The organism is Chryseobacterium jejuense, from assembly GCF_017877355.1.
In the GTDB taxonomy this organism is placed as follows: domain Bacteria; phylum Bacteroidota; class Bacteroidia; order Flavobacteriales; family Weeksellaceae; genus Chryseobacterium; species Chryseobacterium jejuense_A.
In genome coordinates this window covers 115,343-159,443 of the sequence record NZ_JAGIPR010000011.1, presented here as the reverse complement: position 1 = coordinate 159,443, position 44,101 = coordinate 115,343, and the positions used below count along the sequence as shown (strand labels likewise).

Annotated in this window: 42 protein-coding genes (1 of these 42 only partly in view); 21 read left to right on the top strand and 21 right to left on the bottom strand. The window is 34.4% G+C overall.

The features are described 5' to 3' along the window. Window positions 1-918: 918 nt before the first annotated feature. The 11 genes from J2772_RS19695 to J2772_RS19645 all read left to right on the top strand — a co-directional run bounded on the left by J2772_RS19695 (window position 919) and on the right by J2772_RS19645 (window position 12,708). Window positions 919-2,088 carry a T9SS type A sorting domain-containing protein gene (locus J2772_RS19695; RefSeq protein ID WP_209919717.1) on the top strand — a complete coding sequence of 390 codons (1,170 nt, stop codon included), beginning with the start codon at window positions 919-921 and terminating at the stop codon, window positions 2,086-2,088. Between the two features lie 139 nt (window positions 2,089-2,227). Further along, a complete protein-coding gene (locus tag J2772_RS19690) occupies window positions 2,228-4,879 on the top strand; it encodes a 4-alpha-glucanotransferase (protein WP_209919715.1) in 2,652 nt (883 codons plus the stop codon). A gap of 139 nt (window positions 4,880-5,018) precedes the next feature. Beyond that, window positions 5,019-6,071, top strand: coding sequence for a hypothetical protein (locus J2772_RS19685; RefSeq protein ID WP_209919712.1), 1,053 nt, complete (start codon window positions 5,019-5,021; stop codon window positions 6,069-6,071). 178 nt (window positions 6,072-6,249) lie between these two features. After that, window positions 6,250-6,696: a hypothetical protein gene (locus J2772_RS19680; protein ID WP_209919710.1), complete on the top strand. Its 447-nt coding sequence runs from the start codon at window positions 6,250-6,252 to the stop codon at window positions 6,694-6,696. A gap of 127 nt (window positions 6,697-6,823) precedes the next feature. Further along, window positions 6,824-7,333, top strand: coding sequence for a ferritin (locus J2772_RS19675; RefSeq protein ID WP_209804726.1), 510 nt, complete (start codon window positions 6,824-6,826; stop codon window positions 7,331-7,333). 210 nt (window positions 7,334-7,543) lie between these two features. Beyond that, window positions 7,544-9,034 carry a sigma-70 region 4 domain-containing protein gene (locus J2772_RS19670; protein ID WP_209919708.1) on the top strand — a complete coding sequence of 497 codons (1,491 nt, stop codon included), beginning with the start codon at window positions 7,544-7,546 and terminating at the stop codon, window positions 9,032-9,034. A gap of 171 nt (window positions 9,035-9,205) precedes the next feature. Beyond that, window positions 9,206-10,153, top strand: coding sequence for a hypothetical protein (locus tag J2772_RS19665; RefSeq protein ID WP_209919706.1), 948 nt, complete (start codon window positions 9,206-9,208; stop codon window positions 10,151-10,153). Window positions 10,154-10,181: 28 nt separating this feature from the next. Next, entirely contained in the window at window positions 10,182-10,958 is a 777-nt protein-coding gene (locus J2772_RS19660; RefSeq protein WP_209919703.1) for a hypothetical protein, read from the top strand. A 145-nt stretch (window positions 10,959-11,103) separates the two neighbouring features. Beyond that, window positions 11,104-11,556, top strand: a complete 453-nt coding sequence (locus tag J2772_RS19655) for a recombinase family protein (RefSeq protein WP_209919702.1) — start codon at window positions 11,104-11,106, stop codon at window positions 11,554-11,556. Continuing rightward, window positions 11,537-11,857, top strand: a complete 321-nt coding sequence (locus J2772_RS19650; protein ID WP_209919700.1) for a helix-turn-helix domain-containing protein — start codon at window positions 11,537-11,539, stop codon at window positions 11,855-11,857. The genes J2772_RS19655 and J2772_RS19650 overlap by 20 nt, the downstream gene beginning before the upstream one ends. A 167-nt stretch (window positions 11,858-12,024) precedes the next feature. Further along, window positions 12,025-12,708, top strand: a complete 684-nt coding sequence (locus J2772_RS19645) for a DUF6058 family natural product biosynthesis protein (protein WP_209919698.1) — start codon at window positions 12,025-12,027, stop codon at window positions 12,706-12,708. A gap of 74 nt (window positions 12,709-12,782) precedes the next feature. On the opposite strand, the gene J2772_RS19640 is transcribed toward J2772_RS19645, so the two are convergent. The 4 genes from J2772_RS19640 to J2772_RS19625 all read right to left on the bottom strand — a co-directional run bounded on the left by J2772_RS19640 (window position 12,783) and on the right by J2772_RS19625 (window position 17,711). Beyond that, the gene (locus J2772_RS19640; protein ID WP_262899070.1) at window positions 12,783-13,580 is read right to left on the bottom strand and encodes an MFS transporter; all 798 of its coding nucleotides are present in this window, start codon (window positions 13,578-13,580) and stop codon (window positions 12,783-12,785) included. Window positions 13,581-13,594: 14 nt separating this feature from the next. Then, window positions 13,595-13,804 carry a hypothetical protein gene (locus J2772_RS19635; protein WP_209919693.1) on the bottom strand — a complete coding sequence of 70 codons (210 nt, stop codon included), beginning with the start codon at window positions 13,802-13,804 and terminating at the stop codon, window positions 13,595-13,597. Window positions 13,805-14,111: 307 nt separating this feature from the next. Continuing rightward, window positions 14,112-14,336, bottom strand: coding sequence for a hypothetical protein (locus J2772_RS19630; RefSeq protein WP_209919692.1), 225 nt, complete (start codon window positions 14,334-14,336; stop codon window positions 14,112-14,114). A gap of 234 nt (window positions 14,337-14,570) precedes the next feature. After that, window positions 14,571-17,711 carry a UvrD-helicase domain-containing protein gene (locus J2772_RS19625; protein ID WP_209919689.1) on the bottom strand — a complete coding sequence of 1,047 codons (3,141 nt, stop codon included), beginning with the start codon at window positions 17,709-17,711 and terminating at the stop codon, window positions 14,571-14,573. Window positions 17,712-17,893: 182 nt separating this feature from the next. Between J2772_RS19625 and J2772_RS19620 the strand changes: the two genes are divergently transcribed. From J2772_RS19620 to J2772_RS19605, 4 genes are all read left to right on the top strand, one after another. Continuing rightward, window positions 17,894-18,640: a carboxypeptidase-like regulatory domain-containing protein gene (locus J2772_RS19620; protein ID WP_209919687.1), complete on the top strand. Its 747-nt coding sequence runs from the start codon at window positions 17,894-17,896 to the stop codon at window positions 18,638-18,640. Between the two features lie 32 nt (window positions 18,641-18,672). Continuing rightward, window positions 18,673-19,452, top strand: coding sequence for a hypothetical protein (locus J2772_RS19615; protein ID WP_245365277.1), 780 nt, complete (start codon window positions 18,673-18,675; stop codon window positions 19,450-19,452). A gap of 31 nt (window positions 19,453-19,483) precedes the next feature. Continuing rightward, window positions 19,484-20,296 (top strand): carboxypeptidase-like regulatory domain-containing protein, encoded by an 813-nt coding sequence (locus J2772_RS19610; protein WP_245365276.1) that lies wholly within the window; start codon window positions 19,484-19,486, stop codon window positions 20,294-20,296. Between the two features lie 90 nt (window positions 20,297-20,386). Continuing rightward, a complete protein-coding gene (locus J2772_RS19605) occupies window positions 20,387-21,121 on the top strand; it encodes an SIMPL domain-containing protein (RefSeq protein WP_209919683.1) in 735 nt (244 codons plus the stop codon). 143 nt (window positions 21,122-21,264) lie between these two features. Here the strand turns inward: J2772_RS19605 and J2772_RS19600 are convergent, their stop codons facing one another. From J2772_RS19600 to J2772_RS19590, 3 genes are read right to left on the bottom strand one after another with little or no spacing between them, the layout of a single operon-like run. Beyond that, window positions 21,265-21,777 (bottom strand): GNAT family N-acetyltransferase, encoded by a 513-nt coding sequence (locus J2772_RS19600; RefSeq protein WP_209919681.1) that lies wholly within the window; start codon window positions 21,775-21,777, stop codon window positions 21,265-21,267. Between the two features lie 5 nt (window positions 21,778-21,782). Beyond that, a complete protein-coding gene (locus tag J2772_RS19595) occupies window positions 21,783-22,004 on the bottom strand; it encodes a PspC family transcriptional regulator (protein ID WP_002981826.1) in 222 nt (73 codons plus the stop codon). 1 nt (window position 22,005) lies between these two features. After that, window positions 22,006-23,265 (bottom strand): DUF2851 family protein, encoded by a 1,260-nt coding sequence (locus J2772_RS19590; RefSeq protein ID WP_209919727.1) that lies wholly within the window; start codon window positions 23,263-23,265, stop codon window positions 22,006-22,008. Window positions 23,266-23,668: 403 nt separating this feature from the next. Here J2772_RS19590 and J2772_RS19585 point away from each other — a divergent pair, with 403 nt between their 5' ends. After that, window positions 23,669-24,010 (top strand): hypothetical protein, encoded by a 342-nt coding sequence (locus tag J2772_RS19585; RefSeq protein WP_209919679.1) that lies wholly within the window; start codon window positions 23,669-23,671, stop codon window positions 24,008-24,010. Window positions 24,011-24,120: 110 nt separating this feature from the next. Here the strand turns inward: J2772_RS19585 and J2772_RS19580 are convergent, their stop codons facing one another. From J2772_RS19580 to J2772_RS19570, 3 genes are all read right to left on the bottom strand, one after another. Further along, on the bottom strand, window positions 24,121-24,723 hold the full coding sequence (locus J2772_RS19580) for a hypothetical protein (protein WP_209919677.1): 603 nt from the start codon (window positions 24,721-24,723) through the stop codon (window positions 24,121-24,123). A 282-nt stretch (window positions 24,724-25,005) separates the two neighbouring features. Continuing rightward, the gene (gene bshA / locus J2772_RS19575) at window positions 25,006-26,154 is read right to left on the bottom strand and encodes an N-acetyl-alpha-D-glucosaminyl L-malate synthase BshA (RefSeq protein ID WP_209919674.1); all 1,149 of its coding nucleotides are present in this window, start codon (window positions 26,152-26,154) and stop codon (window positions 25,006-25,008) included. 27 nt (window positions 26,155-26,181) lie between these two features. Further along, window positions 26,182-27,885, bottom strand: a complete 1,704-nt coding sequence (locus tag J2772_RS19570) for a glycoside hydrolase family 3 protein (RefSeq protein ID WP_209919672.1) — start codon at window positions 27,883-27,885, stop codon at window positions 26,182-26,184. Window positions 27,886-28,001: 116 nt separating this feature from the next. On the opposite strand from J2772_RS19570, the gene J2772_RS19565 reads away from it, so the two are divergent. After that, window positions 28,002-28,556, top strand: coding sequence for a hypothetical protein (locus tag J2772_RS19565; protein WP_209919670.1), 555 nt, complete (start codon window positions 28,002-28,004; stop codon window positions 28,554-28,556). A 352-nt stretch (window positions 28,557-28,908) separates the two neighbouring features. Here the strand turns inward: J2772_RS19565 and ribA are convergent, their stop codons facing one another. The 8 genes from ribA to J2772_RS19525 form a co-directional block, all read right to left on the bottom strand. Continuing rightward, window positions 28,909-29,505, bottom strand: coding sequence for a GTP cyclohydrolase II (gene ribA / locus J2772_RS19560; protein WP_209919668.1), 597 nt, complete (start codon window positions 29,503-29,505; stop codon window positions 28,909-28,911). 18 nt (window positions 29,506-29,523) lie between these two features. After that, entirely contained in the window at window positions 29,524-29,982 is a 459-nt protein-coding gene (locus J2772_RS19555; RefSeq protein WP_209919667.1) for a hypothetical protein, read from the bottom strand. Beyond that, window positions 29,979-30,593, bottom strand: coding sequence for a DUF4254 domain-containing protein (locus J2772_RS19550; RefSeq protein ID WP_209919666.1), 615 nt, complete (start codon window positions 30,591-30,593; stop codon window positions 29,979-29,981). Before J2772_RS19550 ends, J2772_RS19555 begins: the two co-directional genes overlap by 4 nt. Before the next feature lie 15 nt (window positions 30,594-30,608). Then, window positions 30,609-30,821 (bottom strand): twin-arginine translocase TatA/TatE family subunit, encoded by a 213-nt coding sequence (locus tag J2772_RS19545; protein WP_209919665.1) that lies wholly within the window; start codon window positions 30,819-30,821, stop codon window positions 30,609-30,611. A 31-nt stretch (window positions 30,822-30,852) separates the two neighbouring features. Beyond that, window positions 30,853-32,415, bottom strand: a complete 1,563-nt coding sequence (locus J2772_RS19540) for a murein hydrolase activator EnvC family protein (RefSeq protein ID WP_209919664.1) — start codon at window positions 32,413-32,415, stop codon at window positions 30,853-30,855. Then, window positions 32,412-33,257 (bottom strand): DUF4292 domain-containing protein, encoded by an 846-nt coding sequence (locus J2772_RS19535; protein ID WP_209919663.1) that lies wholly within the window; start codon window positions 33,255-33,257, stop codon window positions 32,412-32,414. Before J2772_RS19535 ends, J2772_RS19540 begins: the two co-directional genes overlap by 4 nt. Before the next feature lie 114 nt (window positions 33,258-33,371). Then, window positions 33,372-34,388 carry a sugar phosphate nucleotidyltransferase gene (locus J2772_RS19530; RefSeq protein ID WP_209919662.1) on the bottom strand — a complete coding sequence of 339 codons (1,017 nt, stop codon included), beginning with the start codon at window positions 34,386-34,388 and terminating at the stop codon, window positions 33,372-33,374. Between the two features lie 148 nt (window positions 34,389-34,536). After that, a complete protein-coding gene (locus J2772_RS19525) occupies window positions 34,537-35,991 on the bottom strand; it encodes a lipopolysaccharide biosynthesis protein (protein ID WP_209919661.1) in 1,455 nt (484 codons plus the stop codon). Between the two features lie 206 nt (window positions 35,992-36,197). On the opposite strand from J2772_RS19525, the gene J2772_RS19520 reads away from it, so the two are divergent. Continuing rightward, window positions 36,198-37,535, top strand: a complete 1,338-nt coding sequence (locus J2772_RS19520; protein WP_209919660.1) for a dihydroorotase — start codon at window positions 36,198-36,200, stop codon at window positions 37,533-37,535. 205 nt (window positions 37,536-37,740) lie between these two features. Here the strand turns inward: J2772_RS19520 and J2772_RS19515 are convergent, their stop codons facing one another. The 3 genes from J2772_RS19515 to J2772_RS19505 all read right to left on the bottom strand — a co-directional run bounded on the left by J2772_RS19515 (window position 37,741) and on the right by J2772_RS19505 (window position 42,063). Next, complete coding sequence (locus tag J2772_RS19515; protein WP_209919659.1) at window positions 37,741-40,038, bottom strand: GH92 family glycosyl hydrolase; 2,298 nt, start codon at window positions 40,036-40,038, stop codon at window positions 37,741-37,743. A gap of 78 nt (window positions 40,039-40,116) precedes the next feature. Then, entirely contained in the window at window positions 40,117-40,797 is a 681-nt protein-coding gene (locus J2772_RS19510) for a response regulator transcription factor (RefSeq protein ID WP_209919657.1), read from the bottom strand. An 18-nt stretch (window positions 40,798-40,815) separates the two neighbouring features. Beyond that, window positions 40,816-42,063, bottom strand: coding sequence for a sensor histidine kinase (locus J2772_RS19505; RefSeq protein WP_209919655.1), 1,248 nt, complete (start codon window positions 42,061-42,063; stop codon window positions 40,816-40,818). A 170-nt stretch (window positions 42,064-42,233) separates the two neighbouring features. Here J2772_RS19505 and J2772_RS19500 point away from each other — a divergent pair, with 170 nt between their 5' ends. From J2772_RS19500 to J2772_RS19490, 3 genes are all read left to right on the top strand, one after another. Further along, on the top strand, window positions 42,234-42,644 hold the full coding sequence (locus tag J2772_RS19500; protein ID WP_209919653.1) for a DUF1573 domain-containing protein: 411 nt from the start codon (window positions 42,234-42,236) through the stop codon (window positions 42,642-42,644). Window positions 42,645-42,831: 187 nt separating this feature from the next. Further along, a complete protein-coding gene (locus J2772_RS19495) occupies window positions 42,832-43,713 on the top strand; it encodes an SDR family oxidoreductase (protein ID WP_209919651.1) in 882 nt (293 codons plus the stop codon). 86 nt (window positions 43,714-43,799) lie between these two features. Continuing rightward, window positions 43,800-44,101: the beginning of a M1 family metallopeptidase gene (locus J2772_RS19490; protein WP_209919648.1), read on the top strand. It continues 1,633 nt past the right edge of the window; 302 of the gene's 1,935 nt are visible here — the first part of the coding sequence; its start codon is at window positions 43,800-43,802; its stop codon lies beyond the right edge, outside the window.

Here is a 44,101-nt window from a genome sequence, read left to right as displayed (position 1 = left end):
GCGCCGATGGTACTGCTAACGCGGGAGAGTAGGCCGCCGCCAGTTTTTATTTTATTTTTAAAAATCCTTTATCATTACGATAAAGGATTTTTTTTGCTTTATACTATACCCAACGAATAAAGCAGATCTAATCCACAACTCAATCCAACGAAAACCATAACCATGCTCATAGCCGCCTATCTTTAAGTTTTGGCTAAAGCCATTGGAATTATTCTTCATGATAAAGTGGACTCCCTTCGACTAAGCTCAGGATTACTGCCCGTCCCTATTGAATATTAGCTATATAAATACCTTTTCAAGTCAATTTATCATTCTTTTGATGACAGATATTCCTTGGTATTATTACTATTCTTTTTTCCCATAGCCTATTGTCACTGAGTACTTCTAATCTTCGACTTCTGTAAGGATCCTTAGCAATTATAGGGCTATGAAATAAGCTATCCATAATCAGTAGAATAAAATTATGAATACTGTCTAGATCCCTACGGAATGACAAAGAGTACAGTTTGGTTACAAGCTAAGGTATCATACAAATATTCACCATCATTATAGATTACTCATTGCTTATTACTCATCATAATAGGTCCTTCACTAAATTAACAGGCAAATACCCATCATTCATCAATTATCACTTATCATTCATACTTCATTCTAGCCCCGATAGTAACGGTTACCCCACAGCATAGGTTGGTGAGCGGGGGCTAAGCTATGAGAACACTGGCGTGAGGAGTAGGAGTGGATAGCGGGATATAGCTCCTGAAAATAGTTTGAAGTAGTACTGATGCTTTAGAATACTTCATTGTTTGAATTAATTTATTATAAATTTTATTCAAATCCTTACTTTTTTTTGTTTTTTTAATGGGTAAATTATGTAACTTAGTCATATTATAATGATTATGAATCTAAAATATACATTCTATGAAAAAACATTTATTCCCTCTATTTTTACTGTTGCTAGGTGTGAATGCACAGGCTCAACAAGATTTTTATGCAATTACAGGAAAGGAGACACAGTCTATTAATTTTAATGATTTTCGTGTAATAGACGCAACGAATGGCACTTCGGGTGAGAAGGTTTTTACTGCTGATTCATCTTCAAAGGTTTTTTCCCAGACCAGGAGAGGTTTAGTGACTGAGGACAAAAATTCTTTTAATAATTCTCAGGCGGTGACGATGGCAGCATTGGCATATGATTCATCAAATAATAATCTGGTGTACATGCCTATGTTTTCTTCTAATATTTATGTTTTAAACCCTCAGACTAAGGAAATTACTTTAGTAGAAAATAATGTTGTGCAGGTAACATCTTGTGATATTAATTCTCATATTACGAGAATGACTACGGGATATGACGGAAATATTTATGCGGTTAATAATTCTGGAACACAGCTTTTACAAATCAGTAAAAAAGGTGGACAGTATGTAGTTAATGATCTTGGAATCATTAAGGATAATGCTTCAAATGGTAAAAATTCATTTACTACAATAGAGACAGGATTTGGAGGAGATATGGTTGCTGATACAGATAATAACTTTTACATTTTTGCTGCTTCAGGAAATGTTTTTAAAGTATCAGCCAAAGAATTAAACGCAAAATTTGTGGGTAAAATTGCTGGAATTCCTGATAACTATTCTGTGAATGGTTCTGCTGTGAATGCACAAGGAAAGGTAGTTATTGCAAGTGCTAAAGGCGCTCCTTTATATGAAGTAGATCTTACTACTTTACAGGCTAAACAGCTTCCGGGAGAACAAAACCTGCATATTTATGATTTGGCCAGTAAATATTTTGTAAACGACAGAGTTGCTGCCAATAATAAGACGTTAACTAACCTGGATATTTATCCTACCAGAGTTGATGAACAGTTTGTAAATGTTCATGTTAATAATAAAAATGTGAAAGGCAATATTAAGCTGAACGTTTTTGATATGTCCGGAAAAAATGTAATGAGCCAAAATCTGTCTGTTAAAGACGGAGCATTGGATGAGAAGGTTTATTTTAAGGGATTGATTAACGGAGCTTATATTGTAAGTATAGCTGATGAATCTGGAAAAGTAATACTGAATAAGAAAATTCTTATTACTGAATAATCGGCTAAAAAGAGATCTATAAAATTAGAGTTATCATAAAAGCCTTTTCAATCTGATTGAGAAGGTTTTTTAATGATTATTTGATATTCAACAAGTTTTATTTTTCGATATTAAAATGTACTTTTATAAAAAAATATAGATGAAGCTATACTTTAATGTAGGATATATTGTAAAATCCGGAGAAAATCTGCAGTTGGTGATTCGTGAAGAAGGTACTGCAGCTCATATCCATACGATGTTTTGTGCAGAGAATGGTTTGTGGAAATGTGAAGTGGATTATTTTTCCAGATCTATTTCCTATCAATACAGAGTTGTTAATGAAAAAGGAAACGTTTTAAGAGACGAGTTTGTTCAGCATCATCTTAATTTCCCACATAACTATAAGGAATTTATCATTTTTGATGAATGGAATAACAAAAACTTTCCTGAGAATTATTTAAATAATAAAATTCTTTACAACAAATTACATGACTTTAGTCCGGAGAAATCAACAATATTAAAAAAACATACTCATTTATTCAGACTGGAAGCTCATATTTATAATAAGGATTGGAGAATTGTATTGTTTGGAAATACGGCATCTTTAGGAAACTGGGATTATAATAGAGTAGTTCCTTTGTATCAGACTGATTTCGGTCTTTGGGAGGTATCTGTAGAAATTCCTGAAGATCAATATATTGAATTTAAATATTGTATTTACGATACTAAGGAGAAGAGAGTAATAGATGTAGAAACCGGTGAAAACAGATTTACAGTTGCTAATCCGTTGCCGGATGTTTTACAGATTGTTTCTAACCATTATTTCAGATTTAAAGGATATCAGATGTATCATGATGCCGGGGTTGCCGTTCCTGTATTTTCTTTAAGAAGCGAAGACGGTTTTGGAGTGGGGGAATTTTCTGACATCAAAAAACTGGCAGACTGGACAAAGGAAACAAACCTTGGAATCATCCAGATTCTTCCTATTAATGATACCACAGCAAATTATTCGTGGACAGATTCTTATCCATACGCAGCAGTATCTGTTTATGCTTTACATCCTCAATATATTTCATTAGAAAAACTTGACTTCCCTTTACCGAAAGAATTAGTTAAAGAATATAAGGCTGATAAAGAGGTTTTGAATGCTCTTGACCTTATCGATTATGAAAAAATGATTGAAGGGAAATGGAAATACCTGAAAGCTGTTTTCCATGCAGAAAAAGATAAAATCTATAAGGACAGAAACTTCAAAAAGTTCATTAAGGATAATGAATACTGGCTGGTTTCTTATTCTGCATTCTGTGTTTTAAGGGATAAATACAAAACGCCTAATTTCAATGAGTGGAAAACTCATAAAAAATATATCGCAGGAAAGATCTCACAGTTTTTTACAACCAAAAGTAAAGATTATGAACTTTCAATGCTTCATGCCTGGGTACAATATCAGCTTCATGTTCAGTTGAAGGATGCCGTAGATTATACCCACAATCTTGGAGTTTCTTTAAAAGGAGACTTACCTATTGGAATCTACAGATATTCTGTTGAAGCTTGGACTGAACCGGAACTCTTCGGTATGGATTTCCAGGCTGGAGCACCACCGGATCAGTTTACAGAGCTTGGTCAAAACTGGGAATTCCCTACGTATAACTGGGAAGCCATGAAAGCAGATGATTACAGATGGTGGAAAAACAGATTCAAAGCATTAGAACAGTATTTTGATGCTATGAGAATCGATCATATTTTAGGCTTCTTTAGAATATGGAGAATGCCTATCTCTGCCGTACAAGGTATTTTAGGATATTTTTATCCTGCTGTTCCTATTGTTTTGGATGAATTTAAGGCCTGGCAGATTCCGTTTAAATTTGATAGATATTGTAAGCCATTCATTAACAATGAAATCTTATGGAAACATTTTGCTACAGATAGTGGAAAGGTTCTTGTATTTATGGACCGTAAGGAAGACGGAAGCTATTCTTTTAAAGAAGAATTTGATACCCAAAGAAAACTGGTAGATTTCTTCAAGAAAAATCCATATGGCCCGCTTGAGGAAAAATTGATTTCCCTTTGTGCCAATGTTTTGTTTTTACCGGAAGAAAGAAACGGAGAAACGGTTTACCACCCAAGGTTCAATGTTTATAATACAGAATCTTATCAATATTTACCGGAATCTGAACAGAAAAGTATTTATGATCTGTACCACGATTATTTCTTCAGAAGACAGGATCATTTGTGGTATGAAAAAGCAATGGAAAAACTTCCGATGATTCTGAATGCTACGAAAATGCTGATTTGTGGAGAAGATCTGGGTATGGTTCCTGCCTGCGTACCGGTAGTAATGGATGAACTGGCGATTATTGCTCTGAAAGTTCAACGTATGCCTGCAGAAAATATCCCATTCTATGATCCAAGGCATGCCAGCTATATGAATGTGGTTACTGCTTCTTCACATGACAGCTCAACCCTGAGACAATGGTGGAAAGAAGATTCTGCTTTAACACAGAGATATTTCAACCAGCAATTGGTTCAATATGGAAAAGCTCCTGTAGAATTGACTCCTGATCTGGCGGAGATCATTATGAAACAGCATTTATATAATGAATCTATGCTGGCTATTTTCCCAATTCAGGAATTTCTGGCTACAGATGCCAAACTTACCAATCCTAAAATGGATAATGAAAGAATTAATAATCCTGCTGTTTTCCCACATTATTGGCGCTATAGAATGCACATAAAGCTGGAAGATCTTAAAAACCAGGATTTTTTCAATGAAAAAATTGCTCACTGGATAAAAGATAGTGGTAGAATGTAAATTTAACACCTGAATATCAGTTAATTAAAAATATTTTAAAAGAAGTTTGATCTAAAGATTTAACTTCTTTTTTTTATTTGTATCAAAAAGATAGAATTGAGATATTCTGCTATATATTAACCAATTAACGACTATAGAGATGAAAAAAATATTTTTGGGATTAGCTTTTGGGTTTGGCGTTTTAACGTCTGCTCAGCAGTATCCGAATAATGGTTGGGGTGATGATGGTTATTATCAGAATGGAGCAGGCTATTATGGCGACGAGGATGACAGAAATTATTTCCCTGATGATTATTATTATAACTATCCTCAGGACTACTATCCAGGTGATTATTACCAAAGCTATTATAATGATTACAGAAACAGTGTTATTAATATTGATTGGAACGGGTTCTTTATACAAAATAGATTAAGCCGTTGGCAGGTAGATCAGATCATGAGACTGAATAACCTGTACGCTAGTTTTTCAGCATGGGATAATTTTTACAGATATAATCCGGACAGATGGTATTACGATAGGTTCTATGCGTTGGAAAGAATTATGGGACCAAGGGTTTTTGTAGTTTTTCAGAATAATTATTATAGAGGAGCGAGTCCTGTTGTATACTTCCAAAACTACAGAAGAACATATTATGCTCCAAGATATACTGTAATGCCAAGATATAGAAATATCAATATCAATATTTACAGAGTAGACCGTTCAAGGTTCAGAAGAGCTGATAACCCTACTTTTGATATTGTAAGAGGCAGCAGCAGACCAGATAATGGCTTTAGAAGCAATAGCTCCGGTGGTTTTAGAGGAAGCTCTGACAACAGTGGTTTTAGAGGGAATTCAGATAACGGAGGTTTTAGAAGTAATAATTCTGGCGGTTTTAGAGGAAACTCTGATAACAGTGGATTTAGAGGTAATCCAGATAATGGAGGTTTCAGAAATGATAATTCCGGAGGTTTTAGAGGAAACTCTGATAATAATGGATCCCGCGGAAACTCAGATAACGGTGGTTTCAGAAATAATAACGGCGGATTTAGAGGTAATAATGAAGTGAGACGGGAAGCGGCTCCTGCTCCATCAAGAGAAAGTAATGGTGGATTCAGAGGCAATAGTGGTGGTTTCAGACAACAAAGATCTGAAAATTCTTCACCAAGTCGTGGTAACAATGGAGGCTTTAGAGGAAGCTTGGTAAGGAATTAATTTTCATATATTATATTTAAGTGGTGTGAAGGACAGGTTTTTATAATCTGTCCTTTTTTTTGTATTTTATTAATTTATTTTTATTAAAAATTAACATTATTTATGAATATGCTAATTTAACTTATGGTTTAATACTGAATCAAAAAGGTATAATAACAATTAATTAAATTTTAAAAAGATGAAAAAATTAGTTTTAGCAATAGCATTTATCGGAATGGGAAGTTTTGCAATGGCACAACAGACAACTCCACAGGACAAGGAAGCAAGAAGAGCAGAAATGCATCAGAAAATGCAACAAAAAGAACAGGAACATCTTGCACAGATGCAGAAAGATCTTAACCTTAATGCTTCACAGGTAGCACAGGTAAAGGCATTACACGAAACAAGAAAAGCCGAAATGAAAGCTGAATTTGCAAAGAATAAAGAAGTGAGACAAGCTAAAATGGAGGAAATGAAGACCAAAAGAGCACAAATGGATGCTGATATGAAGAAAATCCTTACTCCTGAGCAATATGATAAATGGCAGGCTGACAGAAAAGTTAAAATGGAAAAGAAAAGAATGGCTATGAAGGATCGAAGAATGATGAAAAAGCCGATGAATACAGCCGCTCCTGAAGTAAAATAACAATTTGTAATTTTGATTTTTTAATGTGTAAAGGATGGGATTTTTTCCATCCTTTTTGTATTAATTTTCTGTAAAACTTTTGATTTCGGGCTTTTATTCCCTATTTTTGAATATAAATTTAATACTTATGGTTAGCGAAAAAATTGCAAAATTAATTAACGAACAAATTGCCCACGAACAATATGCTGCTCAATACTATCTTTCAATGTCTGCCTGGTTTTCAGGAAAAGATTTAGATGGAATTGCCAACTATTTCAGAGTGCAAAGCAAGGAAGAGTTGATGCATGCGGATAAAATGTTTGATTATTTAAATGATGTAGGAGGAGAAATTATCATTGGAGAAATTGCAAAACCTCCACATGAGTTCGATAATGCAACAGATATTTTCGAGAAGGCATTGGCACATGAGAAAATTGTAACTAAGAGTATTTTCAATATTGTAAAGAATGCTAACGAAGAAGGTGATTTTGCAACAACATCTTTCCTACAATGGTTTATCAACGAACAGGTAGAAGAGGAAGCAAGTGCTTCGCAATATGTAACAAAGATTAAGATGGTTTGTGATAACCCATCTGCATTATATCTTTTCGATCAGGAATTAGCACAAAGAGTGTTTACTCCTAATCCGGCTGTTTAAGAATCAAATGTTTTCAAAAAATATAAACCGCTTTTCAACAGAATAGCGGTTTTTATTTTTCATGAAATTTCATAAGTTGTACTCAATATTGAATCTTATTTTCATCTTTATTTTATTTTTCGAAGTCTTCTTAGTATGAAAATTGTTTATAAGTCTTTAACTTTACTAATTTATAGTACGAAAAATAATTTATAAAAAATAGTAAGACAAATGATAAAAACAATTGATTTTCATATCAGAACTTTCTTTATTGTGCTTTTATGTTTTCATTTTGGAAACATCCAGGCTCAAGAGAAAGGATCTTCAAGGGTGTTATTGGAAAAAGAACGAGATAAAATCCTTGTTAATGGTCTGGATAATCCAAATGAAGCTTTAATGAAACTTCAGGATTTACAAAATCGAGCATTAAAAGTAGAAGATTTATATTTTGCAAACAATTGTGAAGCTATAAAAGCATTAATATATTATAATATTTCAGATTATCCCAAAGCCTTAGAATATGGAAAAAAAGCGATGGAAGAAGCAAGGTCTAACCATTATATGGACATTGAATCTATTGCCATGGGAATTGTTGGAATGCAGTATTCTAAAGTAGGGCTAAAAGAAGAAGCAATAATGATGGGGAAAAAAGCTATGACATTAGCAGAGAGTAATAACAGCCCTGATTATATAGCAGCTCAGTATAAAGTAAGTATTTACTATAATCAGATTCTGAATGAATGTGATTTTGAAAAATATAAACTTGAAATGCTAGAATTAGATAAAAAGACTCTGCTGCTTGCCAAAAAGCTTAATAATAGACAGTACATCCGGAATGCACTTATTAATATCACTGCAGATTATGTAGCCAATAAAATGTATGAAGAAGCCAAAAAGGTGAATAGGCAACTGTTAAAAAACTATATAGGTGAATCTGATTATAGTGATATGGTTCTGTATGATAGGGCTGGAAATCTTTATATAGGTACTAGACAATCAGATAGTGCTATCTATTATTTATATAAAGGGCTTTATTTGTCTAAAAAATTAAATTTACCAGAGGATAAAAGTAATTTTTTAAGACAATTAAAGGAAGCTTACCGTTTGGAAGGGAATTCGGAGAAAAATGAGAATATTGATAAAGAGTACACTAACATAGTTGACCAGCAGTCTTATAAGAAAAAAGAAGCACTTCAAACATCTGTAAAAAATATTATAAATGAAAACCAAAAAAAACAAGAGAGAAAAACTAACTTTTTCAAAACTACAGCACTTATTTCTTTTATTGCTATTATTTTTCTTTCGGTTGTTTATTATATATATTATACCAGATTCAAGAGACAGAAGTTGAGCGTAGAAGCTCAGCAAAAAACCATTAAAGAAAAACAGGAAAGTATTCAACAATTGCAAAGCCAGTTAAAAAAACATAATACATTAGATGATATTATCCAATATGCAGTGGAAGACAATCCTGTTTTTCTTAAAAGGTATAAGGAAATCTATCCGGATTTTTTTGAGAAACTATATTCTTTAAGTTCAGAGCTTACTATTGATGATCTTAAATGTTGTGCTATGTTGCATCTCCATTTTTCAACCAAGGAAATTGCATCCTACACACATACCTCAATACGTACTATTGAGAATCGAAAGTTTCGGATTAGGAAAAAAATTAACATGCAAGACTCACAAAAAGATTTAAATGAATTTTTGATTAGTTTGTAAAATATTATTTTTAATTTGTTGTTTTTCAGTATTTTGTAAAATGGGAATAAGGAGTGAGTAGAGATTAAGTACTGTTTTATTTGGGATTTATATCTTCTGAATATAATTTTGTTATCCTAAAGCATAAAAATCTTGTACAGATTTATTGAAGTTATTTTAAAAATACACATGATGAAAAAAAAGTTATTGACAGGAATGATATTTTCTGCAGCGATGTCCTACGGTCAAGTAGGTATTAATACTCCACAGCCTCACCCAAGTTCTGATCTTACTCTTGCTTCTGAAAATAAAGGATTGCTTCTGAACAGAGTCATTTTAAAAAATACAACCAATGCAGCACCACTTGCAGGACATGTGGCCGGAATGGTTGTATATAATACTGTAACTGATGGAGATGTAACTCCAGGTGAGTATTATAATGATGGAAGTAAATGGGTTCGTACGGAAGCATTAGAGTCTTGGTTGGCAGCAGGTACAATGGTAAAAGCCTCTGAGAGCACACAAAATATTTATAGAATCGGTAAAGTAGGGATTGGAGATTTTAGTTCTTCTAATGAAATTCTTGTCGCTTCTTTACAGGTTAAAGGAGCTATCAGAGGAGGAGAATACGATAGAAATGAAATCCCGGGGAAAAACAGTATTGCGGTAGGAAGTGCTGGAAATTCAGCCAAGGGAGATTCCGGGGCAGCATTTGGCTTTGGAAATAGCGCAGGTGGAGATTATTCGCTGGCAGCAGGATACGGAAATTATTCTTCTAATATAGCTACCGTTGCTCTTGGACAGTCCAATAGGGTTAATTCTCAGTTTTCTGTTGCGATAGGAAGCAATCATACGATTGGTAAAACGGTTTTAGGTGGTTCTGTTGCTATTGGAACACAAAATACGGTAAATCATGATAATAGTATTGTATTGGGAGGGCATGGGACCAGTACTAAGTCAGAGCAGTTGGTATTTTCGAGTTTTATTGGGGGAATCAGATTTCAGGATAAAGTTACTTCTTCTACTAATTCAGGAAATGGAATTCGGGAGTATGCAGACAATGCAGCAGCTCTGGCGGCGGGGCTAGAATCGGGTACCCTCTATAGAACCGGTGATGTTTTAAAGATTGTACACCAGTAGAAAAAAAAAATATATTTATTAACACACGATGAAAAAAAGTAAAGTATTATGGACAGTGGCCATTTTAAGCATTAATCATGTTCTTTTGGCTCAAGTCGGTATCAACACTCCTAATCCTCGAGGGGTATTACATGTAGATGGGAAAAAAGATAATCCTGCAACAGGAGCTCCTTCTGCTGCTCAGCAAGCTAATGATTTTGTTGTTACGTCCTCTGGTAGTATCGGTATTGGAACCACTGCTCCCTCTGCAAAAATAGAAATACAAACAGGAGGTACTGCCACTGTTCCAACCCCTGGTTTTAAGCTGGTAGACGGGAACCAGAAAGAAGGGAGGATGTTAATGTCTGATGCTAATGGCCTTGGTACATGGCAATCTTTAACGAATAAAAATATAACTGTTTGGGAAATGGGTGGAAATACTACCCTTAATATGGATAATACAAGTAACAATACATTCAGCCAGGAAAGAGGAAAGGGGAGTATAGTATATGACAATTTAGGGGCTACAAATGATGTCAATTCCATAAATGTTCCCCCTGGGAGGTATCTGATCTTTATAACACATGATATAAGCGGTTTTGAATATGGCCAATTCCAATTAAAATCTAACAATAATAATATATTCAATACTTTTTATGGAGAATGGCTGAATGGGACAGCATTTGCCAATCTGACAGCTCCTGTAAATAATTTAACAGTGTGGTTTTTAGGATCTGGATATAATCCCAATACTACTTATTATAAAACTGAATACAATGCAATAAACCATTATATAAAGCTTGTTTTCTTTAGGTTGGGAGAATAAGTAGGATTGTATAAAAAAAATATTTTTTTATACAAGTTTTTCAGGAATGTTTTTGAAGGAATTATAATTTGTTGTGTTTAAACACTTGACTTTAAAAAGTGATTTTGTGAAATTTCATTCCTGATTTTTATTTTTTTTAACAAATATGCAAAATTTTAAAAATATACATATCGGAGAACTTATTCAAATTAAGTTAAGAGAAGAAGAGATATCTATGGAAAGAATCGTCAATTTTATGAAGCATACAGAACCGCAAGTGAAAGAGATGTTTCAACAGGAAAATTTGTCTACAGATATTTTATTGAAGTGGTGTAAATTATTGGAGTATGATTTTTTTCGTGTTTATTCCCAACATCTCATTTTATATTCTCCCCCTAGAAGTATAGGTCTTAATAATGACAATAAAGAGAAGAAAAAGTCAGTTCTGCCGGAATTTAAAAAGAATGTTTATACAAGAGAAATCATTGATTTTATAGTAGAACTGATTATCGATCATAAAAAAACACAACAGAAAGTTGTGGAGGAATATCGAATTCCAAGAACAACATTATACAAATGGCTGAAAAAATATCCAAACAATGAACAGACCCAATTATAAAAAGATTTATAAGGATCTTATCCAACAAAAATATCCGGAACATCTTGACGAATGCCAGAAAATTTTATCTCAAAAGGATTTATCATTTTTTGATATTATACAATTGAATTCTATTATTTCAAAAAACTCACAAAAACAGGATAGGGAAAATCAGAGGTTTCGTTCATATGATAGATCTACGATAGTTGAAATTCTGGAATATCAAAAGAAACATAATATCAATAATACCGAATTGGCAAGGTATTTTAAGTTAAGCAGAAATACTGTTACCAAGTGGAAGCAATATTTTCTCATATCATAACAGCTACTTATTATTAGTATATAACCATCCATGAAACTCAATGTAAAATACATTTGAAAGATTAATCAGAACAAATTTAAATAGCACAGAAGTGTTTAAAGTAGAATAACAAGAAGCTTCTAATTGGACTGTTTTTTATTTTGTAAGTTTATAGTAATTAAAAGAATATGAAAAATATAGAATATATACGATTACATTATGTTGAAAAATATGATTTACTTCGATTAACAGCTATTGATATTGATTTTTTAAATTTTTTATTGAATGAAAAGCTTATTCCAGCGGCTTCTTATGTTGTTGAATCGGAAGTCAAGATTCTATCTCCTTTAGGCGATGAAACAAATGAAAATATAAAAGAAGAATATTTTGGGAAACATATTTTATCATTGATAGAAGGTTTCAAAAAAAATACATTACAATCCACAGAATTCAAACAAAGATTTAAAGAGAACTTTAAGAATGTTTTGCTAGAGCATAAGGACAGGAATTTTGCATATGGAAACATTTTTGATGAAAATAGCAATTTGATTGAGGAACTTTTTGAACATTATTTTGATAATGAATGGGACCATTACTGTAATGGGATATACGGAATTTGTACTTTGAATGCAACTGAAAAGGAAATCGTAGAAAAGGAAATTATCGTTAAAAAATTAATTAATTTTAATAAAAAGTTTTCTACATCTCAGTTGGATAATCAACAGAAAGAAGAATTGATAGAACTCAATAAAGAATTTAATGGTGTAACTCGGCTTTTTGCTCCATACCAAAGGGAGGTTAGCAGTCGTGGAAAATATTTAGATATGATCCTGAAAAAAAACAATCTTTTTTGTGAGATAAAAAATTACTAATTATGATTTTGAATCACAATATAAAACCACTATTACAATTCTATGGAGTAGTGATTTTTTGTCGACAGATATTTTTATTTCTTATTTTTTATCATTGTGCGAAATCCCAGGTATACTCCCAGTATGGCAAGAAATAATACATAAAAGGTACTCCACAGCATGAGCATCCTACCTGCTCCCTTTTTATCATACATTATTCCTCCCAAAACAGCTCCAAGACTTATGGTGATCAATGTATAGCTTTGCATGGTGATTGCTTCTTTTCTTGTAATATTAAAAAAATTACTCATTAAGTTGGGAATCATCAGGGTAAGAAGGATAGAACACCCTGTAAAAATCCAGGTGAGCAGGATCGAAAAACTGATATCCGGAAGATGAAATTGAAAGATCTTTTGCAACGGTATTTTTTCGCTTAAGGTCTTCTTTTCTTTCATTTCAATGAAAACAGGAGTTTCCTTGGGATACCTGCGGAGAAAAATGGTAACGATACCAAATAGCCCACCCAGAATGAAAGGATACCTCCATGCTCCGTTAAAAACCTCTTCTGTAGAAAAGGATGTATTGATAAAAAGCGTAATAGCAGAACCCAATAACACTCCCATAGAAAGGCTGGCAGTAATCATGGAATCAGCTAATCCTACCCGGTTTCCCGGAACATGTTCAGCTACAAATACCCAGGCTGCGGGAATTTCTCCTCCAATGGCAAAACCCTGTAAAATTCGTACCACCAGAAGAAGTATAGGGGCAAAATACTCGATTTGTTGGTAAGTGGGTAAAAAACCTATGGCCAATGTTGGAAATACCATCAGAACGATGGATAAGAAAAATATTTTCTTTCTCCCGAAAAGATCTCCGAAATGTGCCATGATCATTCCTCCGACAGGTCTTACAAAAAGCCTACAGCAAATGTACCGTAGGTATTCATTGATGCCCAGAAAGAATCTAAGGTGGGTGGAAAGAAATGCTCTCCAATTATTTTTGCGAAAAAAATAAATACCACAAAATCATAAAACTCCAGCATTCCTCCGAAAGAAGAAAGTATTAATGTTCTGATGTCATGGTTGTTTAATTGCCTTGGTTTTGTGAAAAAGGGCATTTCCATATAGATTTGTCAGTATATTTAAATCTAAAATACATAAAATTATAGAGTATGATGATTTTATTTTGATACATAAAATTAATTCCTGATACAAAATTAGGGTACTGATATGTATTTTATTTTTATTCGAAATCGAAATCAGAATTGGAAAAAGGATTACTATAAAATGAAAATTTGTAGTAAGAATTATTTTCGATGCGACTTTTTGGAATCCATGTTTAATTAATCCCATGAATGGGTTAAGGTTAAATATTAGCTTCTTTTTTTTAGCTTAACCTTTTGCATCTTTGATGGGCTCGGATGTTTATTTACTCTGCCTTTGCCTTTGTATTCTAACAGCCGCAATAAAAACAATAGAACCTATCATGATACTCAAAAAAGCAGATTTAAAAAGACTTTCTGTAGGCATATACCTAAAACCTTCCTTGGTTACAGGAGGATCAATATAATCGAGAATATTAAATATGACAGTTCCGGATAAGGCGATCATAATGACGCTTATAAGAAATGAGATAAGATAAATTTTCATGGTTAGATCATTAATACTTGTGTTAGTTTTTAAGGGTAGCAATGATTTTACATTTTCCAGTAGTTTTTATATGACGAAAGATACAATTTAATCTATTGTCTTAGGTGCTTCAATGAGTATTATATTTTGGTTAAGAAAATAGTATTACCATTTTGGCGCAAGAAATTGTATTGTTGACCAAAAATATCACATCCTGACTTTATGATATTGAAATCTATCAGAATAAAATAAGATTTAGAGATAGATTATCTGTGTTTTCAGAACTTTTTTACCCAATCTTTCCAAAATATTTTTGTATCCCTGTACCTGTTCTTCATCCTTACCTTTCTCTTCACCTGTTTTAAAGTCGACAATGATATAGCCTTCTTCACTTTTCAGAATACGGTCAGGTCTTGAGATATGGCTTTCCCCATTTTCAGAGATCATAATATCCTTTTCATTGATAACCTCCCACTTTTCATCAAAGAATTCAGAATACGTTTTGACAATTTCCTGTAAAGTAATTTGTATTTCATTCTTCTCTTCCAATGTAATCTGACCTTCCAAAGCGTAGCCTTCCAATACTTTGTTAATATCTTTTTCAGTATTGATTTTAGATAAAAGCTCGTGTACAAAAAGCCCGATTCTTACTTTCTCGTTTCGTACCTGATAGTTTTTCGACGGAGTAGCAATTTTGATAGAAGTACTCTTTTCATTGACGTTTTTCAGATTCTGAATGTTCTGAGTTTTAAAAGATGAAGTCTTCGTTTTTGAATGTTTCTTCAGCATTTCCGGTTGTACTTCATATAGATCAAATGAATCAGCATTTTCAGTGTTTTTGGTCTGAATAAATTCTAATAGCTCAAGATTATTAGATGTTTTATTAGCTTTCTGAAGATAAAAAAATAACTGTTCAACAGGTCTTGTTGTTGCTACATACTGCAAACAGAGCCTGTCAATAAGGTTTTTATATGAATTCTTTTTATTGAACTTCTGAATTTCCTCATCATACACCTCCAGATTCTTACTGAACTGGTTGATGTTAACGGATTTTAAAGCATCACTCTCATTCGTCTCAAACCAATTGGTAAATTCGCTGTCCCGGTTTTTATTCATCATGGGAATAAAAACGATAGGAAATTCCAGTCCCTTAGACTTGTGGATCGTCATAATTTGAATGGCATCTATATTTTCAGAAGCCTGAATGGTGTAGGACGAAGCTTCTTCATCCCAGTATTTTAAAAATTCTTTGGTACTTGCACCAGCATTTTGTGTAAAATTGAAGAGCATTTCCAAAAAGTTAAGCAGGAAGTCCGTTTCCTTATTTTCTACAGAGAATTCATTGATGTAATACTCTATAAAGTTATAAAGGTTGAATCTCGGAAAATGATCCTGCTTCAGCTGTAATGAATATTTCTGTTGTAGAAACTGAAGAATTTCTTCATGACCTTCAATATCCAGAATTTCCTTCATTTCCAGCGTAAAATCTGCCATGTGAATTTTCCCCAAGGTATTCAGATAATACATCATCATAATAAGACAAGGCTTATTCTTCGGATTAATTTCCCACCTTAGAAACTCAATAACTGCCTTTAAGGTGTTGGAAAGCTCCAGCGTAAGACCTTTATCAGAGATGGTTTTAATATTGGTTTCCTCACCATGATAATTGGCCTTTAAATTTCCAAGTTTTTGAGAATAGCTGAAAATATCAAAATTTCCACGGCATAGAATCGTAATATCAGAGAACTTAAATCCATTGTCCAGACATTCCTGAATATCTTTCCGCATGCTCTCTGATGTATCATCATAAAATTCTTCATTGGTAAGATTTTCGATCAGGTTTACTTTTACACGTCCGTCAATCTTAGATTTAGGAGTTTGCTCAGCATCCGCCCCGAAAATATTTTTATGTTCCTCTTCCAGTTCCAGAGAATGATACTGATATAATTCATTGTTGAACTGTACAATATTTCTGGCACTTCTCCAGTTATCTTTAAGAACCAGAAGATCCGCTTCCTTAGGAGAAAATTCCTTTTTGTTGATGATATCCAGCATCAGTTTACTTTCTCCCCCACGAAACCTGTAGATACTCTGTTTGGGATCTCCTACCAAAGTAAAAGAAGTATACTCAGTGGAAACACTATGATCTCTCAACGGAACAAAATTCTGCCACTGCAATTCCGATGTATCCTGAAACTCATCAAAGAAATAATGCTGAAACTGTGCTCCTACCTTTTCATAAATAAAGGCAGACGGTTCGTTTTTAAGATTTTCATTGATAAGAATATTAAACTTTGAAAGGAGAACAAGATCATTCTCTTCCTCAATTTTCTTCAGCTCATCCTGAATATCCTTATTAACCTTTAAAGGAAGCAAGGCAGACAAAACTTTTTCTTTCTTCTGAGTTTCAATATACAGAAGAATAAGTTTCATTCTGTTTTCAATAAGCTGATCCAGAATTTCAAAAATTTCAGCTTCTTTATGTTTAGATTTTGAAGAGGCTCCTTTCCTGTAATTGTTGACTACAGATTCTTCCTGTGTAGTAGGAAACGGAAAACCAGCTCTTTTCTGTTGGTGAAAATCAATCACTTTGGTAAAGAAACCTCCGATTCCGTTTTTCCCCTGAGCAAAATCTTCAATCTCAATATTTCTGGATTTGAATATCTCAATAGATGCCGTAGCAAGTTCTGTCGCCTGTTTTTTATTCAGAACAATCTCTTTACGAAGTGTGTTTTTGATGTTTTCATAATTGGCATCATCAAAACTATCATTGTTTTTCAGGTGCTCATAGTGAATATCTTTTACAAACTCCTTTGCCGAATCATAAAGGTTTTTGTTAAGATTGATCCTTTCATTGTTTTCAAGGCTGTAATCTACATAATCCATGAAAGAATTAGAAATCGTATCATTTTCACCAATCTGATCCAGCATTTTATCTACCGCTTCAATAAGAAACGGTTCGGCTTCAATTTCAAGATTGAAATTTTTTGCCAGTCCCAATTCATAAGAAAAGCTTCTCACCAATCTTGAATTAAAACGGTCAATCGTCCCGATATTTAAAGTGGAGTAGTTATGAAGAATATGATCCAGTAATCTTTTAGACCGATGATGCAGTTCATCAATAGTAATTTTTAATCCCTGTTCTTCAAAAGCCTTCTGAATATTTTTAAGATCAGCATTCTCTGCATAATTACTAGCTGAGAAATTTCCTAGCCATGACAAAATCCTTTCCTTCATCTCGTTGGCGGCCTTATTCGTAAAGGTCAGGGCGAGAATATTCCTGATCGATTGCTGTTGATTAGGATAACGGAGACAGATCATCAGAAGTCGCTGAACCAGGGCGTATGTTTTCCCGGATCCGGCAGAGGCATTGATGACTGTATAAGAATTTTGCATTGTAAAAAGAGAATTGAGACTGCAAGTTAGCTAAAATTTAAAAGAAAATTTAACAATTCAATCTGCGTCTTTAACAGTTTCAGAAGCAAAAGCCAGAAAGAAATATTAAAAGGCGTTAACGGTGGTTAAACTTATGTAACAAATTAAAAATAATTTTAGCTTTGCTCTATAAAAAATAACCTGTGAAATTCAAACTACTTCTTTTCTTATCTCTGATTTTCTTCATTCATTCCAATGCCCAAAGTTATATCTTCGGAAAAGTAGTTTCTGAGAGTGGAGCTGAAATGCCAGAAGTCAGTGTAGTCAATATCCGGACCGATGAAATGGTACTTTCAAACGGAGATGGTCATTTTATGATTTCCGGAAGAGTAGGAGATGAATTGAGATTTATAAAAGCAGGATATGATAGAGATGTGAAAAAGGTATCTCAGGAAAACGTACAGTCACCTATGAATATCAGCCTTGTCCGGTCAACCATTCAGATTCCTGAAGTAGTAGTTAAGCAGGGGCTCACTGGAAATCTGAAAATAGATTCAAAGATCTACAACAAGCCTAAAAAGGTAGAAAAACTTTTGGCTGATTTAGGGAAGTATATGGTACAGAAGTCAGATCCAAGAATACTTGCAGCAAAACCCGGTGAATTTGTACAGCCAAAAGGAGAAGGATTTATGATTGGAAAAGCAAACAATAAATGGGATGATATTGATTTTATGAAATATATCAGAGCGAGTTTAGGAGATGATTATTTTACCGATCTTAAAATTGAAAAGCCATTGATAGATCATTTTATTTCATATGTATTTGCCGGTGGTTTTGAAAGAAAGAAGATTTTAAAATATGGCTTCTGCAGTGATGAAGACCTGAATAGATTTCAACGTTTTGTTCTGACAAGAATATCATCTTACCGTGCAACAAAGACTCAAAGATAACCAAAATGAAAACTTATAAAAAAAATCTATCCATGAGTTTGCTCTGTGTGTCTACTGTAGTATTCTCGCAGCAAAAAGTAACAGGACTCGTTGCAGACAATAGTAATGTCAATATCAATCCGGTATTAATCATTAATGTTTCAAAAAATATATCTGTACTGAGTGAATCCTCAGGAAAATTTGTGATAAATGCTGATGAAAATGATGAAATAAGAGCAATAAAAGAAGGATATTATCGTGCCAGTAAGAAGATTGCAAAAGAAGACTTCAATACACCTGTGCTGATGATTCTCCAAAAAGCAGTGATCCAGATTCCGGAAGTACAAATTGCCTTCAGGCCTACCGGAAACCTGGAAAAAGACAGTAAACGCCTCAATGAGTCTCAAAAACTAAGGTCTTTAAAATCGGATATGTCAAAATATATGAGGAGTCCTTTAAATGAACCTCTACCAGATAAATCCATTTCTAAAACCTTTACAGGTCATGATTACAAAGTAGGGCAGGTAGATGTTTTTGGCATCATTGGTAAGGCGGTCAATCTAATTACTAATGTGAACAAACCCAAAATTACCAAAGCTAATTATATGGAGTTTCATGATTTTATGGTACAGCTTAAAAATGAAGTAAACTTAGATTTTCTGAGAAAATATGGGATGGAAGATGAACAGATTGATACATTTCTACTGTATGCAGAAGAAACAAGAGATCTTTCAAAAAAATTCAGAAAGGATTTCAATAGGAATGTATTAGAATTTGAATTAAGATTAGCTTTTTTAGAATATCGCAAATTAAATAAGCTTGATGCCAGATAAAATACTGGTATTTTTATAGATAAAAAAACAATTGGATTACAATTTAAAAAATAGAGTAAGTGTGTATTGGAAAAGAGGATTTATTTTCCTTGTGATGTTGTGCAGTAATCTTTTGTTTTCTCAACAGATGATAACAGGGCGGATTATTGATGAGGAAGGAGGAAGTTTGAGTGCTGTAACCATTGTTAATATATCTACGGATAAAAAAGTATACTCCAATTCACAGGGAATATTTTCCATTGAAGCCAACCCCAATGATGAACTGAGGTTTGTGAAAGAAGATTTCAAGAGAGTTTCCAGAAGGGTTATTTCAGATGGAACTAATGCACAATTGTTAATAACTCTTTTTCAAATTCCCAAAGATGTCGGAGAAGTGAAGATTGTAAAAAAGCTATCAGGTGATCTTGAACAGGATTCCAGAATCGTTGCGAAAGCAGATAAAGGGGAACAGGTAAAACAGGCTGTTGGTCTTCCTGAACCTGTGGGAAAGATGCGGGAAAAACCGGCAGAAGTGAAAAGTGTTCTTTTACCCATGTTACTAGGAAACCTTAATGTACAGGGAGCTTATGATCTGATAAGCGGTAAGGCAAGAAAACAGAAAAGACAATACAGATATGATGATCTGCAGGAACATATTGCCTGGGTTCGGAGCAGAGTAGAGGATGATTATTTTGTCAAAGCCGGAATTCCCGCCGATAAAATTTCGGAATTTATTGAATTTTCATTTTCAGCGAAACCTCAGGTTCGTACCTATGTAAAAGCCAGAAATCTGTCGGGAGTTCTTTTGAGGATGGAAGAAGTAATCCCTATTTTTATTGAAAGGCTCAATAATAGTCATAAATAGATCAAGCTCAATTAGTGTTAAAAAAATCTTAAAATATTGGAATGGAAATTGCTGCAATAATCTCATAATTAAACCAAATTCACACATTTTATGAATAAAAACATTATTGCAGTAGCCATAGGAGCTTTGGGTTTTGTTCTTGGCCTCGGTTTTTTGGGAAATGCAATCAAAAACAGAAATAAATCTGAAAATACAATCGCCGTAACAGGTTTAGGATCCAAACAGTTTACTTCTGACTTAATTACATGGTCAGGAAGTTTTTCTAAAAATAATTCTGAATTGAAATCAGCGTATGATGAATTAGCCCTGGACAGGAAAGTCATCAATGATTATCTCATTTCAAAGGGAATAAAACAGAATGAGATTGTATTTTCTTCTGTGGATATTCAGAAGCAGTTCAGGAGTTATAATGATTCCAATGGAAATTATGTACAGGGCGAATTTTCTGGTTACAACTTATCCCAAAATGTATCTATCGAAAGTAAGGAAGTAGGTAAAATTGAAAACCTTTCCAGAAATATCACTGAAATTATCAACCGCGGAATAGAGTTCACCTCTTCTTCGCCTTCTTATTTTTATACCAAATTGGCCACTGTAAAGCAGGAAATGATTGCCAGTGCGACAAAAGACGCTAAGGAACGCGCTGAAAAAATTGCAGAAAACTCCGGCAGCAGTTTAGGAAATCTTAAAAAAGCCACCATGGGAGTCATTCAGATCACAGCTCCCAACTCAAACGAAGACTATTCTTATGGCGGAACATTCAATACATCTTCCAAAGAAAAAGAAGCCAGTATCACCATAAAACTGGAATACGAAGTGAATTAGATACGATCAGTTTAACAATCCATAGAAAGAATAAAGTACAAACATGTGTGAAAATCTGAGCAATCTGTGGTTAATACTGCTATCCCAATTAACCCTTCATCCTCAATCAAAAAATAACGCCGGAATATTTCCGGCGTTCTATATTAAGGATAAACAGTATCACAAATTTCAGTTTTAATCTCCTCTACGTTTTCAGGAGAATAATTGGCCAGCAGCCATAAGTTCAGAGACTGTTTCCCTTCTCCATAGCTTGGCTGTATATAAGTAGTATCAATCAAACCGAAGTTATTTCTCTGATAGAAAGAATAACGTCTTTTAGCATCATCATTCAGATCTTCAGGTTCAATTTCCAGGATAATTCTCGGATAGTTTTCCAATAAGTGCTGCATGATATGAGATCCCAGTTTTTTGCTTCTGAAAGACTCAAACACTTCGAAATGTTCTACAAAAACAAAAGAACTTAGCTCCCATAAGATGAGGTAGCCTATTGCTTCAGATTCGTGCATGATAGACATGAAACTTACTTTTGGATTTGAAAATAAATTCAGAAACTGTTCTTTATCTCTTTGTTCGTCTACAGGAAAAGTACTGATATAAGAAGTATAGATCTCCTGAACTCTATGATCTTCAGCAGAAGTAATTGGCAAAAATTCCATAATCATTATAAATCAAAGACGCTTGGTCTTCTTGTGATGAAAATATCTTTAATCCACAAAGTAAATGCCAAACCCAGATAAATCAGAAAGAAAAATCCGGCCGTAGCAAAAGTAGAGTAGATGAAAAAGACCCTTAATTTGGAAACGGGAATTCCCAGCTTAGCACCCATTCTTGTCAGTACACCAAACCATTCTCTTTCCATTTTATGACGGATATTACTCAGCATTTCAAGATTCTTTTAAAAGTTTAAATCCAATACTGCAAGTTAAGCAATTTTTTTTGTCACATGAATTTTTATAGTGATAAATAAGGCTCTGGCTTTCGAGGGCATTAATGATGGGTACTCCAAGATTTTTCCAGTTCTGGACTACTGAGTTTTTTTCAGCAGTAATATTCTGATAAAATTCCATGATCTTATCCGCAATTTCTTCACTGTGATATTTATGGTAAGTATATTGTAAAGGAAGAATGGTATTCAGAATGATGAGGTCAATAAAATCCTTACTCAACACCTTGGGCTGTACTTTTGAAATGATTCCGAAATTAAAATGACAATCCCAGTATTCAGAAGCTTTCACCGATTTAAAAAGATCATACAGCTCTTCAATATTTTCTGCATCCATTACTTTTGAAAATAAATTCTGATGTTGATAAAGGTTTGCGAGTTGAGACAAACGTATTGTTGGAAAATTAGGTGGTCGTAATCTTAAAAATTTAGGATGGAATACCAGATCTGAAATCTTAAACTTTGCTTTTAGAAAATCAAATTCCCGTTTCCATATTTTCATTTGCCCGTCTTCAGGACTAGTGAGCCATCCGGAAATTCCAAACAAGAGTGCTTCAAGCTGTAAGGAATTCTGCCTGATCTTATTAATTATACTGTAATCCACGCTTTCTGCAATTTGTCTGAAAATATAAGCGTTCACTTTTAATCCGAAAGAATAAGCAAGGCTGTGGAATAAAACCGCTTCAAAATTATTTTTGTACAGAATTAAGCTTTGCTCAAGCTCATGAGACTTTTCTTCCAGTTTTTTCAGAATATTTCCTTCATGAAAATTCACAGGAATTTTATCTTTATTAAAAATATTTTCACAGGCAATAAACTGGTTGCTATGGATTAATCTTTCATATTTCCATACTATATTTTCATCAATATAATGTTTCAGTTCGAGAGTCGGAACTTTCTGATCAGTAAGCATACTAATTTCAGTATCATGTTGAAAAACAATATGAAGAATAATGTTCTGGTAATTCGGATCCTGAGAATGATTATGGAAAATCCAGTCTGAAGAACGGACATGCAGCTCTATATTTCCGGCAAGAACTACGCCGTTGATTTTGATTTTAGCATCCAGAAAATCCGGACCTGCATCTTTGTTCCATTTTCCGAATTGTATGATCTCAACAGAATTTCCTTCAACATCCTTGAAGTCAAAATATTTAAAAACCTTATAGTTCCAAAGATATTGAAGAAGCTTCTCCGTCATAGAGCTATATATTAATAAATCCATTCAATAGTTTCCATTATGAAATAGGCAGCAGGGATTGTTAAGTTTTTTACTCGATAGTATTCTGGTTATCTTTTAATCTTGAAAGTACTTATAACAGCTTTATGATCTGTTGGTATCATATCCCCGTGGAAGATAGACTGCATAGTGAGTATAGTCCAGATGAGCAGAGTATACGGCTATTTCCCGTCCCTTAATTTCAGTAATCAATTTATTTATGTATACTGTGAATAGCATTGTCCTTACTGAATTCTTTGATATGATATCTGCTCAGAATAGCAGTTTCATAACTTGAAAAAGAAAAATACTTCATGCCCTTTTTTCTAATGCCTGCAGTATTCTTTCGTAAAATGAGGTATTGTTATAGTTTCTCACCTCTGACATGGTAACAAAATCAGGATTGTGGGTTGCTATTTCATTGACAATAGCATTAAAACCTCCTGTTATCATAGTCCCTTCCTGTCAAACGTTGAATTGCATAACACTAAAAGTAAAACTGGTATCAGAGGTTGCTGTTTCTTCCGGCTGGTGGCATGAGGAGATTCCGGCTATGCAGAGAAGACTTATTATAAGGCTTCTTATAAACAGAGTGGAAGCAATTTTTTTTCTCATCATTTCAGTAATTGGGAATAAGTATTGCGATCAAGATAAATATAAATATCATGCTTTGATGAGTACGATGTTGAAGTTTTTCAAGCAGCGTTCTATATATGTCAATATGTAGAAAGATTATTTTTTATTAGGTAATTTTAAATCTGTTCTTTAATACTTTTCCTTATTTTGATTAAAAGACTCTTGTTAATGCCTAGCTCAGCCATATTTTATTTCTTGTGTTTAATTTAAATTCGGCATGGAATGCCAGGTTCCCTGAATCCAAAAAGTACCACCGGCATTTCCGGCATTAATGGAGGTAATACCATTTGTCGTTGTAAAAGTGAAATTGAAAACCTGCGGTAATGAGCTAGGCATGGTTATAGTAAGAGTAAAACTGTTGGCTGTTATATTTGTAACAGTGCCGGTTCCTCCTGATGATACAACAGGACTCTGAATAATAGTCATTGTGCCCCCTACTTTATACAGAAGTGAAAATGTTATTGCCGGGAGACCTGAAATTGAAGCGCGCCCTGTGAAATCGAGCCTCGCTTCTTTACTGCCTGTTCTGATATTTGTCCAGTTATTGTTGGAGTCTGACCACCTGTATATTCCTGATGAGTATAAGATATTTAAGGCACTTGAATTGGTTAGTGTGCCGTCATTGGACGTTACAACCACCGAATTAGGATATAATGTTGAATTATTAGTTGTTCCGGTTAGATTTCTAACTCTTGTATTTCCATTTACATCTAATGTTGCGGTTGGTGTATCGGTAGATATTCCTACCTGGGCAAATGACAGGCATGGTATCATTGATAGCATTAAAATAATTTTTTTTTTCATTTGTTTATGGATTTGTATTGATTTATTCAAGGAGAACACGATAATGGCTTTTGGAGCTTTAGATCTATCAGTTCTCATATTCTATAAAATGGGATAGGCAAAATTCGGTAATTTCCTATTTATTTTAAAATTTCTAGGTACAACATAGATACAACATATGTTGCCATAGTGTAGCTTCATAAATACTTCATAAATATTTATACATCAAAAAATCTTCTGCAAATACAGAAGATTTTAAAGTTGTTATTTTGATATAAATTTTAAAGAGTGTAATGTAAATATTTATACTTTCGTCAGCTCTTCTTTAAAATTTTCTATAGTTGTTCTATACATTTTTTCATAGATAGGAAGAATGTTTTTCAAATCGAATTTTATAGCCTGTTCTTTTGCATTTTTCTTCATTTTGGCTAAAAGTTCATCATTGCTTAATAATTTGATAGTGTAGTTGCTCATCGCTTCTACATTTCCGATTTCTGCTAAATATCCCGTTTCTCCCTGAATATTTACCTCAGGAATTCCTCCTGCATTAGAACTGATAACTGGAGTATAAGCCGCCATTGCTTCCAAAGCCGCTAAACCAAAACTCTCCTGCTCTGAGGGAAGTAAAAACACATCGGAAAGCTGAAGAATTTTATAAAGATCATTTACTTTCCCCAGAAGGCGGATTTTTGAGATAAGATCCGGGTTTTCTTCAAGGAATTGATTCACTTTTTCCATATCAGGACCTTCACCAATGATGATAAGTTTAGATTTTACCTTTTTCTCAACATTTTTAAAGATCTGTAATACTTCATCCACACGTTTTACGGGACGAAGATTCGATACGTGGATCAATATTTTTTCATCAGGATTTGCAAACTGAGTTCTCTGGCATTCCGTACAGTCGTCAAATTCAGAATTATCAATAAAATTGGTAATCACCTGGATTTCCTTTTTGATATTGAAAAACTGAAGCGTATCTTTTTTCAGGCTTTCAGAAACCGAAGTAATCGCATCTGATTGGTTAATAGAAAACTCTACTGCATGTTTATAACTTGGGTGCTGCCCTACAAGGGTAATATCCGTTCCGTGAAGAGTAGTGACCAAAGGAATATCATTATTGTCTTCCCGTAGCATCTGTTTAGCTGTAAAAGCCGCATATGCATAAGGAATGGCATAATGAGCATGTAGCAGATCCAGTTTATATAGATTAACAACCCTGTAGATCATTGAACTTAGCGCAATATCATAAGGTTGATACTGAAAAAGCGGATATGTCTGAACATTTACTCTATGAAAGAAAATATTCGGATTGGTAATGTCTAATCTTGCAGGAAGAGCAGAGCTGATGAAGTGTACTTCATATCCTTTGTTGGCAAGAGACATTCCCAGTTCTGTTGCTACAATTCCGCTTCCACCATAGGTTGGGTAGCAAAGTATGCCTATTTTCATTAGATTATTGTTGTTTTTGATGTTGTTTTATTTTGTGTTCATCGGGGAAGCAGGATTAAGGTCTATACCCATTCCCGGCTTCAGTTGATCGTTAACCAGTACAGGAAGTCTGCCCCAAATTTTTGTTTTTCCATTTAATGCATCTGCTGTTGCATTCATAGAATCGTCATTGTTTTCATAAGATACCAGAACTGTGGAAACTTTTGACAGATCAATATCTTTTAAAGCATAGGCGCTTCCGAATACATTAAGAATCACATTCTGATTTTTAGTAAGATCAGCAAGAACCTGTTTAGATTCTGAAGATATTTTATACGGCTTATAAGCTGTTGAATTATCCTTGTGGAAACCAACAACTACTGTAGATCCCGCTGGAATGGTATTGATCTCACTTGCCTTTTTGATCATAATATTAGATCCCATTCTATTAGCGAATGTCTGGTAAGGAGCTTCTTCTAAAGGAACATAATAAACTTGTTTTCCGGATAGAGGAAGCAGTTTTTTTTCATCCTTTAATAACGTTAATGCATTAGAATAAAGATTTTGAACCAATGTTTTATGAGAATCATTATTCAGGTCAGCATTGATATTTTCCGGATTTTTCGGAGTGTACTGGGTAAGTCCTAAGAAATATTTTGTTAAAAGAATCTTTTTTACACTTTCTTCTACTCTGGATTGAGAGATTTCTTTGTTATCAATGGCTTTCTGAATCAGTTTTTTCCCTTCAGAAACTCCCTGAGAGAAAAGCATAATATCATTTCCAGCTTTAAATGCCATAGCATCCAGTTCTCCTGGTTTGTATTTGTTAGCAACAGCGCCCATATTTAAAGCATCTGTTATAATTAATCCTTTATAGCCAAGTTTATCCTTCAATAATCCTGTGATGATATTTTTAGAAACAGAAGCAGGAATACCTTTTCCGGATTCTAAGCTTGGAACGTATAGGTGAGCTACCATAACCCCGCCAATACCCTTATCCATTAAAGCTTTAAATGGAGCCAGCTCTGTTGAGTTAAGTCTTTCCATATTATGGGAAACCACCGGCAGATCAAGATGTGAATCCGTACTGGTATCTCCGTGGCCAGGGAAATGTTTAATGGCTGCTAAAATATTATTGTCCTGAAGTCCGTTAGAATAGGATAGAGCAGAGCTGATCACATTATCCACTTCAGAGCCGAAGCTTCTGTTACCGATGATAGGGTTGTTCGGATTGGTATTTACATCCACTACCGGAGCAAAATCCCAGTTGATCCCCATTCTGTGACAATCCTCAGCAATTTTAGCAGACATCTGATACACTAAATTTTTGTCCTGAATAGCTCCCAAAGTCATGGCCCATGGAAATTTATGTGCTGTTGCAATTCTCTGGAATAAACCCCATTCCGCATCCATTCCGATCATCAAAGGGATTTTGGATTTTTGCTGGAATTCATTCACCAGGTTGATTTCTCTTGCGGCATCATCCTGCATCAGGATTAAACCTCCGATTTTATCATTAGCAACAATGTTTCTTACCTGATTGATATAGTCTTCTCCTTTATTGGTATAAAGAGCAACAATAAAAAGCTGCCCCAGTTTTTCATCCTGTGAAAGATTTTTATAAATTTTTTCAACCCATTGCTGAGCCTTTTTCAGATCTTCTTTCGAAGTATTTTTAGGCTGATACTGGGCATTAATCCTAGGACTAATCAATGCTGCAATAAAGAGTGAAGTATATAATAATTTCTTCATGACTTTTTGAATAAGAACAAAAATACAATTAAAAAAATTGACAAAAACAAAGATTTTGAAATTTTTGGTATATGATTTGAATACGCAATATAAATAATAACTAAACATTTATAGAAATGAGAAAAATTCTTCCACTTATATTATTAGCCGGTGTCGGATTTCTTACATATAGTTGTGATAATAGTAATGATGATCCGGTTGTGGTAAACCCAGGAAAGGATAATGATACTTTTCCAATTATGACGGATGCGACTGGATCATTTACAGCAGCAAACAATTATACATTAATATCTGATATCAATATTCAATCTACTGATGTCGTTCTTGTATATAAAAAAGAAGATAATCTGTGGCAACAAATTCCCAAAACATATTATCTTGATGATGTAAATGGTTTGCCAACAAATAGAGAACTGGATTATAACTTTAAGTTTAATAGTAGTGTTGTAAATGTTGAAACAAAAGCAAATTTTAATCAGGGAACACAAATGACATCCGCAGAAATTTCTAAATATTTGACAAATCAAACATTTAGAATTGTATTAGTACCTGCTGATCCAGCTAAAAAGTCTGCAAAAGCAGCTAATAGTGTTGATTTAAGTGATTATAATGCGGTAGTAAAGTATTATAACCTTGATGAATCAAAGATTAAAACAATCAATGCTCATTAATTACGAAATATCTTTTCAGTTTTTTATAATTAAAAAAGCTTCGGGAGTATCTTCCGGGGCTTTTGATTTTTATATAAGTTGAATGATAGAAAAGTTCAAAATGATCAGATTGAAAGTAATAAACGATAGTATCTTTAATGATCTTTTAAAAGCTGTTAAAGATCTTTTGATGAGGTAGGTGGACCAACCCTCTTTAATAGAATAAAAAAACAACAGGAATGAATTAAATCAGATTCCATTTTAATTATAAAAGAGATTACATGGTTTTTATCAGGTTTTATACTGAAATATATTCCGGTCTAGTGAGACCTAATAAAAAGCTTCAGAGTGAATTCTGAAGCTTTTATTTTATCTAGTTATCATTGTCATCGAGTAGATGTCCAAAGAAATCTTTTTTGGTTTGCAAATAGCCTTTACTAATTTCGTTGGCCGGAATTTGTAAAGGAATCCTTGAGTTGAGATGAACATTGCTGTCTACCACATATTTTACCTTTTCAGGATTATTGGTCAAAAGGTTGACATCTTTTACATCCAACAGATTAAGAATGTCAATGGCTACACCAAAGTTTCTATCATCTGCAGGAAGTCCCAATTCAAGATTGGCCTGTACGGTGTCAAGTCCTTTTTCCTGTAATGAATATGCCTTTAATTTATTGATGATGCCAATATTACGGCCTTCCTGACGAAGGTAAATAATAATGCCACCGTTTTCGTGGATATATTTCATTGCTGCATCCAATTGCTGGCCGCATTCACATTTTTTTGAATGGAAGACTTCTCCTGTAATACATTCTGAATGGAAACGGACATTAACAGGTTTTGAAAAATCTGTATTGTCTGCGATAATTGCCATGTGAGGCATCCAGTCATTTTCATTTTCGGAGAAAGCGATCATTCGGAAATTGCCGTGCTCTGTAGGAACATTGGCTTCCGCCTGAATTTTAATCATTGATAGTTCAATTAGTTTTTAACTTCCTGGTAGAGCATCTTCAATTACAGAAATATTGGTTTTTAAACGTACCAAGTATCTGTTAAGAACTTCATCATCATCCTTTTCAAGGCTTTGTCTTTGCTTTTGAATTTTTTTGTATGATTTTTCGAAGCTTTTCAGTGCTCTGCTTTTACCTGCAGAATTATTGGCATCAATAGCATATAAATAATTCTGAAGGCTGTATTTCAAGCTTGTGACTTCATCATTAAGCCCGTTGTTTTTAAACTTAGGGAAAGTGGAGATGATATTTGAAATCTCAGAAGCATTTATGTTTTCCTTGATATTGATATTAAAACTCTTCTTTGAACCTCTATCAGAATCAGAGCCTTTTGTATCGCTATAAAAGTTATTTGACAGCGGAGAAAGGTTAAGCTTTTCCGTTGCACAGGAAGATGTTAATATTAGTAATACTCCAAAAAAAACTAGTCTTTTCATTTTTGTTGCCCTTTTTGATAAAGGATTGGGTTAAGACTTTCATCGTTATACATTTTCATTTGTTTGTATACTTTCATCTTAACATTACCGTTTTCAATATCAGCAAGCAACTGATCTATAGAAGTTGATAGATCTTCCTTCTGAATAAGCAGAACATCCAGTTTAGCCTGGCAATTGTTTCTGTGTTCTTCAGAGGCGGATTCTCTATTGGCTTCTAATGACATATGATAAACCTTTAAGGAAAGAATGGATAATCTGTCTACTGCCCAAGCGGGAGTTTCTGTATTTATCTTTGCTTCAGGTTTAGGAGTTATATTTTCAAACTTATTAAGGAACCAGCTGTCAATATATTCTACCAGATCAGTTCTTTTCTGATTGGAGGCGTCTATTGTTCTCTTGAGTTGAAGAGCTTCAGCTGGATCAATATTTTCATCTCTAATTATATCTTCCAGATGCCATTGAACGGTATCAATCCAGTTCTTTGCATACAAAATCCGTTCCAAACTATCTTTTTCGAACGGGTTATTAATTAGAGTGTTAACGTCATCAGACACGTGATAGTCTTCAATAGATTGATTGAAGACTTTCCATGCAGTCTCGGTAAATTTCATTAATTCTAAGGAATTTTAGTTACTTGGAGAATTATTGTTTGTTGAAGACGATTTGTTTTCAGAACCTGGTTTGTCTTCTTCTTTTACCGCATCTTTAAATTCTTTGATTCCTGAACCAACTCCTCTCATTAGTTCCGGAATTTTCTTTCCTCCAAAAAGCAATACTAAAACGATCGCTACGATAAGGATATGCTGCCAAGATATGGCAAGTATTGTTAGTGTATTCATCTCTTAAAATTTTTGCAAAGTTACACTTTTTTTAATATGAAATCCAACCTAATGGATCAACTGGTGTACTTCCATTCCATACTTGGAAATCAAGGGTGTAAGCACCGTCAAAATCCTGAGCGACAGTTCCTACAGGAGTTCCAGCAGATACCTGTTGTCCTTTGGAAACACTTACATTTCCTAAGTTGGAATAAATGGTAAAGTAGCTTCCGTGTTTAATGATTACAGTCTTTGTACCATCATTGTTAGCCAGTACTGAAGATACAGATCCCGGATATACAGATTTTGCACGGGTACCTGATGGCACAGAAAGCTTGATACCATTATTTTCTTCTGTAATATTTTTAAACACAGGGTGTGGCTGTCTTCCGAAACGGTGAGTAATTCGTCCGGCTTTGTCTGTAGGATATCCTAATCTTCCTCTGTTTTCGGCAAAACTGCTTCCTGCGGAGGTAGTAACTCCATAGCTTGTCATAGCCTTAGATTCTGCCGCTTTTTTGTCTTCTTCTTTTCTCTTGGCTAGGGCCAATTCTGCAGCTCTGGCTGCAGCTAGTTTATTTGCAGCTTCTCTAGATTTGGCTGCTGCCTCATCAGATGCTTTTTTAGCCGCTATTTTTCTTGCTTCATCTTTTGCATTGGCTTCCGCTCTTGCTGCTTCTTCATTACGCTTTCTTTCTTCCTCAGCTCTTCTTGCTGCTAATTCAGCTGCTTTTTTAGCTTCCGCTTCAGCAATTCTTCTTTCTCTTTCCAAAGCTTCCGCTCTTGCCTTAGCTTCCGCTTCAATTCTTGCTTTTTCTCTTTCCGCAGCAAGTTTTGCTAAACGTATTTTTTCGGCTTCTGCTTTTCTTCTGGCTTCTTCTTCCGCTTTTGCGATTCTGATCTCTTCAGCAATAATTGCTCTGATCTGTCCTTCAAGAGCTTTGGACTGAACTTGTTTTTGTTTCAGTTCACCAGTAAGTTTTACTTCGTTCTTTTTAAAATCAGCTACCAGTTGCTCTTTTTGAGCCCTTTCCGCATTAATTGTTGCTAAATCCTTCTGTTGGTTTACCAGAAGATTCTCTTTCTCTTTTACAGAGTTTTGTCTTTGCGTAATGGTTTTTTTGATTTGGTTAGCAGCATTTGTAATTTCAGCAGCTTTTTTATCCTGATAATCTGAATACTGTTTTAAATACTGTACTCTTCGAATACCTTCACCCAAATTTTTAGAAGAAAGAATGAAGGTTACTTTATTCTGTACCCCTTTATTTTTATAGGCATTTACCAAGACTTCAGCATAATTCTTTCTCAGAACTGCCAATTCCTTATTCTGACGGTTAATTTCAAGCTGCTTCAGATAGATGTCATCTTCAATAAATCTCTTTTCTTTTTGAGTATTATTATAGACCTTTTCTCTTAAGACTAACTTTTGATTAACGTTGGTAAGGTAGGCTATGGAAAGTTTAGATTCGCTTCTTGTTTTAGCTAAATCCGTATTTATTTGTGCAATTTGTTTTTTAAGTTCGGCATTCTGCTTCTGCAGTTGTTCTTTGTTCTGCTGTCCCTGGTGCAGTCCAAACATAAGAACACCTATTAAAAAGCTAAATTTTTTAATCATTTAATCTCAATTTTCTTATAACTGGATGGTACAGAATAAGGTGTTTCCATCCTCGAAAAGTCAAATTTCGTATTTTCCAGTAAAATTTGACTAGATTTTGAACCTTTTATAATTATTTTAACATTTTGCGGAAGGCGAATTCCATTGTATTCATTCCAGTCACTGTAAGATATTTCTAACTCATCGGGAGATAAAACGTCTTTTAGATTGACACTCAGCAAATCATAATTGGTGTCATATTGAAGCTCAATTTTGTACTCTCTGTTTTTTTCATCGGTTACAATTTTCTGGTTTATATTAGAAACCATTTTATAGCCCTGTGCATTTTGAGTGAGTGTAAACTGAGAATCGTTAATCTTTACAAAAGTTCTTCCCAGCAGGATTTTCTCCAGTGCTTTATAATCAATAAAATTAACATTCAGCAGATTATTAAGATAATCAAAATCTGAATCAATATAAGTTTTGCTGGTTTTATCCTGCCCTTTTATTCCATCCGGAGTTGCAATCCCTCTGGCTACATTCAGAAAAAGAGCTCTAAGGTTCATCCAAACTTTTTTATCATTTTCAATATAAACCGTAGCATCTAATGTAGGTATGAAACTCCCTGTTTCTACACGAACTTTACTGTCTATCTTAATTTGTTCAAATTTTGGTGGGATCAATACATGTTCGTAAAAGGTAAGTTTATCTCTCACCGGTTGGTTTACGTCTTTTGGATTTCTGTTATCTTCAGCTGTTTTGATACTGTCCTGAGTATTACCTGTATTACTTTTTACAGCATTACGGGTTTTACAGGAGGATAAAGCAAGAAGCAATAAAAGAAGTGGGATCCAATTTTTCATGTATTTATCTTTTTTCGGTTAAAAAAACACGGTGCAATATTAACGCCAAACCACACAAAACATTCTGTGTGGTTTGGTTTTATCTTATTTAAGTTAAAGAGTTTCTAATCTCATTTATTTGGAAAGAAAATCTAACACTGAATAATCTCCCAGAGAAATTTCTCTTGCTACTCCAAAATACTGAGCAGAATTACCAATCATAGAATTGGAAAGATTTCCGTGGTTGATTCTTGTATTTTCCTGAACTAGAGAGTTTTCAATATTAGAATTTACAACAGTGGTGTTGTTTCCTAACGAAACTCCAGGTCCTACTTTAGAGTTGGAAATTTTTACATTTTCTCCAATGAAACATGGTGGAATGATTAATGAATTTTCAATCACTGCAGATGCAGGATAGTTAGCCATTTCAGCTGTTTCGTAGGCAAGAATCTTACTGTTGGTTTCTACTGTAGCATTTTTGTTACCGCAGTCCATCCAGTCGTTTACTTTTCCCAGTGTGAATTTAGCTCCTTTTGATCTTAAGTTTTCCAGGGCTGTAGTCAATTGATATTCTCCGCCATTTTTAATATCATTATCCATGATATAGTTGATTTCTTCCATCAGTTTTTCAGCGCTGTTGAAGTAGTAAATACCAATAATGGCAAGATCTGATACAAAGGTTTTAGGTTTTTCAACGAAATCAGTAATGAATCCATAGTTATCAAGCTTTACCACTCCGAATGCGGATGGATCTTCTACACTTTTTACCCAGATTACTCCATCGGAATTTTTATCCAGTTGGAAATCTGCGCGGAAAAGAGTATCGGCAAAAGCAATAACCACATCTCCTGTCATTGACTGTTCAGCGCATTTGATGGCATGAGCAGTTCCAAGAGGGTCGTTCTGATAATATATGCTTCCTTTTGCTCCCAGTTTTTCGGCAATCTGAATTAACGATTTTTCAATCTCAGAACCAAAGTCTCCGATGATAAAAGCTACTTCTTCAATATTTTCTCCTGCAACTTTAGCGATATCTTCCACTAATCTCTGTACGATAGGTTTCCCAGCGATAGGAATAAGTGGTTTTGGAACTGTTAATGTATGTGGGCGTAATCTGGAACCACGTCCAGCCATTGGAACAATAATTTTCATAGATGGTATAACGATGTTTTTTGTTTAAATGTAATGTATTTTGGACTAAATATAATAATTAAAGCATTTCCAAAAAGTAATACTTATCACATTTAGCAGTTTGTTTAGTTTTTTAAAGCTTAATAGTCATCAAAAGAAGGACCAATTTCTAAGTCTTTTTAAGAACTTTGGATATTATAGCTTTTTCTTTAAAGGCTACAAGGCACAAGAACAAGATAAGAAATAGATTTCCTACCAGGTAGTTGGTTCTGAACTCATAAAAAGAGAGTAAGGAAAAAGTAATGGTGAATGCCAGATACATTACTATTTTCCCTGTATTATAATGAATAGGATATTGTTTCTGGCCCCAGATGTAGGAAATAACCATCATGGAGGTAAAGGTTATTAAAGCCGCCATGGCACTTGCCCAATATCCATATTGAGGAATGAACAGGAAGTTAATTAAAATAGTAATACATGCTCCGATAATTGATATGTATAATCCAACTCTTGTCTGATCTGAAAGCTTATACCATATGGAAAGATTAAGATAAATTCCTAAGAATAAAGCGCCAAGCATCACAAAAGGAATAATTTTAATCCCTTCATAATAAAGAGGATTCCCCAGGTATTTCTCTGATATCCACTGAAGGTTTACCATAAGACCCATATAAATTATACAGCTGCAAATGACAAATATATCCATTAATACAGCATAGGTTTTATGGGAGTCTTTATTTTTAAAACTTGAGAAGAAATAGGGTTCAATACCCAGTTGATAAGCCTGTCTGAAAACGGTAATGAAGGTTGCAATTTTATATACAGCACCATATACACCAATCTGGTGACGAGCTTCTTCTTCAGGAAGTAAATATTTCAAAAACTGTCTGTCTAAAGTCTGGTTTACAATACCTGCCAGTCCGGCAATCATAACCGGCCATGAATAATTCATGATTCTTTTCCATAAGTTGAAATCAAATTTTGAAAAACTGAAACTGAAGAATTCTTTTCCAACAATTAAAAGAGTAATGATACTTTGTATAAGGTTTGCCACAAAAACATATCCGATACCGAAATCAGGATTGTATTTTAAACCCAATATTCCTTCAGGGTGTTTGGGAAGCCATTTTATAAAAAATAATACCAATAAAAAATAGATGGATGAACCTGCTACTTTTGAAAGCATATATTTAAAAGGTTTGCCCTGAAGTCTTAGAATTGCTGATGGAATAGTGGCAAAAGCATCCAATGAAAGAATGAACAAAAAGATGACCAGAAAGTTTACCTGATCTGGAGTTTCAAAAGCCTGTGCCAGCTGATATCGGAAAACATATCCTAAAATGAGATAAATAAGACCTATACTGATAATACTTACCGAACATGTTGAAATTAATGTTTTCTTGTCAATGTTTTCTTCTTGTGCAAAACGAAAGAAAGAAGTTTCCATACCGTGAGTAAGTAATACTGTAATTACACCAGCAATAGAATACCAGTCTACAAACGGAGATGAGGCTGCAGGTCCAAAAAAAGAGGTGACGATTGGGGCAATAATAAATGGGAAAATTCTGACTAATACAGAACTTAGTCCATATACCGCAGTTTGACCTAGTAATTTCTTATACAATTCGAAAAATTTTATGCAAATGTAAATATTTAGAAATTGATTTATTACCAGTGGTATTAAAATTCATTCATAAACCTTAATTTTGCTTTTTAGAGAATTTAAAAGCAAGATGTTATCAATTAATAATTGTATTTATTCATCAGCCCTAATTGGCAACTGACCTTTTTTTACTCTCTGATTTCTAATCTAAATTTCTAAAAAGTAAAATGAAGACCCTAATCAAAAATGTGAATATCGTGAACGAAGGTAAAATCTTTGAAAGCGATATCTTAATAGAAAATGACCTGATTTCTAAAATAGCTTCCGGTATTTCTGAAGATGCAGATCAGATCATTGATGGTTCCGGACAATACCTTCTTCCGGGTGTGATTGATGACCAGGTGCATTTCCGTGAGCCGGGCCTTACCCATAAAGGAGATATTGAAACCGAGTCAAGATCAGCAATTGCTGGTGGGGTGACCAGCTTTATCGATCAACCTAATACTGTTCCTAATGCTGTTACTCAGGAGTTATTAGCTGATAAATATGAAATAGCTTCTCAAAAAGCATATGCCAACTATGGTTTTATGATGGGAGGAACCAATGATAACCTTGAGGAAGTGTTAAAAACAAATCCGAGAAATGTTCCGGGAATTAAATTGTTCTTGGGATCATCTACAGGAAATATGTTGGTAGATAATCCAGAGACCCTGGAAAATATTTTCAGCAATACAAAAATGCTAATCGCTGTTCATTGTGAAGATGAAGCTACCATCAGAGCCAATACTCAAAAGTATATGAATGAATATGGAGAAGATATTCCTGTGAAGTTCCATCATTTAATCAGAAGTGAGGAGGCTTGCTACAAATCTTCTTCGAAAGCTATTGAACTAGCACAGAAAACCGGAGCAAGACTTCACGTTTTCCACCTTTCAACCGCTAAGGAAATGGAGTTATTCAGAAATGATATCCCATTAAAAGATAAAAAGATTACGGCAGAGGTATGTGTTCATCATCTTACTTTTACCAATGAAGATTATGATACCAAAGGAGGTTTGATCAAATGGAATCCGGCTGTGAAAACCCAAAAGGATAAAGATGCGCTTTGGGAGGCATTGTTGGATGACAGAATTGATGTTATTGCAACAGATCATGCACCTCATACTGCGGAAGAAAAAGATAATGTATATACAAAATGTCCGTCGGGAGCGCCATTGGTTCAGCATTCATTAGTAGTGATGTTGGAGAATTATAAAAATGGTAAAATCTCTCTTGAGAAAATTGTTGAGAAAATGTCTCATAATCCAGCTATTCTTTTCAGAGTAGAGAAGAGGGGGTTTGTAAAAGAAGGATATAAAGCAGACCTTGTTTTAGTAGATTTAAATGCAGACTGGACGGTATCCAAAGATAATTTACTATATAAATGTGGCTGGAGTCCATTGGAAGGAATGAACTTGCATTCTAAAGTTACCCACACCTTTGTAAATGGACACCTTGTTTATGACAATGGAAAAATTGCTGAGGAGAAGTTTGGAGAGAGATTGCTTTTTGAAGTGAAAGAGTAAGACTATTATAAAATTCAATAGAAGCGGGCCTTAGCTCGCTTTTTTATTTCAAGTATTCCATTGGCTTTAGCCAAAACATATTAATATTGTGATTGGGGCAATGCTATGTAATATTTTATTTCTCGCAGATCACACAGATTACGCAGATTTTAAAACACAGCCATCTGCTTAATCTGCGAGAGATTATTTAAAATTCTGAGAAAGCCTATTTTTTAGCTTTATTCCCCATATAAAAAGTAAGTTTTCCACCATTCATAATTTCAGCATGCTTTAACGTAAAGTTCTTAATCTCTTTTCCATTTAAAAGAATCTTTTGTACATATACATTTTGTGAACTTTGATTGATGGCTTCAATTTCAAAAGTTTTTCCGTTTTCTAAATTTAAAATTGCATTATCAATGGCTGGGCTTCCGATAGCGTAATTTTCCGAACCGGGAGCTACCGGATAAAAACCTAATGAACTTAAAATATACCATGCACTCATTTGTCCCGCATCGTCATTTCCTCCTAATCCATCAGGAGTTGCTTTGTATTGCATTTCAAGAATATGACGAATCTGTGATTGGGTTTTCCAGGGTTGGCCTGCCCAGTTATAAAGATAAGTGACATGGTGTGCCGGTTCGTTTCCGTGAACATACCCACCAATAATTCCTTCTCTGGTAATATCTTCAGTATCTGCGAAAAAAGCATCGGATAAATGCATAGAGAACAGCTCATCCAGTTTTGACGCAAATTTCTTTTTTCCACCCATCATTGTGATCAGTTCATCAGGATTGTGCGGAACAAAAAAACTATAGTTCCATGAGTTTCCTTCAATGAAACCCTGTCCGTGGGTACTTAATACATCAAAATCTTTTTTGAAGCTTCCATCAGCCAGGCGCGGGCGCATAAATCCAATAGATTTATCAAAATTATTCTTCCAGTTTCCAGAGCGATTGATGAATTGATTATAGATTTCAGTTTCTCCTAAATGCTTTGCTAATTGAGCAATAGCCCAATCGTCATAGGCGTATTCCAGGGTATTGGAAACTGAAGTTCCATTTTTTTCAGCAGGAATATAACCTAAGTCAATATATTGTCCGATACCTTCATAATCTCTTTTATTGGCTGTTTCCACACAGGCTTTAAGAGCTTCTTTCGGATCACCATCATAATTCCCTTTGATAATAGCATCTGCAACTACACTTACGCTATGATAGCCACTCATGCACCAGTTATCATTGGCATAATGTGACCAGATGGGTAGCATTTTCATGGAAAATTGATTATAATGAGCCATCATTGATCTCACCATATCATTATTCCGTTTAGGCTGGATAATATTAAAAAACGGATGAAGTGCCCGATAGGTATCCCAAAGAGAAAATGTAGTATAGTTGGTGAAGTTCTCAGCTTTGTGTATATTCTGATCCAGTCCTTTATATTCTCCGTTTACATCCATATAGATTGTGGGGTTGATGAATGTATGATACATCGCAGTATAAAAATTGGTCTTTTGGGTATCCGAACCTTTAATGACGATTTTATGTAATTCTTTGTTCCAGTCTTCCTGTGCTTTTGCTTTGATCTGGTTAAAAGACAGACTTCCGGTTTCTTTTTCAAGATTTTCCAATGCGTTGGCCTGACTTACGGGAGAAATGGCAAGTTTTATTTCAATAGCTTCATTTTCATTCGTATCAAAATCAAAATACATTTTCAGGTTCTTTCCTGCTATTTCCGGAAGGTTTTTAGTCTGGTCAAATTTTCTCCAAAATCCTTTGTATGCTTGCTTTTCATCATAACTTTTCTGGCCATAGGATTTGAATGGTTTTGAAAACTTCATCGCAAAATAAACAGTTCTGGTTCTTGCCCACCCATTGGTTTGCCTGTAACCGGTGATCGTGTTGTCATTTTCCACACGAGCGTAGGTCCATACATTTTTCCCATCATAATTGTAAATTCCGGCCATCAGATCTAAAATAATATGAGACTGGTCAGATTTAGGGAAGGTATATCGATGAACCCCAACTCTAGGAGTAGCTGTTAATTCCGCCAAAATATTATGATCGTCAAGTTTTACCTGATAGTATCCGGCTTCTGCTTTTTCGTTCTGATGTGAAAACCTGCTTCTATACCCGTTTTCAGGGTTGGAAGCTGTTCCGGGATTAAGCTGAAGTTTCCCCACAGTAGGCATTATCAGAAAATCTCCGAGATCAGAGTGTCCTGTACCGCTGAAATGCGTAGAACTAAATCCTGTGATGGTTTTGTCTTCATAGCGGTAACCCGCACAGTATTTGTAAACTTCACCATTGTATTTTCCATTAAGTTCATAAGAGACAGTATCGGTTTCAGGGCTTAATTGAATGGCTCCAAAGGGAACGGTAGCACCAGGGTAGGTGTGTCCCATTTTTTCAGTTCCGATGAGTGGATTTACATATTGATACAGTTTTTCAAATTTTTGAGCTTTACTATATAGACTGAAAAACAGCAATGCAACAAAAATAGAAGTCCCCGGATTTCTCATAAGCGAATAGATTATTAACAGATAAAATTAATTAAAAACCAAAGAATAAAGCACTTTCGTTTAAATTTATAGACCATTTTATTTTTCAGAGAACCGAAACCCTATTCCGTGTAGATTTTCGATCATGATATTTTCCTCATTCACAAATACCTTTCTCAATCTTGAAATAAATACATCCAGACTTCTTCCCATAAAATAATCATCATCTCCCCAGATTGCCTTCAAAATGTCCTGCCTTTTCACAACGGTATTTTTGTGACGGATGAAATAGTGTAGAAGCTCAGACTCTCTTTGAGTAAGAGTAATGGTATCGAGGGCGTTTTGTAAAGTGTAATTTTTAGGATCAAAATCATAGTTCCCCACTTTGTATTTGGAGGGATGGATACTCGTTTTTCTTGTCCGTTTTAGAAAAACTTCAATTTTCAGAATTAGTTCTTCAATACTGAAGGGCTTTACCAGGTAATCATCTGCACCTATTTTCAACCCTTTAATTCTATCTTCTTTTAATGCTTTGGCGGAAATGAAAATAATAGGGATTTCGGTATTCTTATCACGGATGTATTGAGCGAGTTCAAATCCGTTGACTCCGGGCATCATGATGTCTAAAAGGCAAATGTCAAAGCTTTGTGTATCGAATGCTTCCAATGCGGATCTTCCATCAGGATAGCAAGAGATATTATAATAGCTTTCCAGGCTATCCTGAATAAGGAACGCTATTGTTTCATCATCTTCTGCATACAAAATTTTAGACTTTTCCATGGCTTGCATATTATAAATTTAAAAGGGTAAAAATAAAGTAATAGTAATTCCTTTATCAGTATTGTTTTCAACAGAAATTTTCCAGTTATGCTGCTGAACGATCTTTTTTACATAGAACAATCCTAGTCCAAAACCGTTTACCTCATCACTTTTTTGAGTATTTACCCTATAAAATTTATCAAAAATATGAGGAATGTTTTTAGATGGAATCCCAATTCCATTATCTTTAAATTTTAAATATAAGCCTTTGGAATCTTTAGAGTACGAAATGAGAATGTTTGGGGTTGTATCGCAATACTTGATGGAATTGTCAAGAATATTGTACACGATATTGGTGAAGTGAAATTCATCTGCTATAATGGACGTTGTATTTTCAATCTCTATCCGGATCGTAAGATGTTCATTCTTTTGCATAATCGTTTCTGCAATTTCTGTTATGAATGGTAATAAAACGATTCTTTGAAGTTTCAATGATAATCCGGAAGCATCGTTTTTAGCAATATTCAATATTTTTTCGATATGATTGTTCAGTTTATAGCTTTGATCACTGATAATGGAAGTGTAAGTCTTAAGCTTAGGGTTTTCTTTTATTAGCTGCTGCTTGGTAAGCGCTTCGGAGGCTAAAAGTATGGAAGATAACGGAGTTTTGAACTCATGGGTCATATTATTGATAAAATCTCTTTGAAGTTCGGAGAACTTTTTCTGTTGAATGATCGTATATATGGAATATACATACACCAGAAGAATGATTATAAGGGCAAAGGTAAGTAAATACCAAAAGCGTAATGAATTGACCAGATAAGTGGCTTTATCCGGAAAACGTATAGAAAAATAATAAACAAGGTTTTTATGTTTCGGAAATTTTATTACCTTATTATTGGTACTTTTCTGATGGGTGGATATATATTTCCCATAGATCATTCTGTCGCTACGGCAATTATAGAGCGCATACACATAATTGGTATTGATTTGAAAACGGGTGAATTCAGTTTTTAAATAATGTTCGAGTACTGCAGGATGAAAATCATTGTTGATATTTACCACATAATAGTCATTGGAAATATTCTGTACAGGACTTTCAGTAAAAGATGTTTTTCCGCCGGATAATTTTTCCGCTACTTCCAGCAAAGCGATATTGACTGTCTGATTAAACTTTTTATCTTCAAGGTTATATGCCTGGCGGGTCCATAGAAGTTGTGCCACCAAAATTCCGATGATAGCAACAAACCCAAGGGTGATGATAATATTAAGTTTCTTGATCTCCATTTTCAGAAGCAATATTATCCAAAAATATCTATTTATTTTTTGTCATTAACAACTTATTAACAAATGTTTGAGAGCGGTTAACAAGCCGGATCACTAATCACCTTTACATTTGCTATATCAAAAAGATCATTACCAAGTTACTCTTTAACTATTAACAAAAAATTGTACTCATGAAAAATTTAAAAATTACTGCTCTTTTAGCTGTTTTAGCATGCTCTCCTTTTTATGCAGGTATATTTCCTGTTGAAAATACTTCTGTTGTAAAAGTAATAGCAGACGTTGTTAAATGGAAGTCCGAATCTATTGACGTGGGAAACATCCCTCAGGGGAAGCCCAAATTGATCAGATTTGAATTTACCAATACCTCTTCAAAGCCGATTGTAATAGAAAATGTAGCACCATCATGTGGCTGTACAACAGCAGACTATACAAAAACACCAATCCTTCCCGGAAAAAAAGGATTTGTTGAAGCTAGTTATAATGCGGCAAGTCCGGGAATGTTCATGAAAACAGTTAATGTTACAACAAGTGACAGTAAAGCCCCTAAAACGCTTTCATTCAAAGGAGTAGTTGTTTCCTAGTTATTATTTAGAAATGTATTGAGAACAACCCGCACATTGATTGTCGGGTTGTTTTTTTGTTAAATGGGGATAATGATTTGCACAGTTTTTTAAAATGATGAAGAGAATAACTATTTATAACATCATTTCTCGAAGTATTTTAAAACTTTGCATTTTAATATTTATTATTTTTAAGAAAAAATATTTTATGAGTCTATATACACAACCGATGTTGCGCGAAGGTGCACTAAAAGATAAAGTAGCGATTGTAACAGGTGGCGGAAGCGGTCTTGGAAAAGCGATGACCAAATATTTTCTTGAATTGGGAGCCAATGTGGTGATCACTTCCAGAAATCTGGAAAAATTACAGACTACTGCAAAGGAACTGGAAGCAGAAACAGGCGGTAAAGTGCTTTGTGTAGCTTGCGATGTGAGAAATTGGGATGAGGTGGAAGCGATGAAGGAAGCAACACTGAAAGAATTCGGAAAAATTGATATTCTTTTGAATAATGCAGCCGGGAACTTTATTTCTCCAACAGAAAAACTGACTCATTCTGCATTTGATTCTATTTTAGACATTGTTTTAAAAGGAACAAAAAACTGTACACTTTCTGTAGGAAAACATTGGATAGATTCTAAAACTCCTGGAACTGTTCTGAATATTGTAACCACTTATGCATGGACGGGCTCTGCTTATGTTGTTCCATCTGCCTGCGCAAAAGCCGGGGTATTGGCAATGACAAGATCACTGGCCGTAGAATGGGCAAAGTATGGAATCCGTTTCAATGCGATTGCTCCCGGACCTTTCCCAACAAAAGGGGCGTGGGACAGACTTCTTCCGGGAGATCTGCAGGAAAAATTCGATATGAAGAAAAAAGTTCCCTTAAGAAGAGTAGGAGAACATCAGGAGCTGGCAAATCTTGCGGCTTATCTTGTTTCTGATTATTCTGCTTATATGAATGGTGAAGTAGTAACTATTGATGGTGGAGAATGGCTGCAGGGAGCGGGAGAATTCAACATGCTTGAAGCTATTCCAAGTGAGATGTGGGATGCGTTGGAAGCAATGATTAAAGCAAAAAAATCAAACTAACTTAATTAATTTTAAAAAAATGCCCGGATTTGTAACAATTCCGGGTATTTTTTTTACCTATACATTAATTAGAAATAATTTTTCAAATGAATTTAAAACTTCCAACTCTTGTTTCAGCTATTACGGTTTTCTTTTTTTCAGGAACTGTATCAGCACAGGAAACACCAAAGTATGATTATATAGAAGCATTTAAACCATTCTTCTATCCTCAGACAGGTACGGAAACCCGCTCTGCAAGCGGACAACCGGGACATGCCTATTGGCAAAATGCAGCAGATTATCATTTGAATATCAGCTTGAATGAAAGTAAAAAAGAGATTACAGGTACTGCTGAAATTAAATACACGAATAATAGCCCTGATAAGCTTAGCTTCCTATGGTTACAGCT

Excerpts from the sequence above, each read along its gene's own strand:
- J2772_RS19630 (WP_209919692.1), bottom strand. The coding sequence starts at position 14,336 with ATGAAAATTTATCTTATCTCATTTCTTATAAGCGTCATTATGATCGCC.
- bshA (WP_209919674.1), bottom strand. The coding sequence starts at position 26,154 with ATGAAAATAGGCATACTTTGCTACCCAACCTATGGTGGAAGCGGAATT.
- J2772_RS19565 (WP_209919670.1), top strand. The coding sequence starts at position 28,002 with ATGAGAAAAATTCTTCCACTTATATTATTAGCCGGTGTCGGATTTCTT.
- J2772_RS19580 (WP_209919677.1), bottom strand. The coding sequence starts at position 24,723 with ATGAAAAAAAAAATTATTTTAATGCTATCAATGATACCATGCCTGTCA.
- J2772_RS19650 (WP_209919700.1), top strand. The coding sequence starts at position 11,537 with ATGAACAGACCCAATTATAAAAAGATTTATAAGGATCTTATCCAACAA.
- J2772_RS19550 (WP_209919666.1), bottom strand. The coding sequence starts at position 30,593 with ATGAAATTTACCGAGACTGCATGGAAAGTCTTCAATCAATCTATTGAA.
- J2772_RS19585 (WP_209919679.1), top strand. The coding sequence starts at position 23,669 with ATGGTAACAAAATCAGGATTGTGGGTTGCTATTTCATTGACAATAGCA.
- J2772_RS19615 (WP_245365277.1), top strand. The coding sequence starts at position 18,673 with ATGAGTTTGCTCTGTGTGTCTACTGTAGTATTCTCGCAGCAAAAAGTA.
- J2772_RS19530 (WP_209919662.1), bottom strand. The coding sequence starts at position 34,388 with ATGAAAATTATTGTTCCAATGGCTGGACGTGGTTCCAGATTACGCCCA.
- J2772_RS19680 (WP_209919710.1), top strand. The coding sequence starts at position 6,250 with ATGAAAAAATTAGTTTTAGCAATAGCATTTATCGGAATGGGAAGTTTT.
- J2772_RS19675 (WP_209804726.1), top strand. The coding sequence starts at position 6,824 with ATGGTTAGCGAAAAAATTGCAAAATTAATTAACGAACAAATTGCCCAC.
- J2772_RS19600 (WP_209919681.1), bottom strand. The coding sequence starts at position 21,777 with ATGGAATTTTTGCCAATTACTTCTGCTGAAGATCATAGAGTTCAGGAG.
- J2772_RS19685 (WP_209919712.1), top strand. The coding sequence starts at position 5,019 with ATGAAAAAAATATTTTTGGGATTAGCTTTTGGGTTTGGCGTTTTAACG.
- J2772_RS19545 (WP_209919665.1), bottom strand. The coding sequence starts at position 30,821 with ATGAATACACTAACAATACTTGCCATATCTTGGCAGCATATCCTTATC.
- J2772_RS19495 (WP_209919651.1), top strand. The coding sequence starts at position 42,832 with ATGAGTCTATATACACAACCGATGTTGCGCGAAGGTGCACTAAAAGAT.
- J2772_RS19635 (WP_209919693.1), bottom strand. The coding sequence starts at position 13,804 with ATGCCCTTTTTCACAAAACCAAGGCAATTAAACAACCATGACATCAGA.
- J2772_RS19540 (WP_209919664.1), bottom strand. The coding sequence starts at position 32,415 with ATGATTAAAAAATTTAGCTTTTTAATAGGTGTTCTTATGTTTGGACTG.
- J2772_RS19555 (WP_209919667.1), bottom strand. The coding sequence starts at position 29,982 with ATGAAAAGACTAGTTTTTTTTGGAGTATTACTAATATTAACATCTTCC.
- J2772_RS19655 (WP_209919702.1), top strand. The coding sequence starts at position 11,104 with ATGCAAAATTTTAAAAATATACATATCGGAGAACTTATTCAAATTAAG.
- J2772_RS19510 (WP_209919657.1), bottom strand. The coding sequence starts at position 40,797 with ATGGAAAAGTCTAAAATTTTGTATGCAGAAGATGATGAAACAATAGCG.
- J2772_RS19690 (WP_209919715.1), top strand. The coding sequence starts at position 2,228 with ATGAAGCTATACTTTAATGTAGGATATATTGTAAAATCCGGAGAAAAT.
- J2772_RS19695 (WP_209919717.1), top strand. The coding sequence starts at position 919 with ATGAAAAAACATTTATTCCCTCTATTTTTACTGTTGCTAGGTGTGAAT.
- J2772_RS19645 (WP_209919698.1), top strand. The coding sequence starts at position 12,025 with ATGAAAAATATAGAATATATACGATTACATTATGTTGAAAAATATGAT.
- J2772_RS19640 (WP_262899070.1), bottom strand. The coding sequence starts at position 13,580 with ATGATCATGGCACATTTCGGAGATCTTTTCGGGAGAAAGAAAATATTT.
- J2772_RS19515 (WP_209919659.1), bottom strand. The coding sequence starts at position 40,038 with ATGAGAAATCCGGGGACTTCTATTTTTGTTGCATTGCTGTTTTTCAGT.
- J2772_RS19535 (WP_209919663.1), bottom strand. The coding sequence starts at position 33,257 with ATGAAAAATTGGATCCCACTTCTTTTATTGCTTCTTGCTTTATCCTCC.
- J2772_RS19520 (WP_209919660.1), top strand. The coding sequence starts at position 36,198 with ATGAAGACCCTAATCAAAAATGTGAATATCGTGAACGAAGGTAAAATC.
- J2772_RS19660 (WP_209919703.1), top strand. The coding sequence starts at position 10,182 with ATGAAAAAAAGTAAAGTATTATGGACAGTGGCCATTTTAAGCATTAAT.
- ribA (WP_209919668.1), bottom strand. The coding sequence starts at position 29,505 with ATGATTAAAATTCAGGCGGAAGCCAATGTTCCTACAGAGCACGGCAAT.
- J2772_RS19625 (WP_209919689.1), bottom strand. The coding sequence starts at position 17,711 with ATGCAAAATTCTTATACAGTCATCAATGCCTCTGCCGGATCCGGGAAA.
- J2772_RS19665 (WP_209919706.1), top strand. The coding sequence starts at position 9,206 with ATGAAAAAAAAGTTATTGACAGGAATGATATTTTCTGCAGCGATGTCC.
- J2772_RS19605 (WP_209919683.1), top strand. The coding sequence starts at position 20,387 with ATGAATAAAAACATTATTGCAGTAGCCATAGGAGCTTTGGGTTTTGTT.
- J2772_RS19595 (WP_002981826.1), bottom strand. The coding sequence starts at position 22,004 with ATGCTGAGTAATATCCGTCATAAAATGGAAAGAGAATGGTTTGGTGTA.
- J2772_RS19590 (WP_209919727.1), bottom strand. The coding sequence starts at position 23,265 with ATGACGGAGAAGCTTCTTCAATATCTTTGGAACTATAAGGTTTTTAAA.
- J2772_RS19500 (WP_209919653.1), top strand. The coding sequence starts at position 42,234 with ATGAAAAATTTAAAAATTACTGCTCTTTTAGCTGTTTTAGCATGCTCT.
- J2772_RS19670 (WP_209919708.1), top strand. The coding sequence starts at position 7,544 with ATGATAAAAACAATTGATTTTCATATCAGAACTTTCTTTATTGTGCTT.
- J2772_RS19570 (WP_209919672.1), bottom strand. The coding sequence starts at position 27,885 with ATGAAGAAATTATTATATACTTCACTCTTTATTGCAGCATTGATTAGT.
- J2772_RS19505 (WP_209919655.1), bottom strand. The coding sequence starts at position 42,063 with ATGGAGATCAAGAAACTTAATATTATCATCACCCTTGGGTTTGTTGCT.